This window comes from Mesorhizobium sp. B3-1-9 (assembly GCF_006439595.1).
In the GTDB taxonomy this organism is placed as follows: domain Bacteria; phylum Pseudomonadota; class Alphaproteobacteria; order Rhizobiales; family Rhizobiaceae; genus Mesorhizobium.
Map to the genome: position 1 here is coordinate 160591 of NZ_VFTJ01000003.1, position 55932 is coordinate 216522.

51 protein-coding genes, 1 pseudogene and 1 riboswitch (2 of these 53 cut by a window edge) are annotated in these 55932 nt (G+C 64.5%); of the genes and pseudogenes, 28 read left to right on the plus strand and 24 right to left on the minus strand.

The genetic code is table 11. The features are described 5' to 3' along the window. A protein-coding gene (locus tag FJW07_RS07050; protein ID WP_140855385.1) for a LysE family translocator crosses the window boundary here: on the plus strand, positions 1-58 show its 3' portion. It extends 554 nt beyond the left edge of the window; only the last 58 of its 612 coding nucleotides appear in the window; its start codon lies beyond the left edge, outside the window; the stop codon is at positions 56-58. Between the two features lie 7 nt (positions 59-65). Here the strand turns inward: FJW07_RS07050 and FJW07_RS07055 are convergent, their stop codons facing one another. Then, complete coding sequence (locus FJW07_RS07055) at positions 66-1079, minus strand: AraC family transcriptional regulator (protein ID WP_181182586.1); 1014 nt, start codon at positions 1077-1079, stop codon at positions 66-68. 194 nt (positions 1080-1273) lie between these two features. Between FJW07_RS07055 and FJW07_RS07060 the strand changes: the two genes are divergently transcribed. Together FJW07_RS07060 and FJW07_RS07065 are read left to right on the plus strand one after the other, a co-directional pair. Beyond that, positions 1274-1699 (plus strand): GFA family protein, encoded by a 426-nt coding sequence (locus FJW07_RS07060; protein WP_140855389.1) that lies wholly within the window; start codon positions 1274-1276, stop codon positions 1697-1699. A gap of 56 nt (positions 1700-1755) precedes the next feature. Beyond that, positions 1756-2271 carry an OsmC family protein gene (locus tag FJW07_RS07065; protein WP_140641048.1) on the plus strand — a complete coding sequence of 172 codons (516 nt, stop codon included), beginning with the start codon at positions 1756-1758 and terminating at the stop codon, positions 2269-2271. Between the two features lie 80 nt (positions 2272-2351). Here FJW07_RS07065 and FJW07_RS07070 read toward each other — a convergent pair whose 3' ends face one another. The 3 genes from FJW07_RS07070 to FJW07_RS07080 are packed head-to-tail and all read right to left on the minus strand — an operon-like array spanning position 2352 to position 4241. Then, entirely contained in the window at positions 2352-2738 is a 387-nt protein-coding gene (locus FJW07_RS07070) for a nuclear transport factor 2 family protein (protein ID WP_140785739.1), read from the minus strand. Between the two features lie 20 nt (positions 2739-2758). Further along, positions 2759-3193: an OsmC family protein gene (locus tag FJW07_RS07075; protein WP_140785738.1), complete on the minus strand. Its 435-nt coding sequence runs from the start codon at positions 3191-3193 to the stop codon at positions 2759-2761. 37 nt (positions 3194-3230) lie between these two features. Further along, positions 3231-4241, minus strand: a complete 1011-nt coding sequence (locus tag FJW07_RS07080) for an NAD(P)-dependent alcohol dehydrogenase (RefSeq protein WP_140855391.1) — start codon at positions 4239-4241, stop codon at positions 3231-3233. 113 nt (positions 4242-4354) lie between these two features. Here FJW07_RS07080 and FJW07_RS07085 point away from each other — a divergent pair, with 113 nt between their 5' ends. Beyond that, positions 4355-4969, plus strand: coding sequence for a TetR/AcrR family transcriptional regulator (locus tag FJW07_RS07085; RefSeq protein WP_140855393.1), 615 nt, complete (start codon positions 4355-4357; stop codon positions 4967-4969). A 698-nt stretch (positions 4970-5667) separates the two neighbouring features. On the opposite strand, the gene groL is transcribed toward FJW07_RS07085, so the two are convergent. The 3 genes from groL to FJW07_RS07100 all read right to left on the minus strand — a co-directional run bounded on the left by groL (position 5668) and on the right by FJW07_RS07100 (position 8707). Continuing rightward, entirely contained in the window at positions 5668-7320 is a 1653-nt protein-coding gene (groL, locus tag FJW07_RS07090) for a chaperonin GroEL (RefSeq protein WP_140641057.1), read from the minus strand. 63 nt (positions 7321-7383) lie between these two features. Beyond that, positions 7384-7680, minus strand: a complete 297-nt coding sequence (groES, locus tag FJW07_RS07095; RefSeq protein WP_006203049.1) for a co-chaperone GroES — start codon at positions 7678-7680, stop codon at positions 7384-7386. A gap of 226 nt (positions 7681-7906) precedes the next feature. After that, positions 7907-8707, minus strand: a complete 801-nt coding sequence (locus FJW07_RS07100; protein WP_140785736.1) for a class I SAM-dependent methyltransferase — start codon at positions 8705-8707, stop codon at positions 7907-7909. Positions 8708-8783: 76 nt separating this feature from the next. On the opposite strand from FJW07_RS07100, the gene FJW07_RS07105 reads away from it, so the two are divergent. Further along, positions 8784-9635, plus strand: coding sequence for a hypothetical protein (locus tag FJW07_RS07105; RefSeq protein WP_140855395.1), 852 nt, complete (start codon positions 8784-8786; stop codon positions 9633-9635). On the opposite strand, the gene FJW07_RS07110 is transcribed toward FJW07_RS07105, so the two are convergent. Continuing rightward, complete coding sequence (locus tag FJW07_RS07110) at positions 9632-10393, minus strand: SDR family oxidoreductase (protein WP_140855397.1); 762 nt, start codon at positions 10391-10393, stop codon at positions 9632-9634. The two genes, FJW07_RS07105 and FJW07_RS07110, sit on opposite strands and share 4 nt — an antisense overlap. A gap of 106 nt (positions 10394-10499) precedes the next feature. Between FJW07_RS07110 and FJW07_RS07115 the strand changes: the two genes are divergently transcribed. Next, positions 10500-11399: a LysR family transcriptional regulator gene (locus FJW07_RS07115; RefSeq protein WP_140855399.1), complete on the plus strand. Its 900-nt coding sequence runs from the start codon at positions 10500-10502 to the stop codon at positions 11397-11399. A 225-nt stretch (positions 11400-11624) separates the two neighbouring features. Here FJW07_RS07115 and FJW07_RS07125 read toward each other — a convergent pair whose 3' ends face one another. Then, positions 11625-12251 carry a TetR/AcrR family transcriptional regulator gene (locus FJW07_RS07125; RefSeq protein WP_140855401.1) on the minus strand — a complete coding sequence of 209 codons (627 nt, stop codon included), beginning with the start codon at positions 12249-12251 and terminating at the stop codon, positions 11625-11627. 120 nt (positions 12252-12371) lie between these two features. Between FJW07_RS07125 and FJW07_RS07130 the strand changes: the two genes are divergently transcribed. From FJW07_RS07130 to FJW07_RS07145, 4 genes are all read left to right on the plus strand, one after another. Then, positions 12372-13556: an MFS transporter gene (locus tag FJW07_RS07130; protein WP_140855403.1), complete on the plus strand. Its 1185-nt coding sequence runs from the start codon at positions 12372-12374 to the stop codon at positions 13554-13556. Positions 13557-13570: 14 nt separating this feature from the next. After that, the gene (locus FJW07_RS07135) at positions 13571-14851 is read left to right on the plus strand and encodes a D-arabinono-1,4-lactone oxidase (protein WP_140855405.1); all 1281 of its coding nucleotides are present in this window, start codon (positions 13571-13573) and stop codon (positions 14849-14851) included. Continuing rightward, positions 14848-15984 (plus strand): alanine racemase, encoded by a 1137-nt coding sequence (locus tag FJW07_RS07140; RefSeq protein ID WP_140855407.1) that lies wholly within the window; start codon positions 14848-14850, stop codon positions 15982-15984. Before FJW07_RS07135 ends, FJW07_RS07140 begins: the two co-directional genes overlap by 4 nt. A gap of 167 nt (positions 15985-16151) precedes the next feature. Next, positions 16152-17087, plus strand: coding sequence for a bifunctional helix-turn-helix transcriptional regulator/GNAT family N-acetyltransferase (locus tag FJW07_RS07145; RefSeq protein ID WP_140855409.1), 936 nt, complete (start codon positions 16152-16154; stop codon positions 17085-17087). 36 nt (positions 17088-17123) lie between these two features. Here the strand turns inward: FJW07_RS07145 and FJW07_RS07150 are convergent, their stop codons facing one another. After that, positions 17124-17957 (minus strand): AraC family transcriptional regulator, encoded by an 834-nt coding sequence (locus tag FJW07_RS07150; protein ID WP_140855411.1) that lies wholly within the window; start codon positions 17955-17957, stop codon positions 17124-17126. A gap of 148 nt (positions 17958-18105) precedes the next feature. On the opposite strand from FJW07_RS07150, the gene FJW07_RS07155 reads away from it, so the two are divergent. Next, complete coding sequence (locus FJW07_RS07155) at positions 18106-19599, plus strand: winged helix-turn-helix domain-containing protein (RefSeq protein WP_140855413.1); 1494 nt, start codon at positions 18106-18108, stop codon at positions 19597-19599. Positions 19600-19715: 116 nt separating this feature from the next. Here the strand turns inward: FJW07_RS07155 and FJW07_RS07160 are convergent, their stop codons facing one another. The 5 genes from FJW07_RS07160 to FJW07_RS07180 form a co-directional block, all read right to left on the minus strand. Then, positions 19716-20048 (minus strand): hypothetical protein, encoded by a 333-nt coding sequence (locus FJW07_RS07160; protein WP_246672278.1) that lies wholly within the window; start codon positions 20046-20048, stop codon positions 19716-19718. Positions 20049-20076: 28 nt separating this feature from the next. Continuing rightward, positions 20077-20490 carry a hypothetical protein gene (locus tag FJW07_RS07165; RefSeq protein WP_140855415.1) on the minus strand — a complete coding sequence of 138 codons (414 nt, stop codon included), beginning with the start codon at positions 20488-20490 and terminating at the stop codon, positions 20077-20079. 74 nt (positions 20491-20564) lie between these two features. Further along, positions 20565-23669 carry an efflux RND transporter permease subunit gene (locus tag FJW07_RS07170; protein ID WP_281405327.1) on the minus strand — a complete coding sequence of 1035 codons (3105 nt, stop codon included), beginning with the start codon at positions 23667-23669 and terminating at the stop codon, positions 20565-20567. 116 nt (positions 23670-23785) lie between these two features. Beyond that, a complete protein-coding gene (locus FJW07_RS07175) occupies positions 23786-25360 on the minus strand; it encodes an FAD-dependent monooxygenase (RefSeq protein WP_140855418.1) in 1575 nt (524 codons plus the stop codon). Further along, positions 25357-26514, minus strand: a complete 1158-nt coding sequence (locus FJW07_RS07180) for an efflux RND transporter periplasmic adaptor subunit (protein WP_140855420.1) — start codon at positions 26512-26514, stop codon at positions 25357-25359. Before FJW07_RS07180 ends, FJW07_RS07175 begins: the two co-directional genes overlap by 4 nt. A gap of 334 nt (positions 26515-26848) precedes the next feature. Then, positions 26849-27055: riboswitch (cobalamin riboswitch) on the plus strand. 195 nt (positions 27056-27250) lie between these two features. On the opposite strand from FJW07_RS07180, the gene FJW07_RS07185 reads away from it, so the two are divergent. The 4 genes from FJW07_RS07185 (at position 27251) to FJW07_RS07200 (ending at position 30654) form a co-directional block, all read left to right on the plus strand. Beyond that, the gene (locus FJW07_RS07185; protein WP_210239860.1) at positions 27251-27634 is read left to right on the plus strand and encodes a DUF1636 family protein; all 384 of its coding nucleotides are present in this window, start codon (positions 27251-27253) and stop codon (positions 27632-27634) included. Further along, positions 27631-28419 (plus strand): ABC transporter ATP-binding protein, encoded by a 789-nt coding sequence (locus tag FJW07_RS07190; RefSeq protein WP_140855424.1) that lies wholly within the window; start codon positions 27631-27633, stop codon positions 28417-28419. Before FJW07_RS07185 ends, FJW07_RS07190 begins: the two co-directional genes overlap by 4 nt. 31 nt (positions 28420-28450) lie before the next feature. Continuing rightward, positions 28451-29398 (plus strand): ABC transporter substrate-binding protein, encoded by a 948-nt coding sequence (locus FJW07_RS07195; protein ID WP_140855426.1) that lies wholly within the window; start codon positions 28451-28453, stop codon positions 29396-29398. Positions 29399-29667: 269 nt separating this feature from the next. Next, positions 29668-30654: an iron ABC transporter permease gene (locus FJW07_RS07200; RefSeq protein ID WP_140855752.1), complete on the plus strand. Its 987-nt coding sequence runs from the start codon at positions 29668-29670 to the stop codon at positions 30652-30654. 7 nt (positions 30655-30661) lie between these two features. Here the strand turns inward: FJW07_RS07200 and FJW07_RS07205 are convergent. Beyond that, positions 30662-30842: pseudogene (locus FJW07_RS07205) on the minus strand (phosphatidate cytidylyltransferase); the annotation flags it as partial. A 128-nt stretch (positions 30843-30970) separates the two neighbouring features. Here FJW07_RS07205 and FJW07_RS07210 point away from each other — a divergent pair. The 3 genes from FJW07_RS07210 (at position 30971) to FJW07_RS07220 (ending at position 34643) form a co-directional block, all read left to right on the plus strand. Next, complete coding sequence (locus FJW07_RS07210) at positions 30971-31450, plus strand: MarR family transcriptional regulator (RefSeq protein ID WP_140656956.1); 480 nt, start codon at positions 30971-30973, stop codon at positions 31448-31450. Continuing rightward, positions 31447-32697 (plus strand): HlyD family secretion protein, encoded by a 1251-nt coding sequence (locus tag FJW07_RS07215; RefSeq protein WP_140855428.1) that lies wholly within the window; start codon positions 31447-31449, stop codon positions 32695-32697. The genes FJW07_RS07210 and FJW07_RS07215 overlap by 4 nt, the downstream gene beginning before the upstream one ends. Before the next feature lie 413 nt (positions 32698-33110). After that, entirely contained in the window at positions 33111-34643 is a 1533-nt protein-coding gene (locus FJW07_RS07220; protein WP_140855430.1) for a DHA2 family efflux MFS transporter permease subunit, read from the plus strand. 30 nt (positions 34644-34673) lie between these two features. Here the strand turns inward: FJW07_RS07220 and FJW07_RS07225 are convergent, their stop codons facing one another. After that, positions 34674-35180, minus strand: coding sequence for a CAP domain-containing protein (locus FJW07_RS07225; RefSeq protein WP_140855432.1), 507 nt, complete (start codon positions 35178-35180; stop codon positions 34674-34676). A gap of 223 nt (positions 35181-35403) precedes the next feature. Here FJW07_RS07225 and FJW07_RS07230 point away from each other — a divergent pair, with 223 nt between their 5' ends. Then, positions 35404-36228, plus strand: coding sequence for a DUF2189 domain-containing protein (locus FJW07_RS07230; protein WP_140855434.1), 825 nt, complete (start codon positions 35404-35406; stop codon positions 36226-36228). A 25-nt stretch (positions 36229-36253) separates the two neighbouring features. On the opposite strand, the gene FJW07_RS07235 is transcribed toward FJW07_RS07230, so the two are convergent. From FJW07_RS07235 to FJW07_RS07245, 3 genes are all read right to left on the minus strand, one after another. Then, on the minus strand, positions 36254-36886 hold the full coding sequence (locus FJW07_RS07235; protein WP_140656967.1) for a LysE family translocator: 633 nt from the start codon (positions 36884-36886) through the stop codon (positions 36254-36256). Between the two features lie 88 nt (positions 36887-36974). Next, a complete protein-coding gene (locus FJW07_RS07240) occupies positions 36975-38948 on the minus strand; it encodes a pilus assembly protein (protein ID WP_140855435.1) in 1974 nt (657 codons plus the stop codon). Between the two features lie 198 nt (positions 38949-39146). Further along, entirely contained in the window at positions 39147-41087 is a 1941-nt protein-coding gene (locus FJW07_RS07245) for a pilus assembly protein (RefSeq protein WP_140855437.1), read from the minus strand. A gap of 305 nt (positions 41088-41392) precedes the next feature. On the opposite strand from FJW07_RS07245, the gene FJW07_RS07250 reads away from it, so the two are divergent. The 3 genes from FJW07_RS07250 to FJW07_RS07260 all read left to right on the plus strand — a co-directional run bounded on the left by FJW07_RS07250 (position 41393) and on the right by FJW07_RS07260 (position 43805). Continuing rightward, positions 41393-42253: a TIGR01459 family HAD-type hydrolase gene (locus tag FJW07_RS07250; RefSeq protein ID WP_140855439.1), complete on the plus strand. Its 861-nt coding sequence runs from the start codon at positions 41393-41395 to the stop codon at positions 42251-42253. A 33-nt stretch (positions 42254-42286) separates the two neighbouring features. Continuing rightward, positions 42287-43270 carry a bifunctional riboflavin kinase/FAD synthetase gene (locus FJW07_RS07255; RefSeq protein WP_140855441.1) on the plus strand — a complete coding sequence of 328 codons (984 nt, stop codon included), beginning with the start codon at positions 42287-42289 and terminating at the stop codon, positions 43268-43270. Between the two features lie 208 nt (positions 43271-43478). Further along, entirely contained in the window at positions 43479-43805 is a 327-nt protein-coding gene (locus FJW07_RS07260) for a hypothetical protein (RefSeq protein WP_140641115.1), read from the plus strand. A 7-nt stretch (positions 43806-43812) separates the two neighbouring features. Here FJW07_RS07260 and FJW07_RS07265 read toward each other — a convergent pair whose 3' ends face one another. From FJW07_RS07265 to FJW07_RS07280, 4 genes are all read right to left on the minus strand, one after another. Beyond that, the gene (locus tag FJW07_RS07265; protein ID WP_140641117.1) at positions 43813-44367 is read right to left on the minus strand and encodes an HdeD family acid-resistance protein; all 555 of its coding nucleotides are present in this window, start codon (positions 44365-44367) and stop codon (positions 43813-43815) included. A gap of 293 nt (positions 44368-44660) precedes the next feature. After that, a complete protein-coding gene (locus FJW07_RS07270; protein WP_140855443.1) occupies positions 44661-46091 on the minus strand; it encodes a glycosyltransferase family 1 protein in 1431 nt (476 codons plus the stop codon). Between the two features lie 10 nt (positions 46092-46101). Further along, on the minus strand, positions 46102-47058 hold the full coding sequence (locus tag FJW07_RS07275) for a glycosyltransferase (RefSeq protein WP_246680709.1): 957 nt from the start codon (positions 47056-47058) through the stop codon (positions 46102-46104). Between the two features lie 119 nt (positions 47059-47177). Continuing rightward, on the minus strand, positions 47178-48071 hold the full coding sequence (locus FJW07_RS07280) for a hypothetical protein (RefSeq protein ID WP_140855445.1): 894 nt from the start codon (positions 48069-48071) through the stop codon (positions 47178-47180). A 309-nt stretch (positions 48072-48380) separates the two neighbouring features. Here FJW07_RS07280 and FJW07_RS07285 point away from each other — a divergent pair, with 309 nt between their 5' ends. From FJW07_RS07285 to FJW07_RS07310, 6 genes are all read left to right on the plus strand, one after another. Next, complete coding sequence (locus FJW07_RS07285) at positions 48381-49463, plus strand: glycosyltransferase family 4 protein (protein WP_281405328.1); 1083 nt, start codon at positions 48381-48383, stop codon at positions 49461-49463. Positions 49464-49725: 262 nt separating this feature from the next. Continuing rightward, positions 49726-51276: an acid phosphatase gene (locus FJW07_RS07290; protein WP_140704283.1), complete on the plus strand. Its 1551-nt coding sequence runs from the start codon at positions 49726-49728 to the stop codon at positions 51274-51276. A gap of 23 nt (positions 51277-51299) precedes the next feature. Then, positions 51300-51512 carry a hypothetical protein gene (locus FJW07_RS07295; RefSeq protein ID WP_140855446.1) on the plus strand — a complete coding sequence of 71 codons (213 nt, stop codon included), beginning with the start codon at positions 51300-51302 and terminating at the stop codon, positions 51510-51512. Between the two features lie 129 nt (positions 51513-51641). Beyond that, entirely contained in the window at positions 51642-52439 is a 798-nt protein-coding gene (locus tag FJW07_RS07300; RefSeq protein WP_140855447.1) for a MipA/OmpV family protein, read from the plus strand. 249 nt (positions 52440-52688) lie between these two features. Continuing rightward, a complete protein-coding gene (ileS, locus tag FJW07_RS07305; RefSeq protein WP_140855448.1) occupies positions 52689-55646 on the plus strand; it encodes an isoleucine--tRNA ligase in 2958 nt (985 codons plus the stop codon). A 202-nt stretch (positions 55647-55848) separates the two neighbouring features. Next, positions 55849-55932, plus strand: partial view of a hypothetical protein gene (locus FJW07_RS07310; protein ID WP_140704275.1) — the 5' end (the start) only. The gene runs 591 nt beyond the window's last position; only the first 84 of its 675 coding nucleotides appear in the window; its start codon is at positions 55849-55851; its stop codon lies beyond the right edge, outside the window.

Genomic DNA, 55932 nt, shown 5'->3' on the forward strand with positions numbered 1-55932 from the left:
CAGTTTTGCCGCCGCCTTCGTCATGCTCGGAGCCAAGCTGGCGCTGGCCGATCGCTAACGGACGGTCAGCCCTCGGTTTCGGAAGCCTCGTCGCTTCCGGAACCGGCCGCAGCCCGAACCCCGAGCCGCCAGGCAGAAGGCGGGACGCCGATCATCTTCTTGAAGGCGCGGCTGAACGCCGCTTCGGATTCATAGCCGATGTCAGCAGCGATGCTGGCGACGTTGCTGTTGCCGGCGCTGAGCAGTTCCGAGGCGATCTGCATGCGCCATTTGGCGAGATAGTGCATCGGCGGCATGCCGACGATTCTGGTGAAGCGCTCCGCAAGCACGGTGCGCGACAATGCCGACTCCTTCGCCAGCGCATCCACCGTCCAATTGTGAGCCGGACGGTCGTGGATCAGCGCCAGCGCCTTGCCCAGATGCGGATCGCGCAGGCCTGCCAGCCAGCCAGTCTGTTGCGGCGGCAGCGATTCCACATAGCGGCGCAGCACGTCGACGAACATCAGCTCGCTGAGCTTGGTGAGCACTGTTTCGCTGCCGGCCCGCTTGTCAGCCACCTCCGAGACCGCCTGCCTGATGAACTGGCCGAGCCACCCGCCATCGCCCCTGGCGTCGCCGGCCTTGATGGCCGGCGGCAGCGCTTCGAGCAGCGGATTGAAGGGCAGGGCATCGCAGGCGAGATAGCCGCAGATCAGCCTGACCGAGCGCGAGCCGCCGCCGGCGCAGTTGATGTAGAAAGGCATTCGGCCCGCAGTCGCTATGTCGAGCACGTCGGCCGTCGGCGGGTCGGCGCGCAAGTCGGGATGACTCGACATGATGTGCGGGTCGCTTCTGGTGAAGACCACGACTTCGCCGGCTTCCATCGGGATCGGCTCGTCGCCGATGATCCGCGCGAAGCAGTGGCCGGCCGTTACCACATGATAGGAAATCAGGTGATCCGCCCCGGGAAGTACCTTGGGCAATATTGAGGCCGGCGCGGGCGAATGGACGGCCCACGGGTCGTGGCCTTCGATGTCGAAAAACGTCGCGCCGGTGAGGCGCACCGTTTTCAAAAGGTCAGAAAGAGCATCCCCGGCCATTACACCCATTTCCCGCAAGCCGCGCGGCAATCCGACGCGACATCCCTTTCCAGTTCCGGACGAGCTGTCAAGTAAGGCGGACGCCCCGTCATTCCGTTCATTGGCGGAAGCTTTAAACCCCGACAGCACCGTGCGGTGCCGTCTCAACCGGCGCTGAGCACGGTCGAACCAAACCTGGATAAGGATCGAAAGTCATGACGGTACATAAGGGCGGGTGTTTTTGCGGCGCCGTGGAAATCGAAGTCCACGGAACCGCCGAGGCAATGGGCTACTGCCACTGCGGTTCCTGCCGGTCATGGTCGGCGTCTCCGGCGAATGCCTTCACGCTGTGGAAGCCACGGAACGTCAAGGTCACCAAGGGCGCGGAGTTTCTATCCGGCTTCAAGAAGTCCGAGATGAGCAACCGCCAGTTCTGCACCAAATGCGGCGGTCATCTGATGACGGATCATCCGCCGCTCGGGCTGGTCGACGTCTATGCCGCCACCATACCGACGGTGGAATTCAAGCCGAGGGTCCATGTCAATTACGCAGAGACGGTCCTGCCGATGAAGGACGGACTACCGAAGCTGAAGGATTTTCCCGCCGAGCTCGGCGGCTCAGGCATCGCCGTCCCGGAATAGGTCCGGACGATGGCCGACGATTTCAGACAACCGCAATTCACGACAGGAGAACAGCAATGGATATCGCGACGTTTCGCGCCACGCAGGAGCCGATCAAGGATCTTTATCGCAAGGACGCGCGGGCAGCACTTCTTACCTTGAAGGCCAGGGGCAATGCCGACGACTCGAAGGTGACCTGCAAGGTCGAGACCGGACGCGGTCTTGCCTTGGCGGGCATCCATCCGAAGGCCGGCGGCAGCGGGCGGGAGCTTTGCTCCGGCGACATGCTGCTGGAGGCGCTGATCGCCTGCGCCGGCGTCTCGATGCGGGCGGCCGCGGCCGTGCTGGAGATTCCGATCAAGTCGGCGGAGATTTCCGCCGAGGGCGACGTCGATCTTCGCGGCACGCTCGGCGTCACCGAAGGTGTGCCGGTCGGCTTCAAGGAAATCCGCCTGCGCTTCGACATCGAGTCGGATGTCGAGCAAGGCCGGCTGACCCAGCTCATGGAACTCACCGATCGCTACTGCGTGGTCTTCCAGACCATCCAGCGCAGTCCCAAGACCTTCGTGAAACTCAATCGGGTCGTCTCGTAGGCCGCGGCTTGCCCGGGATCCAGATCCTGGCGGGGACGGATTCTGGACTGGGCCTGAGCGCGGCTCTTCCGCGCCAGGCCCTATCCTTTCACATAGCCCATCGCCTCGACGATTTGCCCATCCGCGACACGCATCAGGTTGACGCCGCGCAGCGAACTGCCGTCGGACATCCAGAAGCGCCAGCGGATCGTAGCGCGGTCGCCGGCGACGAACGTCTCTTCGACATCGAAGCGGGTGCCGGGTCCGGTGGCGATCGCCGACCACAATTCGACGCAGGCGGCCTTGCCGATGCGGCGGGCGCCGTCCGGCGCCGGCGTGGTGTTCTCGATCACGCAGTCCTGCGCCACCAGTTCGTCCAGGGCCGACGGATCGTGACGCTGGAAGACGTCGTTGTAGCGCCGCATGATTTCCGCCGTCTCGGCGGAGCGCTTGGCCGCGGCGATGTCGATGATCAATTCCTGGGTCATTGGATTTTCCTCCTTCCGTTTCAGTGGTCTGCAAGGTTCGCCTTGAGCGTGATTGAGGCGACGCCGGCCAGTGCCCGCGAGACGAGGCAGGCTGCCTTGGCCTTTTGCGCCAGCCGCTCGAAGTCCTCGGCCGAGATGCCGGCGATGCTCGCCTCGGTCTCGAGCTCGATGCGGGTAATCGTCGGCCCGGCCGTGGTTGCGCCGAGATGCACCTTGGCAATGGTGTGGATGCTTTTGGCCGTGTGGCCTTCGCCGCCGAGCACGGCGGTAAGCGCCATCGAGAAGCAGCCGGCATGCGCGGCCGCTATCAGCTCTTCCGGATTGGTGCCCGGGCCGTTCTCGAAGCGCGACGGGAAGGAATAGGCGCCTTCGAACACGCCGCTGCCCAGCCGCAGCCGGCCGGATCCTTCCTTGAGCGTGCCCTGCCACTGGGCCGAGGCTTCACGGATTGTCATGGCTGGTCTCCTCTCTGTTTGTGGGAAAGTGTGGTGGTCACGCGCCGTCGATGACGACCTTGCCGAAGACGTCGCCCCGCTGGAAATGACGGCAGGCCTCGCGCGCCTCGGCGAAGGGGAAGACCTTGTCGAGGACGGGTTTCAGCCGGTGCGTGGCGACAGCGGCAAGCATCGCCTCCAGCCCGTTGCGGCTGCCGACGAACAGCCGGCCGATGGTGACGAGGCTGCGCTGGTAGACGGCGCCCGGGATCTCGACCGATTTGCCGTTGTGGTCCTGCACGGTGAGCAGCACGATGCGCCCGTAAAGCGCGCTGGCGATCAGCGATTGCGTAAAAGTCACCGGGCCGCCGGTCTCGACGACGAGATCGATCCCGCCGGTCGCCTCGCGCAATTTCACGCCCCATTCCGGCGTTCCGGCTACCGCGATGACGAGGTCGGCGCCGAGCGTCCGCAGCCTTTCGGCTTTCTCGGCGCGCGAGGTGACGGCGGCCACGCGGCAACCCATGAGCTTGGCGAACTGCAGCGCAAACAGCGCGACGCCACCTGAGCCAATGGTGAGAACCCATTGTCCGGGCTTTGGAATTTCGGCGCCCGTCAGCGCGCTCCAGGCGGTCAGCCCGGCGCAGGTGAAGGTCGCCGCCTCTTGCCAGGAGAGGTGGTCGGGCAGCCGCACGGCCCATTGCTCGTCGAGCAGCGCGTATTCGCAGAGCATGCCGTCCAGCGTGCAGCCGAGCTGATCGACGATGCCCGGATGCATGCGGCCGTCGATCCAGCGCGCGAAATAGCTGCCGGTGACGCGGTCGCCGATGGCAAAGCGGGTCGCACCGTCGCCGACCGCGACGACTTCGCCGGCGCCGTCGCTCAGCGGCACGATGCCGGCGCGGGGTGCCAGAGGATAGGTGCCGTTGAGGATCATCGTGTCGCGGCGATTGAGCGAGGTGGCGCGCACCCGCACGACGATCTGACGCGGACCTGGCTGCGGCATCGCCTCCTCGCGCAACGCCAGTTTGTCGATGCTGCCTTGCCCCTCGAGCCGATAGGTTTGCATTGTTGTCTCTCAAATATGTAGACCGATTTACATATTATGTAGACCGATTGTCATATTAGGGGCAAGTCCTATAATGCAAGCTCCTGACAGAGGTTGACAGTCGAGAGGTCGACGTGGCGACGGACACACGCACCCGCATGATCGAGGCGACCGGGCTGCTCATTCGGCAGCGCGGCTATCACGGCACGTCGCTCAACGACATTTTGAGCGCCAGCGGCGCGCCCCGCGGGTCGCTCTATTTCCATTTCCCGGGCGGCAAGGACCAGTTGGTCATCGAAGTGACGCGCGCCAGTGTCGCCGATGTGACCGAGCGGCTTGGCGCCGCGCTGTTGGAGGAAAGCGACCCAGCCGTTGCCGTGCACCACATCTACCAGTCGGTGGCCCGCATGCTGGAAGAGAACGAATTCTCGCTCGGCTGCCCGGTCGCGCCGGTGGTGCTCGACGCTCCGAACGATGTGCCGGACCTGGCCGAAATCTGCCGGTCGGCCTTCGAGCAGTGGATCGGACTGCTGCGCAAGGCTTTCGTCAGGGCAGGGGTGCCGGAGCGGCGCGCGCAGGCGCTGGCCCTGCTGGTCGAATCCTCGCTGGAGGGCCTTATGGTGATCGCGCGCGCCACCCGCGACCGCACGCCGGTCTTGACTGTCGCCGACGAAGTGGCCGCGCTGGTCGAGCAAGCGGTGCTTGCCGGCAAGGTAGCCCGGGAGGCGGACGCTACCGCCTTAGGATAAAGGGCTTTGCCGGCTCCGGAAATATCGGCTTAACTCCCCAGGTCTAGCCGCAACGGGGCGGCCGGCGAAGCGGTTTCGGGAGCAGGCGTTGGGGCGCGGACAGTCGGATCAGGCGGTTCGCGGACCGCAATTTGCCAGGAATCTCGACTGGAACCGCGCATTTCAAGTACAACGCCTCCGCCGAGATGGCGCTTTCCGGCTCGGGGGAGGTGCCTGCCGGCGGCGTTGACTGGACGCCGCTGCTTTCGCGCCGGCCGCTGCAACCGGACACGCGCCATGTTTCTCGCGTGGCAGAAACGAGCGGGCCGGTTTCCTGCTGGCCGAGCAAGGTATTTCGGTCGACCTCGCGGAAAGGCTGGTCGCTGCGCGGCCTCTAGCGGATGGGCCGTCGCTTCCTTCGTTGGTGTCGATCTGGAAGGCGTGAAGGCCATGCTGGACGGACCGGGCAATGAAGGCTGAGGGAAAGCTCGCGGCCGGCCTGAAGGCGTTGCGGCGACTTATCTTCACGGCGAAGCGATTTCGTTTCGGAATGCCGATCAAACGTTGATCGCCCCGATAATCCTCGCAAAACAGGAAAGGGCGCCTCTGGGCGCCCTTTCCGTATCAGCTTGGTAGCCTGGATTAGAAGTCCATGCCGCCACTCAAGCCCGTTTGCGGGCTTGAGCAATGTTAGTTGATGGGCGTGCTTTATGGACTTCTTAGAAGTCCATGCCGCCCATGCCACCCATGCCGCCGCCAGGCATACCGCCGGGCATGCCGCCAGCCGACTCCTTCTTCGGAGCCTCGGCGATCATGGCTTCGGTGGTGACCAGCAGGCCGGCGACCGAGGCCGCGTCCTGGAGAGCGGTGCGCACGACCTTGACCGGATCGACGATGCCCATGGCGATCATGTCGCCATATTCGCCGGTCTGGGCGTTGTAGCCGAAGGTCGCGCCCTTGTTCTCCAGGATCTTGCCGGCAACGATCGATGCTTCCGCACCGGCGTTGGACGCGATCTGACGGGCCGGAGCCTGCAGGGCGCGACGAACGATGTTGATGCCAGCGGTCTGGTCGGAGTTGGCGCCGGTTGCCTTGATGTTCAGCGAAGCGCGCAGAAGCGCGACGCCGCCGCCGGGAACGATGCCTTCTTCGACGGCCGCGCGAGTCGCGTTGAGGGCGTCATCGACGCGGTCCTTCTTTTCCTTGACTTCGATCTCGGTCGCACCGCCGACGCGGATGACGGCAACGCCGCCGGCCAGCTTGGCGAGACGTTCCTGCAGCTTCTCCTTGTCGTAGTCCGAGGTGGTCTCCTCGATCTGCTGCTTGATCTGGGCAACGCGGCCCTGGATCTCGGCCTTCTTGCCGGCGCCGTCGACAATGGTGGTGTTCTCCTTGGAGATCGACACCTTCTTGGCGCGGCCGAGCATGTTGAGGCCGACATTCTCGAGCTTGATGCCGAGGTCTTCGGAAATGACCTGGCCGCCGGTGAGGATGGCGATGTCTTCCAGCATGGCCTTACGGCGGTCACCGAAGCCCGGCGCCTTGACGGCGGCGATCTTCAGGCCGCCGCGCAGCTTGTTGACGACCAGCGTGGCCAGAGCCTCACCTTCGACGTCTTCCGAGATGATGACCAGCGGCTTCGAGGTCTGCACGACAGCCTCGAGGATCGGCAGCATGGCCTGCAGGTTGGAGAGCTTCTTCTCGTGCAGCAGGATGTAGGCGTCCTCGAGATCGGCGACCATCTTGTCTGCATTGGTGACGAAGTAGGGCGACAGGTAGCCGCGGTCGAACTGCATGCCTTCGACGACTTCGAGCTCGGTCTCGGCGGTCTTGGCCTCCTCGACGGTGATGACGCCCTCATTGCCGACCTTCTGCATCGCTTCGGCGATCATCGAGCCGACCGAGGCATCGCCATTGCCGGCGATGGTGCCGACCTGGGCAACTTCTTCCGAGGTCTTGATCTTCTTGGCGTTCTTGATCAGCGTCGTGACGACGTCGCCAACGGCGAGGTCGATGCCGCGCTTCAGGTCCATCGGGTTCATGCCGGCGGCAACCGCCTTGTGGCCTTCCTGGACGATCGACTGCGCCAGAACCGTTGCGGTCGTGGTGCCGTCGCCGGCGATGTCGTTGGTCTTCGAAGCGACTTCGCGGACCATCTGCGCGCCCATGTTCTCGAACTTGTCCTCGAGCTCGATTTCCTTGGCGACGGTGACGCCGTCCTTGGTGATGCGCGGGGCGCCGAACGACTTGTCGATGACGACGTTGCGGCCCTTGGGGCCGAGGGTGACCTTCACCGCGTCGGCGAGGATGTTGACACCGCGCAGCATGCGCTCACGGGCATCGCGGGAGAATTTTACGTCTTTGGCAGCCATGTTTTAGCTCCTGGCAGGGGCTCGGGAAGAGCCCGAAGATGAAGATTCAGGTGAGGCCGATGATCAGCCGATGATACCCATGATGTCGGATTCCTTCATGATCAGAAGGTCTTCGCCATTGAGCTTGACTTCGGTGCCCGACCACTTGCCGAACAGGATGCGATCGCCGGCCTTGACATCCAGCGGCACGAGCTTGCCTGCTTCGTCGCGGGCGCCGGAACCGACGGCGATGATCTCGCCTTCCTGCGGCTTCTCCTTCGCCGTATCCGGGATGATGATCCCGCCGGCGGTCTTGGATTCGGATTCGACCCGGCGAACGACCACGCGGTCATGAAGCGGGCGGAACTTGGACTTTGCCATGTTTTCTTCCTCGAATGAGAACGGTGAGAACTGTTCCTCCATCCGGCGAGGCCGGATATGGGTTAGCACTCACCAAAGACGAGTGCTAACGTGGCGCTGAAATAGGCCGGCGCCTTGCCGGAGTCAAGGCGCGCGCAAGGGGGAGGCGACGCGAAATTTTTCTCACGCGGAACGCCAGCCCGAAAAGCACCGGGTGTCGCGAGGCGCCGACGAGCAATCTCGTCCGTCAGTCCCGGCGCTTCGGCGACCGCAGCACCAGCAGCGGGCAGCGTTCAGCGAGCCCGTATGTGCCGGTCGAGGCCAGCCGGACATCATCGAAGAAGGTCTGGGCTTCCTCGATGAGTGCTGCCGCGGGGGCGAAATTGTAGATGACCGACGAGTTGCGGTAGACGTCGATGGTTCCGATGACCGGCAGCTCCCATCCTGTGCGAGCCGCAAGCTCTTCGCGATCCGGAAACAGCGCTTCGAATTGTTCGAGGATGCCCCTCACCGGTATCGTGTAGTCAGGCGCGCCGCCGATTGCGGTCATCGCCACGCGCCATTTGAGCTCGTGGAAGGTTGCGACGCCACCGCTCAGCGCCAGGGCGCGGATATCCTTCGGGTCGTCTGGAGTCCCGGGGGAAGCATAAAGCCTTATGCCGGCGCGCCCGTCTGCTTTCAGCGCACGCGCGATCGAAGCAAACAGTGTGCGCCTGAGGTTCGCGGTGCCGATGACCGAGAGGCATCCATCGCCGATCAGCGCATCGACGCTCGCGCCGGGAAACGGCAGGTCGAACCAGTCGCCTTGCACCGCCTTGCGCGTTTCGGTGTCGCCTGGCCAGATGCCGGCAATCATGTCGGCGGATTCGTCGACCGCCGTCATACTGGCACCCAGCCCGGCGAGCTCCGGCGTCACGCCGAACATCACGACGTGCGACCGGGCAAGGTCGAGCTCGCGGTCGTAAGTTTCGACCACCTCCGCCGGCGGCCGCAGCGGTGAGCCGAGCAACTGCCAGTGCTTGCGAATTGCATTCCAATGTTGCGTCATGCAAACCCCAGCCTAGCAGCGCGTTGTATTCGATCGAATAATCGACGACGCTCGATAAGCCAAGTGAGGGGCGGGCATGGCGCGCATCGCGGTGATCACGCACGAGTTCGACCGCTTCCAGAGCCGGCGCGGACTGCTGATGCGCCGCGATAGCCCATATATGCTCTTCGACCTGCTGGAAGAGCTGAAGCGCCGCGGCCATTCGGTCCAGATATTGAGAGGCACCTCGGCGAAGCCGGCCGCCGACATCGCGGTGTTGCATCTCGACGTGACCGTGACGCCGCCCGACTATGTCGATTACGCGCGGCGCTTTCCCTTCTGCCTCAACCTTGGGACGGCCGACATTTCGAAACGCCGCATCAGCGGCGCCGTGATTGGCCAAGGCGACGACTGGCAGGGGCAGGTCATCGTCAAGAGCAGCCTCAACCATTGGGGAACGCCGGAGCAGCAGCTGAACCAGCGCGCGCGGCGCGCCGGCAGGCCGGAGCCGTTTCCCGGCGTCGAACCTTTCGACAAATACGAGATCCATGCCTCGCTCGCCGACGTTCCGGCCGAGGCCTTCGAGCGCCAGAATCTGGTCGTCGAGAAATTCATTCCCGAGCCGGAGCCGGACGGTTTTGCCGCCCGCTTCTGGCTGTTCTGCGGCGAGCGCGAGCGCTGCACCCGCCATGTCTCGCCGCAGAGCCTCGTCAAGGGCGACGACACCATCCGCCGCGAGGCGGTTTCGGTTCCGGACGAGCTGCGCGCGCTAAGGCGCCGGCTCGGCTTCGACTACGGAAAATTCGACTTTGTCATGCACGAGGGCAGGGCGGTGCTGCTCGACGCCAACAAGACGCCCGGGCGAGCCAGGAACCTGTCGAGCTTCATCGCCGCCGGCAATGCCAACCTTGCCGACGGCTTCGAGGGACTGATCCGCCAGGTCACCTAGATGTTCATGCCGCCTGACACTTCGATGCGCTGGGCGTTGACCCAGCGATTGTCGTCCGACAGCAGCGAGGCGATCATCGGGCCGATGTCGTCGGCAACGCCGGCGCGGCCGAGCGCGGTGACGCCGGCCACCATGCGGTTGATCTCGGCGTTGTCGCGCACATGGCCGCCATTGAAGTCGGTGGCGATGGCGCCTGGCGCCACGGTGTTGGCGGTGATGCCGCGCGCGCCAAGCTCCTTGGCGAGGTAGCGCGTGAACACCTCGATGCCGCCCTTCATCATCGCGTAGGCCGACGATCCGGGCGCGGCGAAACGGGCGAGCCCGCTCGAGATGTTGATGATGCGGCCGCCATCGTCGATCAGCGGCAGCAGCGCCTGGGTGAGGAAGAACACGCCCTTGAGATGGGTGTTCATCAGCGTGTCGAATTCCTCTTCCGTCGTCTCGGCGATCATCTTGCGCAGGCCGGTGCCGGCATTGTTGACGAGATAGTCGAAGCGGTCGCGCTGCCAGGTTTCGTGAAGCGTCTTCTTCAGCGCCTCGACGAAAGCCGGGAAGCTGGCGATGGCGCCGGTATCCAGCTCAAGCGCGGCGGCCCGGCCCCCGGCGGCCTCGATCTCGGCGATTGCCGTCTTCGCCTCATCGGCGCGAGAGCGATAGGTGACGATGACGTCTACACCCTTGCGGGCGAGGTTGAGCGCGGTGTTGCGGCCGAGGCCGCGGCTGCCGCCGGTGATGAGGGCAATGGGACGAGTGGTCATGGCGAAATCTCCTTCTTCTTGGATGGAGATGCATATACTCGCCTGATCGCCCGATATAATCGGGCATGGATTGCCAACACTATTCAGCCTATGCGAACAATCGGCGATGGATCGGTTTGACAGCATGCGGCTCTTCACCCGCGTCGTGGAACGCCACAGCTTTACCGCGGCTGCCGCCGATCTCGGCCTGCCGCGCTCCAGCGCCACCGCCGCGATCAAGCAGCTTGAGGAGCGGCTCGGCGTGCAACTGCTCCGCCGCACCACGCGCCACGTCACCACGACGCTCGACGGCGAGGCCTATTACCAGCGCTGCCTCGGCATCCTCGCCGACATCGAGGACGCCGAGGGCACCTTTGGCGCGCATGAAGTGCGCGGGCGGCTCAGCATCGACATCAACGGCCATTTGGCCCGCACCCTGGTCATCCCGGAACTGCCGGCGCTGCTCGCGCGCCATCCCGGGCTCAGCGTGCATATCGGCGAAGGCGATCGCTTCGTCGACCTGGTGCGCGAGGGCGTCGACTGCGTGGTGCGTGCCGGAACGCTTCCCGACAGCGACATGATCGCGCGCCGCATCGGCATGGCGCGCGAAGCGACACTCGCCAGCGCCGCCTATATCGAGCGTCACGGCCTGCCGAGCACCCTGGACGAGCTCGCCGGGCATATGATGATCGGCTTCGTCTCGTCGCGCACCGGCCAGGTGATGCCGCTGGAATTCACCGTCGACGGCAAGATCCGCGAGGTCGTGCTGCCATCGCGCGTCACTGTCTCCAATTCCGACACCGCCGCCGCGCTGGTGCGCCAGGATTTTGGCCTCTACCAGGCGCCGCGCCGCCGCTTCGCCGCCGACATCGAGGCCGGCCGGCTGGTCGAGGTGCTGCCCGGCAACCCGCCGACGCCGACGCCGATCTCGGTGCTCTATCCGCGCAGCCGACAATTGTCGCCACGGGTGCGGGTGTTCGTGGACTGGCTGGTGGAGATCCTGGGGCCGAAGCTGGATGTGTCTTAGGAGATCTTCGCAATGCTGGCGGGACAGCGCGCCCCTCTGGCCTGCCGGCCATCTCCCCCACGAGGGGGGAGATCAGCTGTCGCGCCGGCTTTCGCCACTCTCCGACGTTGAAGAAAGGGCGCCGCCGGCGAAGCTGCCAATCTCCCCACCTGTGGGGGAGATGTCCGGCAGGACAGAGGGGGGCGCGAAGGAACTCCACGGTTCCATTCTTCAGCAAGCCGAGACCTACAGAAACAACCGCAACTGCGTGTGAATGATCGACCGATAGTCGTCGATCGTGCGCCGGCCTTCTTCCTTGTCCTGCGTCAGCGCCAGCCGCACGACGCCGCCGGCAAGCTGGAAGATGAGGAACACGACGCGCCCGAACGCCTCGCGCCGCTCCGGCTCGATCATCGGACCGACATGGTCGCAGAACATCTTCGCCTGATGCCTGGTCTCGGCGATGTCGAGATGCTGCAGCGCCTTGTCGGCCTGGATGGCGTTCTGCAGGTCCTGGATGGCCGGGACGGCGGCGACGCGGGCATAATAGTCGTCGAGCAGGCGGTCGGCCGCCGCGGTCACGTCGCCCAGCCCGCCTATCCCGGCGATGATGGCGCCGAATCGCGCCCGGCTTTCCTCGGAAAACCGCTCATAGAGCATCGCCAGGATCGCCGACTTCGACGGAAAATAGTGGTAGACGGTGGCGATCGGCCCGCCGGCCAGCGCGCCGACTTCCTTCATCGTCACCGCGTCGATGCCCTTTTCGCCGATCAGCCGCATGGTGGTGGCGAGGATCGCGTCGATGCGCTCGCGGCTGCGCTCCTGCTTCGGCCTGCGCCGCGGTTCCGTCGCCGTTCGCCTTGTCTGCGTCATGCGCCAAATCCCGTGGGAGCTCGCGAATTCGTGGTTGACAAGAAACATGATCAAGTATCAGTTTCGTGAAATACTGACAACTTGTCAGTTTTTCGATCGAGCTGCAAGGGAGGGGCACTCGTGACCGCATCGCAAGCCGCGCAGGCGGAAAATGACGACTGGCTTGTCGGCAATCCGACCGGACTGCAGCTCGCCTCGGCGCTGTGGATCGGCTCGGTCGGCCTGCTCATCCTTGGCCTGCAGCCGGTGCTGCTCGGCGCGCTCTACACCGAAGGGCATGTCACCGGCGACGAGCTCGCGCTGATGGCCACCGCCGAGATGATCGCCATCGCCATCGGCTCGGGCGTAGTGGCAATGCTGCTCCCTGCCAGGAACATGCGCCGGAAGAGCGCGGTGCTGCTCGTGCTGCTCGCGCTCGCCAATGTCTGGACCGCTTATGCCGGTACTCCCAATGCGCTGATCGGCGCGCGCGCGCTGGCCGGCTTGGCGGAGGGCGGGCTGGTCGCGGTCGCCACCGAATTGATCGCCCGCTCGCGTCGCGCCGAGCGCATCGGCGGCTATTTCGTCACGCTGCAGACCTTGGCGCAATGCGCGCTGGCGCTGATCCTCGCGCTTTATGCCGTGCCGCGAGCTGGCTCGGCCGGCGGCTTCATCGCGCTCGGCATCGTCTGCCTGCTGTCGCTGGTCGTGGCCTGGACCGTGCCGGACGACTATGCCGACCTGCCAAAGGAAGAGCAGTTTGCCAATGTGGCGACCGTGCCGGCGATCACCGCGCTGCTGTCGATCTTCTGCTATTTCATGTTCTTCGGTGCCGTCTGGGCTTTCCTCGAGCCCATCGGCGCCCAGTTCGGCATTGATGGCCGCACCGTCGGCCTGATGGTTTCGGCGAGCCTTGCCGCGCAGGTGCTCGGCGCCATGACCGCGACGATCTTCGAGGCGCGCATCGACTATCGTTTTGCCATCACCGCCATCGGGGTCATCGCGGCGATCAGCTCCGTGCTGCTTGCCTCCGGCCCGGGGCTTTCGACGTTCTGGGCCGTGGCGCTGGTGATGGGCTTCATCCTGCTCTTCATCGTGCCTTACCAGATCCGCCTCGCCATCACCGCCGACGAAACGCGCACCGCGGCACTCCTGGTGCCGGCCGCGCAACTCTTCGGCCTCGCCATCGGCCCGATTGCTGCCTCGCTTCTGATCGACGGCGAGAATTTCCGGCCCGTGCCCGAATTCGCCGCTGCCACTGCCTTGGCGAGCGTACTTTTGCTCGGCGTCTTCGTGCTGGTCGCGCGCCGGCGCGGCCGGGCCTGAGCGGGAGGATTGGGATGGCAGCCGCCTGGAGCAACTGGTCGGGCTTCGTCACGGCTTCCCCGCAATTGATCGCGACCCCGGCCGACGCCGGCGAACTGGCCGATCTGGTGCGCTCGGCGCCCGGACCGCTGCGCGTCGCAGGCGCCGGCCATTCTTTCACGCCGCTGGTGCGGTCCGACGGCACCATCGTTTCGCTGGAGAAGATCGAGGGGCTGGTCTCGCATGACGCTGTCGCCAACCGGGCGCGGGTAAGGGCGGGAACCAGGCTCGGCGCCCTGATGCGCATCCTGCAGGACATCGGCCAGGGCCTGCCCAACATGGGCGACATCGACCGCCAGGCGATCGGCGGCGCGCTGGGCACGGCAACGCATGGCTCCGGCCCGACGCTCGGCGCCTATCACACGCAGTTGGAGGCGGTGCAACTCGTCGACGGACAAGGCAAGCTGCGTGGGTTCAGCAGGGCCGACGACCAGGATATGATCCACGCCACCGGCGTCGCGCTTGGTGCCTTCGGCATCCTCACCGAAGTGACGATGAACAACATCGCGACCTACCGGCTGCGCCGCCGCAAATGGGTGCTGCCGGTCGGCGACATGCTCAAGGACTTCGAGTCGATGATGGCGGCGCATCGCTCGGCCGAGTTCTACTACATCCCCTTCGCCGACTACGTGCAGTTCATTGCCAGCGATCTCAGTGGCGCAGCGCCGACGCCGCGGCCGACCGAGGACGACGAGGAAGGATTGGCGACGCTGCGCAAGCTGCGCACCGCTTTGCGCTGGCTGCCGTCGCTGCGCCGCGCGCTGATCAGGGGAGCGGTGAAGAAAGTGGCCTCCGAGGACTATGTGCAGGACTGGCTCAACGTCTACGCCAGCGACCGTCGCACCAAATTCAACGAGATGGAGTACCACCTGCCTTACGAGGAAGGTCCCAAGGCGTTGGCCGAGATCATCGCGCTGACGGAGAAGCACTTCCCGGAAGTCTATTTCCCGGTGGAGGTGCGTTCGGTGGCGCCCGACGAATTCTGGCTTTCGCCTTTCTACAAAAGGCTGACCTGCTCGATCGCCATCCACCACGATGCGGCCAACGACCCGCTGCCCTTCATGCGCGCCGCCGAGCCCATCTTCCACAAGTATGGCGGCAGGCCGCATTGGGGCAAGATGCACGGCCTGAAGGCAACGGATTTCAAGAAGCTTTATCCGCGCTGGGACGACGCGATGGCGGTGCGGCGCGACATCGATCCGCAAAACCGTTTCGTCTCGCCTTACATGGCCGGCCTGTTCGGCATCCAACAATGAGCGCCTATTTCGCCGCTCTGTCCGACGCATTGCGGGCCGCCGAGATTTTCCGACCCTGCCTTGTTCTCGACCGAGACCGGCTGGACGGCAACATCGCGCTGGTGAAGGAGAGGCTGGCGCCGGGCCTGGCGGTGCGACTGGTCGACAAGTCGCTGCCTTGCATGCCGCTGCTCTTGCACATCGCGCGAGCACTGGAAACCAACCGCTTCATGACCTTCCATCCGCCGGTGACGCAGGCAGTGCTCGACGCTTTTCCCGAGGGCGACCCGCTCTATGGCAAGCCGATGCCGGTCGGCGCCGCCAAGGCCGCGCTGACGAGAGGCGGCGCCGGCTGGTGGTCGCGCGTCTGCTGGCTGATCGATACGCCGGAGCGGCTGGCCGACTATGGCGCCTTGGCCGCCGCGCTCGACACCGAATTGCGCTTCGCTTTCGAGGTGGACGTCGGCCTGCATCGCGGCGGCTTTTCCAGCCCCGCCGAGATCAAGGCGCTGCCGATACCGGATCGTCTGCACTGCGAAGGCATCATGGCCTATGAGGCCCATGCGCCGGAAATCCCCGGTTTATTCGGCGGGGCGGAGAATGCGCTGAAGCAGGCCTCGGCCAAGGCTGCCGGCTTCATCGATGCGCTGGAGCCGGAGGCGCGCCGCATCCTCAACATCGGCGGCTCGAAGACGGCGCTGCTGCATGGCTCGGGCGTCGCTAACGAAGTGTCGATCGGCTCGGCCTTCGTGCTGCCCAAGGATTTCGACACGCCCGGCCTCGGCGGTTTCCAGCCGGCGGCTTTCATCGCCACGCCGATCCTCAAGGCGGTCGATGCGATGCTGCCGGGGCCGCCGGCGGTTTCCAGGGCGTTGCAGTCGCTCGGTCTCTTCGCGCGCAAGGGCTGCTATCTCTATGGCGGCAAGTGGATGGCCGAGCCGGTGTTTCCCGAAGGCATGAAGCCGAACGGCCTGATCGGGCTGTCCTCCAACCAGCAGTTCATGAGCCTGCCCGCCGGGGCGACCGTGAAACCCGGCGACTATGCCTTCCTGCGGCCGACGCAGAGCGAGGCGGTGCTGCAGCATTTCGGTGCGATCGCCGTGTTTTCGGCCGGGCGCATCGTGGAGTTCTGGCCGGTGCTGCCGATGGGGTAAGGGACGCTTCAGCGCTCGCTATTAGCACTGGTGACCGTGAGGTCGTCATTCCAGGGTCTGCGCGCGTCGCTGCGCTCCTTGCTCCGCCCTGGAATGACGAAGGCGTGGCCTATTCATTGACTGAGTCAACTAAATGGTTGATCCTGTCCAAGACAGGAGGATTTCCCATGACGATCCACGACCACCCCGGCAAGGAGCGCATTGACACGGTCCGGTCCTTCAACCGCTTCTACACCCGCCAGATCGGCTTGCTCGACGAGGGCCTGTTGAAGAGCCCGTTCTCGCTGACCGAGGCGCGGGTGCTTTATGAGCTTGCCAACCGCGAGGGGCTGGTCGCCAGCGACCTGGTGCGCGAGCTTGGCCTCGACCCCGGCTATGTCAGCCGTCTTCTCAAGAAATTCGAGGAGCGCGGCCTGGTCGAGCGCGAAGCCACCGAGGCGGACGCGCGCCGCGCCTCGATCGCGCTGACGCCCGCGGGCAGGCAGGCCTTCGCGCCGCTCAACCAGGATTCGCACGACCAGGTGCGGGCGCTGCTCGATCGCCTGGCGCCTGTCGACCAGGAGCGGCTGGTCAAGGCCATGCGCGCCGTACAGGAGCTGCTCGGCGACAAACCCGAACCGAAGGAAGCCTACATCCTGCGACCGCTGCAGGTTGGCGACATCGGTTGGATCACGCGCCGCCAGGGCATGCTCTACACGCAGGAGTATGGTTGGGACAGGACCTTCGAGGCGCTGGTCGCCGAGATCCTCGGCGAATTCGTCAGGAAGTTCGATCCGAAGTGGGAGCGTGCCTGGATCGCCGAGCGCGCGGGCGAGGTTGTCGGTTCCGTCTTCGTCGTGCGCAAGTCGCCGGAGGTGGCGAAGCTCAGGCTGCTCTATGTCGAGCCATCGGCGCGCGGCCTTGGCATCGGCGCGCGCCTGGTCGACGAATGCATCGCCTTCGCGCGCGCCAAGGGCTACAAGACGCTGACCTTATGGACCAACGACATACTGGGCGCGGCCCGCCGCATCTACCAGGCCGTGGGTTTCAAGCTGGTCGACGAGGAGCGCCACCATTCCTTCGGCAAGGACTTGGTCGGGCAGACATGGGATCTGGAGCTTTAGCTCTTTCCCTTCTCCCGCAAGCTGAAGGGAAGGCGCTCACCCCTTCACCGGCAACCAGATCTCCAACCCGCCATTGCCGGTGCGCGCGTCGAATTCGGGTCCGTAGCGCTCGAATTCCGGTGCGTCGGCGATCTCGTGGCCGGAGGCCGGCAGCCAGCTGTTCCAGATCGTGTTGATGGTCCGGCGGATGGTCGAGATGTGCTCGCGATGCGAGAACACCGCATATTTCTGCGCCGGCACCCGCACACGGTAAAAATCCTTCGGCAGGTCGCAGAAATCCGTCACCTGGACGCCGGCGACATAGTCGAAATTGCCGGCATCGTCGCCATTCGTGCACACGCCGTAGAAGACGCCGGGCACTTCGCCTGGAATGTTGCCGATATAGGGGGCGAAGCGCTGCCATTGCATGGGAATGCCGGCGCTGGTCTCGCAGCTGTAGCGCTCGCCGAGACCGGCGATGAGGAAGGGGCGGCTGGTTTCGAAGCGCGGCGACTCGAGTGTGGCGAGAAGCGAACTGTCCATCAGAATGGGCTCCACGAGGTTGAGGTTTCGGGTCGAGCCTTGCGCGCGCACCAGCTCCGGCGTGGTGCCGAATTCATCGCGAAAGGCCCGTGTGAACGCCTCATGCGAGCCGTAGCCGGCATCGAGCGCGACCGAGAGGATGTCGCGCGCGCCGCCGGCCAGCTTGCGCGCCGCTTCGCTCAAGCGGCGCGCCCGCATATAACCCATGACCGACCGTCCCGTGGCGGCGCCGAAGGCGCGCGTCACATGGAAGCGCGATACGCCGCTGCTTTGCGCTATTTCGTCGAGACTGATCGCGTCCGGCAGATGGCTTTCGACAAACCACAGCGCTTTCTCGGTCGGGTTCATGGTTCCTCGCATTTGGCGCGGCGACATTAGCCCTCGCGCCGCCGGCCAGTTTGATCGAAATTGCGCGCTGGGCAATAATGCGCTTAGACCATGCCGCGTCGAGTGGAAGCGATGCGGCGCAAAGCATTGTCCGGGGAGGGGTGTCCCGATGGCGCCGGCGACAGCCGATCAGGTCTTTCGTTTTGGCGGGTTCACGCTCGACCTTGCCATGGGCACGCTGCGCGGCGTTAACGAGCCGCTGTTCCTGCGCCCGAAGGCTTTCGCGCTGCTGTCCCATCTTGCCCGCAACATGGGCCGCGTGGTGCCGAAATCGGAACTGATGGATGTCGTGTGGCCGGACGTCTACGTCACTGAGGATTCGTTGACGCAGTCGGTGCGCGAGATCCGCAAGGTGCTGGGCGACGACATGGTGCGCACCGTCTCCAAGCGTGGCTACATGCTGGCAGCGGAAGCCGAAGCGGCGCCCGAGATAAGCACGCAGCCGATCGTCGCCGTGGTGCGCTTCCGCAATGAGAGCGGCGATCCGGCCGACGAGGCCATGGTCGATGGATTCGCGGAAGACCTGATCAATGGCGTCGCGCGCTTCGGCACCGTCACTGTGCTGGCGCGGAACTCCAGCTTCTCCTTTGCCTCCTTCGGCCGAGCCGAGTGGCCGCAGATCCGCGCCCGCATCGGCGCCGACTATCTTGTCGAGGGCTCGCTGCGCCGTCAGGGCGAGCATGTCGTGGTCGCCGTCAGTCTGGTGGACATCGCCACCGCGAGCCAACTCTGGGGCGACCGCTACCAGTCGCATGGCGAAGGCCTGTTCGCCATCGAGCGCGAGATCGTCGAGCAGATCGTCAGCCGCCTGGTCACGCGGGTCGCCAATGCAGGGCTGCAGCAGGCGTCACGCAAGCCGGTCACCAGCCTTGCCGCCTACGAGCTCCTGATACGTGGCTTTGCGCTGCTGCGCGACCCGGCCCAGACCGACCAGCGCGGCGCCGAGGCCTTGTTCGAGGCGGCGATCGCCAAGGATCCGAATTACGGGCTGGCCTACACCTATCTCGGCTTGGCGCGCTCGCTCGACGGCGAATTCGGGCGTGCCAGCGATGCCGTGCTGGAAAACGCGCGCGACCTTGCCGACAAGGGCCTGGCGCTGTCGCCGGACCAGCCGACCGGTCATCGCGTGCAGTCGCTGATCCGCCTCTACATGCGTGATCACGAGGCGGCCGAGCACCACATGCGCATTGCGCTGCAACTCAACCCTTACGATGCCGACAGCATCGAGCAGATGGGCATGCTGCTGACCATGCGCGGCCGGCCGCTGGAAGCGCTGACCTGGCTGGCACGCGGCATCCGCATCGATCCCTTGCACCCGCATTGGTACCAGTTCGATCGCGCGCTGGCGCTCTACATGATGGGCGAGTACCGGCAGGCGGCCGACGCACTGGAACTGGCAACGCGTCCAGCGCCGTGGATCCGCACGCGGCTCGCGGCCTGTTATGCCCAGATGGGCGACATGGAGAAGGCGCGGCGGCAGATCGCACTCATCGAGGAGGGCGCCCCGTTCTCGCCGATCGACTATGCGCTGCGCGGCGTGCCGTTCGAGAACAAGGCTGATGCCGAGCATCTCGCCGAGGGTGTCAGGCTTGCCCTCGGCTAATGCATGTCGCCCGTAAGTGTGCAGCGGATAGCGACATGCATCAAAAACAGAGACTTAAAAGCGCGTCGACTGAATCCGTTTCAGGGCGACGCGCTTTAGCTGACGCCCGAGGCTGATCAATCGGCCACGACCACGATGTAGCGGCCCTGATAGAGCCGGTAGTAAGTGCCGCCGCAGCGCCAGACGTCAAAACCGTTGACCTTGGTGCGGACGCAGCCGGTGGGCAGCGTCGCGACCCAGGCCGTGGTGTGCCGCAGCACGCGCCAGGTGGTGGTGCGGCGGGCGACTCCGGCGGCGCTGCGCGGCGTCCACGGCGCCCCGATGCGGGCCTCGGCGGTGCTGACCGGCGACAAAGCGGGCACGGCGCTGCCGACGATTTCGACAGCGGTGATCGCGAGGGCGAGCAGAGCTGCGGCCGAGCGGTATTTCTTCAAGGATTTCATGGGCATGTTGGTTTCTCCAGATGTTGGTTGAAGTCTAGTGGGAGGATTGAGCGGCAAGCCGGGTCGAGCCCGTCAGCGCCGCCAGGTGAGCAACCACGAGCACCCAGTGCGCCGTGGTTGTGACGTAGCCGACGACGAGCACGTCCGCGGCGACGAAGAACTGCCAGAACAGAAGGTTCGCCGTTCCAAGCAGCATGTGCACGGCAGCCAGGACGGCATGCCAGTTGCGGGAATAGGCGATGCGCCAGAGCGTCACGCCGATGATCAGGGCAAGCCCGTGCGCCTCGATGAAGCCGATGCCGGTACCGGGCGCATCGCCGAGCAGGATTGCTTCCGGGCCGCGCCCGAAGAAGGAGCCGGCAATGTCGGTGAAGAGCCCGCCGGCCGACGCCAGCATCAGGAAGCCGGCGTTCAGGCGAACGAAGAGGTTTCCGTAGAAGGAGGACATGATCTTGCCTTTCTGTTTGTTGTTGGGATGCGGCCACGTCGGCGTCGCCGCCGTGGCTTGCCGTGCCTCGCCGCTCAGGCGGCGATGGCCTGCGGTTCGGCGGCGGCGGTGACCGGCTCGGTCCCTGCCGCGGCGTGTTCCGGCACCTTGATACGGAACCAGGCGACGTAGAGCGTGGGCAGGAAAACCAGCGTCAGCACCGTCGCCACCATCAGGCCGCCCATCACCGCATAGGCCATCGGTCCCCAGAACACGGTCGGCGCGATCGGGATCATGCCGAGGATGGCTGCCGCCGCCGTCAGCAGGATCGGCCGCAGCCGGTGCGTGGTGGCGCTGATCACCGCCGCCCACGGCTCCTCGCCGGCGGCGATATGCTGGTCGATCTGCGCGATCAGGATGACCGAGTTGCGGATCACCATGCCGATCAGCGACATCACGCCGAGGATGGCGACAAAGCCCATCGGAGCCCCTGACAGAAACAGCGCGCCGGCGACGCCGACGATGGCCAGCGGAGCGGTGAGCAGCACCAGCATCAAGCGCTGGAAGCTCATCAGCTGGATCATCAGCACCGTAGCCATGATAAACAGCATCAGCGGAAAGACCACGAAGATGCTGGCCTGCGCCTTGGCGCTGTCCTCGATGACGCCACCCTGCTCGACGCTGTAGCGCACCGGCAGCTCGGCCTTAAACGTGGCGATCGCCTTCTCCAGCCGCTTCGACACGATGGTGGCGTTCTCGTCCGTCGCGACGTCGGCCTGCACGGTCACCGTCGGCAGGCGGCCTCGACGCCAGATCAGCGGCGGCTCGGTCTGGTAGCTGAGCTTCGCCACCTGTTCGAGCGGCACGCGCCGTCCGCCGGAGGCGCTGATCGTCAGGCCGCGCAGCGTGTCGATGCTGGCGCGTTCCGAATCCACGGCGCGGGCGACGATGTCGACGAGATAGGTGTCGTCGCGCATTTCGGTGATCTTCGAGCCGGACAGGATCGCGTTGATCGTCTCCGACAGCTGCTGCGAGGAGATGCCCAGCGCACGCGCCCGGTCCTGGTCGACCTCGACCTTGATGACCTTGGCCGGCTCGTTCCAGTCGTAGTTGATGTTGCGGACCGCTGCGTCGCTGCCGAGCACCTGCGCGAACTGCTGCGCGAGACTCCGCGTCTTGTCCGGGTCTGGACCGCTGACACGGAACTTCAGCGGCCAGCCGACCGGCGGGCCAAGTTCCAGCGGCGTGACGCGGGCCATGACGTCGTCGAAGCCGGTCGACAGCTCCTTCTCCAGACGGTCGATGACCGCTTGGCGCACGGCATGACCCTTGGTCACCACCACCGCCTGGGCGAAAAAGTCGTTGGCCAGCTGCGCGTCGAGCGGCAGGTAGAAGCGCACCGCGCCCTGGCCGACATAGAAGCTCCAATGGTCGATGTCAGGATCGGAAGCGAGCAGCTTCTCGACGCGCTCGACGACCGCGTCCGTCGCCTTGATCGAGGCGGTGCGCGGCAGTGTGAGATCGAGCATGACCTCCGGCCGGTCCGACTTCGGGAAGAACTCCTGGCCGACGAAGCCCATGGCAACGACCGAGAGCGCGAACAGCCCGGCGGTCGCCGACAGCACCAGCCACTTCGCCCGCATCGCGGTTTCGAGCAGCACCTGGAAGCCACGGGCAATGCGCGACGGCTGGTGGCTGCCGCCATGTCCCTTGATGCGGTCCGGCAGAATGAAGACGCCGGTGAGCGGCGTGAACAGCACCGCGACGACCCAGGAGACGACGAGCGCAATGGCGACGACCGCAAACAGCGAGAAGCAGTATTCGCCGGCGCCGCTCTTGGCGAAGCCGACCGGCACGAAGCCGGCGATCGTCACCACCGTGCCGGTCAGCATCGGGAAGGCAGTCGAGGTATAGGCATAGGTGGCGGCCGAGATCTTGTCGTAGCCTTCCTCCATGCGGGCGATCATCATCTCGACCGCGATCATCGCATCGTCGACCAGCAGGCCGAGTGCGATGATCAGCGCGCCGAGCGAGATACGCTGCAGCGATATGCCGAAATACTGCATGGTGACGAAGGTGATCGCCAGCACCAGCGGGATGGCAACCGCCACGACGACGCCGGGGCGCCAGCCAAGCGCCAGCAGTGACACGGCAAGCACGATGGCGATCGCTTCGCCGAGGCTCTTGGTGAATTCGCCGACGGATTCTTCCACGACATGCGACTGGTCCGCGACCATGCCGAGCTCGGCGCCGAGCGGCAGCTCGGCCTCCATCTCATGCATCTTCTCCTTGACGTTTTCGCCCAATGCCAGCGCGTCGCCGCCTGCCGTCATCGAGACGGCGATGCCGACCGCTGGCTTGCCGTTGAAGCGGAACATCGGCTGCGGCGGGTCGGAATCGGCGCGCTTGACCTCGGCGACGTCGCCCAATCGGAAGTAATGGCCGCTGGCGTAGAAGTTGATCGCCTTCAGGCTCTCTTCCGACGTGAAGGAACCGGACACGCGGATGGCGATGCGCTCGGGACCGGCGTCGACCGTGCCGCTCGGCGTCAGCGCGTTCTGCGCCTGCAACGCCTGCGTCAGCGTGCCGACGTCGAGGCCGAGCGCCGCCACCTTCTGGGTCGAGAATTCGAGATAGATCTTCTCGTCCTGCTGGCCGATCAGGTCGACCTTGGCGACGTCCTTCACCGTGAGCAGCCCGGCGCGCAGGCTGGTCGCCATATCCTTCAGCTCGCGATGGCTGAGGCTGTCGGAGGTGAGCGCGTAGATCAGCGAATAGGTGTCGCCGAACTCGTCGTTGAAGAACGGGCCCTGCACCCCCGACGGCAGCGTCGGCTTGATGTCGTCCAGCTTCTTGCGCACCTGGTACCAGAGCGGTTGCACCTCGTCGCCGGCAACAGTGTCCTTCAGGTTGACGAAGACGATGGATTCGCCCGGCTTGGTGTAGCTCTTGACGTAGTCGAGATCGGGCAGTTCCTCGAGCTTCTTCTCGATGCGGTCGGTGATCTGTTCGACCGTGTCGCTGGTGCTGGCGCCTGGCCACATCGTCTTCACCACCATGGTCTTGATGGTGAAGGGCGGGTCCTCCTCGCGGCCGAGACCGCGATAGGCGTAGAGGCCGGCGAGTGCGGCCGCGATCATCAGGTAGACGATGAAGCTGCGGTGGCGCAGCGCCCATTCGGAAAGATTGAAGCTGGTCATGATGCAAAGCCCTCTCAGCGCGCGAAGGCGCGTTCCGCCGGCTTCTGCCGGCTGGCGAAAACAAGTGATGGTTTAGGTCCGGTCAGCGCCCGCCATTTGGCGGGCGCCGCGGCAAGTCAGGCCAGGCTGTGCATGGTGCCCGGTACGCGGTATGGCGCCCGCTCGGCCGTCCTTGGTTTGATGGCGAGGCCGGCGAGGTAGCGCTGGAAGCTCGCCGCCTCCTGCGCCGGCGAGGCGAGCGCGACATGCCCGTCCGGCCTCACCAGATAGGCGGCGTCGCGCTGCAAGGCGGCTTTCGCGGCGGTCTCCGACCAGGCGAAGCCGTGAACCGGAATGCCGGTCGATGCCAGCATGGCCCGGAATTCCGCATTGACCTCGCCATAGACATGCACCTGCCAGTCCAGCGAGCGCAGCGGCTCGAGATTGTCGCTGCTTGGCATCGGCACATAGGGCAGGCGGTCGCCGCCGCTGACCTTTCCCGCTGTGCCCGAGCTGATCGGGCCGGCGCGGTACTGGATCGCCGCCTGCGAGATGACGCCGAAGAAGGCGCGCGAGCCGTATGACGTGTGCAGCGCGATGTTCAGGATATTCGGCATCAGATAGCGCCGGAACAGGCCGACGAGCCGCGAGCGGCTGGTGGCGATGCGGAACGCCTGGTCCGTGCTCTCGATCAGTCTGTGGGCGAAGGCGATGCGCTCCGGCTCATAGCTGTCGAGCAGGCGCGGATCGGCGCGGCCCTGGACGACGGCAGCGAGCTTCCAGGCAAGGTTCACCGCATCGCCCATGCCGGTGTTCATCCCCTGTCCGCCGGCCGGGCTGTGAATGTGGCCAGCGTCGCCGCAGAGGAACACACGGCCGACGCGAAAATTCTCGGCGACGCGATGATGGACCCCGTAGGTCGAGAACCAGTTGACCTCGTCGACCGTTACGCCGGTGTCGCGCTCGACGTCGGCGCGTATCGCCTCGAAGCTGATCGTCTCGTCCGCCTCATGCGCCTTCGGCACGATGCCGATCAGCCGGATCGAACCCGACTGCCGGACCGGCATGACGATGGCAAAACCGTAGGTGCTGATGGTCGTGTCCATGCCGTTGCGGGTGATGTCGCCACGGCCTTTCACGTCGACGACGTAGAAGGACTGTTCGTAGGCGCCGCCGGGAAAGCCGATATTCAGCCCGTGGCGCACTGTGCTGTGGGCGCCGTCGCAACCGGCGAGGTAGTTGGCGACGACGGTTTCCGTCTGGCCTTCCTTGCTTAGCGTCGCGATGACCGCGTGGCCCTTGTCCTGGAAAGCGATGAGCTCCGTGCCGCGCTCCACCTCGACGCCGGCGCGCTCCAGATGCGTGATCAGCACGCGCTCGTGGATGTCCTGCGGCAGCGCGAAGGCGAAGGAATAGGGGCTGATGCCGCGGCCGAAATCGGCGAGCGGGAGTCTCGCGGCGACGCCTGCCGGCGTGTGCACGGTGAGCTGTTCGATCTTCACGCCCGCTGCAAGCACGTCGTCGACGATGCCGATCTGGCGGTGGAATTCCAGCGTGCGCGCCTGGACGGCCAGCGCGCGCGAGGTTTCGCCGGGAGCGGCGGCCTTGTCGAAGATGCGCACCGGAACGCCGAGCTTGGTCAACCAGAGCGCGAGCGTCAGCCCGGTCGGGCCGGCGCCGGCGATGAGGACCTTGGTCTTTGACATGGTCATTTTCCTTCTCCCTCAACGATACGGACTTTTTCGTGTTCCCGCAGCCGGTTTACGCCGGCAGTGACGACCCGGTCGCCCTTGGTGAGCCCGGCACTGACGACTACGCGGTCGGTCTCGTAGCGGGCGATGGTGACCGGCTTGAGCTCGACAGCCGACGAGGCCGACACCACCCAGACGGCGGGCTTGCCTTCCTTGTCGAACAGCGCGCTGCCCGGCAGCAGCACGACAGGCGCGCCGGCGTTCTCGACGCGGCCGGCGACACTTGCGCCGAAACGCATCTCGTCAGGCGCTTTCTCGAGCGAAACCTTCACCTGGAAGGTGCGGGTGGCGGCGTCGGCCATCGGCGCTATCTCGCGCACAGTGCCGGCGGTCGAGATAGCCGGATTGCTGAGCAGCGAGACGGTGACGGCGGGTATCTTTCGACCGCGCCGGTCGCTGGTAAAGGCTGCTTCCGCGATAGAGAACACCGCGTCGCGGCTCTCCGGATCGGCGACGCGTACCACCATCTGCCCAACATTGACCGATTGGCCGGCCTCGGCGCCGGTGGCGGTGACGATGCCGTCGAATTCGGCCCGGAGCTCGGTGTAACCGAGCTGGTCCTTGGCCATCGCGAAGGCGATGTTCGCCGATTTCAGCTTGGCCTCGGCCGAGCGCAGATTCTTTAGCGTCGCGTCATGGTTGGCGCGTGTCGTGAAACCCTTGGCGAGCAGCGCGCTGATACGCGCTTCGGCGGCGCTGGCTTCCACCAGCACGGCCTCGGCCGCTGTCACATCGGCTTCCGCACTGGCCAGCCGGTTTCGATAATCCTGGTCGTCGACCTGGGCGAGCACCTCGCCCTTCTTCACCGTGGCGCCGACCTCGGCGGTGCGCTGGATGAGCTTGCCGGAAACGCGAAAACCGAGATCGCTCTCCAGCCTCGGCTTGATCTCGCCGATGGCGACGCGGTTATCCGCGGCGGGTTCCGGCGAGACCGAAACTGCCTTGACCAGCTTGGTTTCGGGCATGCCCGGCGCGACGTTCGATGCTTCGCTTCTGGCGCCGTGCCAGACCATCACGGCACCGCAAGCGAGAGCGGCGATCGAGCCGGCGACAAGGCGGCGCCTGAGCGGCTTGTTGTGCCCAAGAGGACTGTTGTGAAAACGTGCGGCAATCATGTCGTCTCCGTGCCCAAGGTTGCGGCCGCGCTTGGGAGGACGCGGCGGCCGGGAAAACTGCGTTGGCTGGCAGGGGATCGAGGCGTTGCAACCTGTCTTTCGCCAGCCCGATCTTTTTGCGATTTCGGCTCCGGCAAATCCCGAACGGTTTCTGAAAATTTTCCGATGTTTGGGTGAGACGGCGCGAGGAGGGATTGACTGCTACGCATTCGTTGGTATGTAACGTTATTACATATCATAACGAGAATCGAACCACGAATGCATTTCTCCAGGCAGGTCGCTTCACGCGGTGATGAACGCGCGCAGAAGCCGTTGCGACTCGCGCGCGGACAACCTACGATGGCTGCGTCATGGTCCCCGAGCCGCAAGGCGAGGGGTGAAAAGGGAACACGGTGAGATCCGGTCTGGATTGAACCCGTGGCTGCCCCCGCAACTGTGAGCGGCGAGCTTCATCCGAAACGCCACTGGCCGGCAAGGCTGGGAAGGCGGATGGCGCAACGACCCGCGAGCCAGGAGACCTGCCATCGACATGAGTTGACCGGACGGGGTGTGCCGGGAGGAGACGCGGGCACCGGTCTTGTCGGCCGGCTCGTCCAGCATCCTTCCGTCGCCATTTTGGAAAGTGACGGAAATGTTGGACGCCTCGAGAGCAATTCCAGGAAAAGTGTGTAGCGGTTTTCCGTCTGGAATTGCGTCAAAACAAAGAGATAGAGCGGTTCGCCGTTTCCGTGAAACGGTGAAACGCTCGAGCCATCGCATCATCGTCTGTTCGCTGTGTCGCGATACCGTGACCGGGCTGAGGTCCGGCGAGGGTTTGTGCGCCGACCTGCGCTCCAGGCTTTCCTTGCAGCCGGCGCCTTCCTTTGCCATCGAGACCATCGACTGCATGGCGGGTTGCGCGCGGCCGCTCGCCGTGGCCTTCATGGCGCAAGGCAAAGCCACCTATCTCTTCGGTTCCATCGACAGGGGCACCGACGCCGGCGCGCTGGTCGAATTTGCCAGGCTCTATGCCTCGCTGCCCGACGGCTGGTGCAATTCCGGCCAGCGCCCGGCAAGGCTAGCCGGCAAGATACTGGCGCGCATCCCCGCCGCGGGTAAGGCCAGGAAGCAAGTCCGGTGAACGTGCCCCTGCTTGAAGCCCGCGATCTGGGCGCCATGGCAAACGGCCGGACGCTAGTCGAGGATCTCAGCCTGTCGCTGGCGGCGGGTGAGCGGCTCGCCATCATCGGCCCGAACGGCGCCGGCAAGACGACTCTGCTGCGCATGTTGTGCGGAGCGTTGTCGCCGAGCCACGGCGAGGTTCGCCTGGCCGGGCGCCGGCTGGACAGGATCACCGCCGCCGAGCGGGCGCTCAGCATCGCCGTCGTCGGCCAGACGGACCAGCCGGATCCACGGCTGGCGCTCATCGACTATGTCGAGCTTGGCCGCGTCCCGCATGCCGGCCTGAGGCGCCGGCACGACGATCGCGACATCGTCGTCGAAGCACTGCGCCGGACCGGGCTCTTGCCACTGCTCGCGCGCAGCATCGGCTCGCTCTCCGGCGGCGAGCGCCAGCGCGCGCAGCTCGCCCGTGCCATCGCGCAAGAGCCGAAGATCCTGTTCCTCGACGAGCCGACCAACCACCTTGACCCGCGCGCCCGCGCAGAACTGCTCGAACTGGTGGCCGAATTCAGCATGACCGTGGTCGCCGTGCTGCACGATCTCGCCTTGGTGGCGCCCTTCGCCACCAACGTCGCGGTGATGAGCAACGCCCGGCTGCACGCGCTGGCGCCGCCGCGCGAGGCGCTGGCGCAGCCGCATATCCGCGAGGTTTTCGGCATCGACGTGCTGCGCCTGCGGCACCCGACCGAGGACCGCGAGCTCACCGTCTTCGAACTGCCCACGCGCGCTTGCTCGCCATCCTGAACCTGCCAACCCAAACAAGGAGCACCATCCCGTGAAACGCCTCGCTTTGTCGTTTGCCTTCTCGCTTCTCGCCTCGGTCGCCTTCGCCTTCCCGGTCACCGTCGACAGCTGCGGCAAGCCGCTCACCTTCGATGCACCGCCAAAACGCGCCGTCATCCAGGACCTCAACATGGCCGAGATGGCCTTCGTGCTGAAGCTGCAGCCGTCGATCGTCGGGCTTACCGGCATCACCGGCTGGTACAAGGTCGGCCCCGAGTTCAAGGCCGGGCAGGGCTCCATCCCGGAGCTGGCGCCAAAATATCCGACGCTGGAAAACCTCGTCGCCGTGCAGCCGGATTTCTTCTTCGCCGGCTGGTACTACGGCATGAAGCCGGGCGGCGAGGTCACGCCCGACACGCTCGCCCCACACGGCATCAAGACGCTGGTGCTGACCGAAAGCTGCGTCCATCTCGACAAGAACCGGCCCGCCGCCTCGATGGACTTGCTCTATGGCGACGTCGAGAAGCTCGGCAAGATCTTCGGCAAAGAGACGGAGGCCGAAAAGCTGGTCGCCGGCTGGAAGGCCGAGCTTGCCGATATCACCGCCAAGGTCGGCGACCGCAAGGGCACGCGCGTGTTCCTCTACGATTCCGGCGAGGACAAGCCCTTCACCGCCGGCAAGTTCGCCATTCCCAACGCCATGATCGCAGCCGCCGGCGGCGAAAACATAATGGCCGACATGGAGACGAGTTGGGGCAACACCGACTGGGAGACGGTCGCCTCGCGCAATCCACAGTTCCTCATCCTGCTCGATTACCAGGACGGCGGCGGCTACAGGAAGCTGCTCGATTTCCTTAAAGTCCATCCGGCCATGAAGGAGACCGACGCTGTCAGGAACGAGCGGTTCGTCGCGCTGCGCTACGCCGAGCTGACGCCCGGACCCGCCAACATCGAGGCGATCGGCAAGATCGCCAGGGCCATGCATCCGGAAGCGTTTTAGGCCTGGAGTTCTGATGGGGTGGGGATGGCTTCATTGACGGATCGCCTGCCTGTGAATCGGCCGCTTTGGAGATTGGCCAAAACACTCGCGACTTCGTCATCCACGGGCGGAGCAAGGAGCGAAGCGCCGTCGCACAGACCCTGGAATGATGGGTGGACGGCCCTTGCGGCATCGACGAAGTCGCGGATGCCTCGGCTAATCCCGGACGGCGGTATCGCGGCGGCAGGTCCCACGCCGTGAACCTGCGCCGCCGATCGTTCGCTTTGGCCATGATGCTTGGCGCGGCGCTGCTGGTCGCGCTCGGGCTGCTTTCGATCGCCTATGGCTCGACGCTGATACCTCTGCGCCAGGTCGTCGGCGCGCTGGCGCATGCGGCCGGACTGGGCAGCCAGAGCCCATCCGGCCCGGTCGGCAGCATCGTCGTCGACCTGAGGCTGCCGCGCACGTTGCTGGCGATCGCCGTCGGCGCCGGCCTTGGCGTGGTCGGCGCGCTGCTACAGACGGTCACTCGCAACGACCTCGCCGATCCGTTCCTGTTTGGCCTCTCCTCGGGCGCGGCGGCCGGCGCGGTCTCCGTCATCACCGTATTCGGCGACACGTTCGGCGTCTGGACGCTGCCGCTTGCCGCCTTCACCGGCGGCGTGCTGGCGGCGGCGATCGTGCTTCTGCTGGTGTCGCGGGTGAAGGGGCAGGGGCCTGAGCGGCTGATCCTGGCCGGCCTCGCCGTCTCATTTCTGTTCACTGCCTTGACCAACTATCTCGTGTTCGCCGGCGATCAGCGCGCTGCCCATTCGGTGTTGTTCTGGACCATGGGCGGGCTCGGTCTTGCCCGCTGGGACAATATCGGCCTGGCGGCGCTTGGCGCTGGCATCATCCTCGCCTATGGCCTGTGGAACCACCGCCGCTTCGATGCTTTCCTCGCCGGCGAAAGCGCCGCCGAGAGCCTTGGCGTGCCGGTGGCGAGGATGCGCCGCGCGACATTCCTCGTCGCCGCCCTGGCGACCGCCATTCTCGTTGCCGTGGCCGGCGTCATCGGCTTCGTCGGCCTGATGATCCCTCATCTCAGCCGGCCGCTCTCCGGCCCCTTGCATCGCAACCTGGTCATCGCCTGCGCGCTGTTCGGCGCCATCCTGCTGTTGGCCAGCGATCTGCTGGCCCGCACGCTTTTGCCGCCGCAGGAACTGCCGATTGGCATCATCACCAGCTCGCTCGGCGCGTTCTTCGTCGTCACCTTGCTGATGCGTAACCGGCTCTGACCGGTAATTAAACCGTCCAGAAACAGCGCACGATGTGGAAGAAGATCGGCGCAGCGAAGGCCAGGCTGCCGGTGCGGTCGAGCATGCCGCCATGAACCTTCGATCAGGTGGCCCCGGTCCTTGACGCCCTGGTCGCGCTTGATCGCCGAGGCGACGAGTCCGCCGAGAAATCCCATCGTGCAGGCGACGAAGGCACGGAGCTATCTTCACCGGACACTAACCATCGACGCATCGGGTGCCTGATATCTCGATTTGCTGGCTACCTGGCACAAAGCATCCGCTTGAATAGTAAGCACGCTTATTATATGTATCGCTCATGGTTTCAGATGGTATCGACAGATTGGGATTTTTGATCCACGACGTGCAGCGCCTGATGCGCAAGCGTTTCGAGGTGCGTGCCAGTGGGTTGGGTCTTTCCTCGGCGCAATGGCGGCTGATGGTGCGCGTTGCCAAGGAAGAAGGCATCACCCAGGCGCGGCTGGCTGAGCTGCTCGAAATCGAGCCGATCAGCGTCTCGCGCCTCGTCGATCGCATGGAGGAGGGCGGCTGGATCGAGCGCCGCCAGGATGCCACCGACCGGCGCGTGCGCATGATCTTCCCGACCGAGAAGGCGAGCGCCGCTTACGCCGACGTCAAAAGCCTTGCCGGCGAGGTCTACGAGGAGTCGTTGACTGGTGTTTCGCCTCAAGAGCGGCGCATCCTGGTCCGGGTGTTGGACACGATCGTGCAGAACCTGACGGACGGCGAGGCATCGTCCCTCGAAAAGATAAAGAGCAGGGAAGGGGCGGCGGCATGAGCGCGGTAGCCAAGCGGGAAGACGACAACGTCACGAAGCTGAGTGCGCCGGCACAGCCGGTCGCCAATGCGTCGGCGCAGCCGGTCGCCAATGCGCCGGCACAGCCGGTCGCCGAGGCCCCCGCGCAGCCGGCTGCCGCTCCGGTCGCGGTGGCGCCTGCGCCGCAGCCGGCTCCGGCCGCGCCGAAGAAGAAGCGCCGTCTCGGCCGCTTCCTGTTGATGGTCGCCTTGCCGCTGGCCCTGCTCGTTGGCGGCGCGTATGTCTGGGTAACAGGCGGCCGCTATCAGGAAACCGAGAACGCCAATCTGCAGCAGGCCAGGATTTCGGTCGCCTCCGACACGGCCGGCCGCATCGTCCAGGTCGGTATCGCCGATAATCAACTGGTCAAGCAGGGCGACCTTCTCTTCGTCATCGATCCCGAGCCTTACAGGATCGCGCTCGCCCAGGCCGATGCGGCGGTCGCCGCCGCGCGCCTCAATGTCGAGCAGTTGCGCGCCGCTTACAGCCAGGCGACGGCGCAGGAAAGGTCCGCCTCCAGCGAAGTCGACTATGCGCAGTCGCAATATGGCCGCGCCGCCGATCTCGCGCAGAAGGGCATCAACGCCAAGTCCTCGCTCGACCAGGCCCGCAACGACCTCGACAAGGCCAAGCAGCAGTTGGCTGTCGCGGAGCAGGGCATCGTCAGCGCCAAGGCGGCGCTCGGCGGCAATCCGGACATCGAGACCGACAAGCATCCGACCGTGATGGCGGCCTTGGCCACGCGCGACAAGGCCGCCTACGATCTGGCGCAGACAACCGTGAAGGCGCCGGCCGACGGCGTCATCTACCAGGCCGCCTCCTTCAAGGTCGGCCAGTATGTCTCCGTCGGCACGCCGCTGTTCGCACTGGTCGAGACCGGCGACACCTGGATCGACGCCAATTTCAAGGAGACCCAGCTCACCAACATGAAGCCGGGCCAGAAGGCCGAGATCGTCGTCGACACCTATCCGGGCCGCACATTCGAGGCGATCGTCAAGGCGATCGGCGCCGGCACGGGCGCGGAGTTCTCGCTGCTGCCCGCGCAAAACGCCACCGGCAACTGGGTCAAGGTCACGCAGCGCATTCCCGTACGCCTGGAACTGACCGATCCCGATGCCAAGATGGCGCTGCGCACCGGCATGAGCGCCACCGTCACCGTCGACACCGGCGTGGCGCGCGGCCTGCCGTCGATCTTCGGCCACGCCGCGGCAGGGGAGCACGCGCAGTAACGGCAGCGAGGCCCGTCGCGACGCGGCGCGGGCATTGAGGGGATTGGTCTGATGGGAGGACTGACAAGGATCAGCGAGGCAAGCCGCATGGCGGCTGGTTCGAAAGCTGGGGCCTCGTCGCGGACCCGTCGGTCCTCAGGTTTCCGGGCGGCAGGCATCCGCTCCAACAGAGACTTTCGGTCGATGTAACCCCCACATCGATAGTCGCGTCCCACCGCGATGAAGGTCTCTCAATGGAAGGCTTTGCCGCCCGGAAACCTAGAGCCGGATGATTTCAGGTCTGTTCGGCCTGAAATCTGAATCCGCCTCTAAATCAAAGAGATAGAGCATGATGTCGTCCGAAGGCCGCTTCACACTTTTCGGCATCATGCTCTAGTGTACACGTTTTTGTTACCTGCTGGAAGTTCAGCATCATGAGCACGCCCGAAGCCTTCAAGGAAGTGCCGCATCGCGGACTGATCACGGTCGCGCTGATGCTGGCGACGATCATGCAGGCGCTCGACACCACGATCGCCAATGTCGCGCTGCCGACCATGACCGGCGACCTCGGCGCGTCGCCCGACAACATCAACTGGGTGCTGACCTCCTATATCGTGGCCGCGGCAATCATGACGCCGGTCACCGGCTGGCTTGCCGACCGGCTTGGCCGCAAGGAGCTGTTCCTCGCCTCCGTTGTCGGCTTCACCATCTTCTCCATGCTCTGCGGCCTTGCCTGGAGTCTCGAGACGATGGTGCTCTTCCGGCTGTTGCAGGGCGTGTTCGGCGCGGCCATCGTGCCGCTGTCGCAGACCTTCCTGCTCGACATCAACCCGAAGGAGCGCCATGGCCAGGCGATGGCGATCTGGGGCGCCGGCATCATGCTTGGGCCGATCCTGGGGCCGACACTCGGCGGCTGGCTGACGGAAAACTTCAATTGGCGCTGGGTGTTCTTCATCAACCTGCCGGTCGGCATCCTCGCCTTCCTCGGCATGGCCGCCTATCTGCCCGTCGTCGCCAAGCGCATGCGCGGCTTCGACTTCTTCGGCTTCGCCATGCTGTCGATCGGCGTCGGCGCGCTGCAGCTTCTGCTCGACCGCGGCGGCGAGGTCGACTGGTTCAACTCGGCCGAGATCTGGATCGAGCTCGCTCTGTCGCTCACCGGCTTCTGGGTGTTCATCATCCACACGGTGACATCAGAGCATCCCTTCATCGATCCAAAAATCTTCCTCGACCGCAATTTCGTGACCGGGCTGGGCTTCATCTTCGTCATGGGTGTGCTGATCCTGGCCTCGATGTCGCTGTTGCCGCCGATGCTGGCAAACATCTTCGGCTACCCGACCGTGACCATCGGCGTCGTGCTGGGTCCGCGCGGCATCGGCACGATGATTTCGATGCTGGTCGTCGGCCGCATCATGCACAGGATCGATGCCAGGGTCCTCGTCGCCATCGGCTTCCTGCTCACCGCGCAGTCGCTCTATACGATGGCGAGCTTCACGCCGCAGATGGACAATTGGCTGATCATCTCTTCGGGCGTCGTCCAGGGTCTCGGCATGGGCATGGTGTTCGTGCCGCTGTCGACGGTCGCCTTCGCCACGCTCGACGCGCGCTACCGCACCGACGCCACCTCGCTGTTCAGCCTGGTGCGCAATCTGGGCTCGTCCATCGGCGTATCGGTGGTCGCGGCGTTGATGGTGCGCAACACCCAGATCAACCACACCGAGCTTTCGGCCTTCATCAACCCGTACAACCCGAACCTGTGGGCCGCGTCTCCGGCGGCGGCCGCCGGCGATCCCGCAGCGCTTTCGCAGGTCGACCGCGCCGTGAATGTCCAGGCGATGATGATCTCCTACATCAACGACTTCAAGATCCTGATGGTGATGACGCTGGCCGCGATTCCATTCGTCGTTCTGCTGCGCAAGCCCAGGGCCGCGCCCGTAGGCGGGGCGCCAGCGGCGCATATGGATTGATAAAGCCGCTGATCTAAGCCGGCCGCCTTTTCAACGGCCCAGCACCAGCGCCCAATAGCGCAGCGCCGGATCTCGGCCGTCGCGCACGTAAGCCAGCCCGAAACGGCTGAAGTCCGTATCGAGCATGTTGCGGCGGTGTCCGGCCGAATGCATCCAGATGTCGAACAGCTTCTCAAGGTCGAAACGGCCCTCGGCGATGTTTTCGGCGGCGGCGCCACGCACGCCATTGTCCTTCATGCGCGAGGCGAAATCCTTGCCCCAGCCGGTGGTGTGGCTCATGCGCTCGCGCGAGGCCATATAGCCGGCCTGCTGCAATGCCGCCTGTTCGAGCTGCGTGTCAGGGGCCAGCGCCGGCAGCCCTGCCGAGGCGCGAAGACCGGCCAGTGTCGCCGTGGCGGACGAAGAGACGCCGGCGCCTTCGCCAGTCGGCACCGTGACGGTGCTGCAGGCGGCGATGCCGGCAAGCGCCGCAAGGCCGGCGGCCTTGAGCAGAAAACGGCGGTTCAGGTCGGGGAGGGCTGTGATGGCGATGCTCATCCGGCCTCTGATACCGGCGATCGTGGCTTTTGCCGGGCAGGCGATGAAAATCGCATGAGGCGGCGACTTTTCCCGGAAGATCGATTATGATGCGGTCGTTCTTGAAGTGGCAGCACGGGCGGCCACCGCAGGCGGTGACCGACCCGCGTTGATCTGGCGCATGATTGCTTGGCGAGAACCTCCTGGTTTTCGGGCTCATGCACTGACAAACGGAGGGACGGTTATGGCCGGTTTTCATGTCATGACGGACGCGCGCGGGATGCATGTGCAGCCCACGGTGCGCCACATCTCCACCTCGGACCTCTGGGATGCGCTGAAGCTCGGCGCCGCGGATTTCTGGGCCAAGCCGTCGCACTATGTGTTCCTGTGCCTGATCTATCCGATCGTCGGCCTGATCCTGACGCGGTGGAGCTCCGGCTCCAACGCCATTCAGCTCGTCTATCCGCTGATGTCGGGCTTCGCGCTGATCGGGCCCTTCGCAGCCATTGGCCTCTATGAGATCAGCCGCCGGCGCGAGCTCGGCATGAGCAGCCGCTGGCATCATGCGCTCGACGTGCGCCATTCGCCGGCGCTGCCCTCGATCGCGGTCATCGGTATCCTGCTCTTCGCGCTGTTCCTTTTGTGGCTGTTCGCCGCGCAGTCGCTCTATACCGGCCTGTTCGGCGCCGAGCCGCCCGCCTCGGTCGGCGCCTTTGTGCGCGACGTGCTGATGACCGGCAAGGGCTGGACGCTGATCCTCGTCGGCAACGCCGTCGGTTTCGTTTTCGCCGTCGTCGTTTTGGCCACCACCGTCATTGCCTTTCCGCTGTTGCTCGACCGCGATGTCGGCGCCGTCTCGGCGATCGAAACCTCGGCCCGCGCCGTCATGGCCAATCCTCTGACGATGGCGCTTTGGGGGCTTACGGTCGCCGTGCTGCTGGTGGTCGGCTCGATCCCGCTGTTTGCCGGGCTTGCCGTCGTCATGCCGATCCTCGGCCACGCGACCTGGCATCTCTACCGCAAGGTGGTCGAGCCGGAGCAGATCCGGCCTGTACGCCGGCCGATGTAGACGGCTGCGTTCTTGGAGGTGACGGCTATCTTTGCGCCTCGGTCGCCATCTTCAGGGCCAGCGCCGTCAGCACCGTGCCCATCATCCAGCGCTGGACGACCAGCCAGAACGGCCGTCCGGCGAGGAAATTCGCGATGGAGCCGGCCGTCACGGCGATGATGGCGTTGACGGTGAGGCTGATCGAAATCTGCGTCACGCCGAGCACCAGAAGCTGCGACAGGACATGGCCCTTGGCCGGATTGATGAACTGCGGCAGCAACGACAGATAGAGCACCGCCACCTTCGGATTGAGCAGGTTGGTCATCAGCCCCATGACGAAAAGCTTGCGCGGCCTGTCCCTCGGCAACTCGCGGACCTGAAAGGGCGAGCGCCCGCCGGGCTTCAGCGCCTGCCAGGCGAGCCACAACAGATAGAGCGCGCCGGCGAAGCGAAGCGCGTCGTAGGCATAAGGCACGGCGAAGATGAGCGCGGTGATGCCGAAGGCCGCCGACACCACGTAGAACAGGAAGCCCAGCGCCACGCCGCCGAGCGAGATCAGCCCGGCTTTCGGCCCTTGCGACAGCGAGCGCGAGATCAGGTAGATCATGTTCGGCCCAGGCGTGAGCACCATGCCGAGGCAGATCAGCGCGAAAGTGAGATGGTTGGCGGCGTCGGGCATCGATGGCTCCGGAAAGTGCCCGAGATGTGCGCCGCTTCGCGGGAACTCGCAAGGGGTTGGCGGCTGGTACCCGTTGCGCCAGTGCGCCTTATCCGACCACGCGCAGGTTCGACAACTCGTTGGCAATCTCCTTGAAGTTGTCGGAGAGCGTTGCGCCGGTCGCGTTCCAGAACAGCTTGGCCGGTTTGCTGGGGTCGGTCGGATCCTTGCGGAAGCGGGAATCGGAAGAGCAGGCCTTCAGCGCGGCCATCGCCTTCTGGTCGCTTGAACTGGTCGACGACATGTCGAGCGCCACCGTCATCACCATGATCTTGGCCGCCTTGGCGTTGTCGCACAGCTTCGCCATCTGCTCGTTCATCGCCGCGGTGTAGTTGCTCGACGAGTAGTTGAACTGGCCGATGGCGCTCGACGTGCCGCCGAACAGGCGGGTGACCGAGGTGCCGTTATAGCCGACGCCGGTATAGCCGTAGGCGGCATAGGTCGACTTGTTGCCGGCCGGGTCGGAATTGACCGTCGAATAGGTGTTCTCGCCGTCGGTGAGAACGATGACGACCTTGTCGTTGCCGCGCTCGGATTCCGGACGGCCTTCGGTAAAGGGTTCGGCGCTCGATACGGTGCGCCAGCCCCAGGCCGTGCCTTCGGGCACATTGGTGTTGCCGTTGGGTTGCATCAGGTCGATCGCCGCCTTGATGGCCGCAAGCCCGTCCGCATTGGTGACGTCGGTGAGCGGCGTGATCGGCGTGGTGGTGCAGCTGTAATTCGGGCCGGCGCCTTTCGACAGCACCGGCGCATCGATCGGCCGGGGCATGAAATACTTGGCCATGTTGGATTGGCGCGTCTTGCCGGTGGTGCTCGTCGGATCGTCGTTCCACCAGCTGTTGGCGGCGCCGTAGGTGACCGGGTTTGGCTCGTCCGGATCCTGGGTCACCTTCCACTGGTTGCCTGGCTCGTCGGGCGCGAACATCGGCACGAACATCGTCGCCGGATCGCCGACGCCGATGCCAGTGTTGTTGGGCCCGCCCGAGGCCGGCGTGTCGTCGACATTGTAGGGATAGGGGCGCACTTCCACGCAACCCTGCCAACTGGCGAACGGGCCATAGGTGTCGTTGTAGTCGTATTCGTTGTGGCTGCGCTTGCAGGTGTTGTCGGAGCGGTACTGGTCGCACACGACGCGTTTGCTGCCGACGATGCGCTCGTGGCTGGTCACCACCTGCATGTCGCGATAGAGCGAGAAGCGGCTCAGCACCTGGTCTTCAGTTTCCCCCCAGCCGGCGCCTTTCTTGTACCATATGCCGCTGATCTTCTGGGCGTATTTGTCGGGTACGTTCAGCGTCGACCAGTCGAAATTCTCATTCGCTATCGGCGACAGCCCATAGACGTCCATCCACGGGGCGTTGTCGTTGTCGGGCCCAACATTGACCGATGCCGCGAACGGCACGAGGCTGAACTGGACCGGCTTGTCGATCTGCTTGATCTGCGATGCCTGCTGCGCCAGCGTGTCGACAAGCTGCTTGGCGGCCTGCTTGAGCAGGTCGATGCGCTTCTGTCCCGTGCCTGTGCCAGGCGTTGTCATGGAGCCCGAATTGTCGAGCACCATCGCCACTTCCAGCGTGTTCTTCAGCCGCACCTGGGAGTCCATGTCGAGGTTGATCGACTTGTTCGCATCGGCCGTGGATGCGCCGACAAGCAGCGAGGAGGACGGATAGAAGTAAGGGTGGTAGTTCAGCGTCGCGCTCATCGTGAGCAGGCCGCCGCCGGCCTGGCTGGTGGGTAACGTGATGTCGAGCGAGATGTTGGCGGGATCGATGTTGTTGAGGTTGGCATTGAAGAAGTCGACCGCGTAGGCTCTGATCTGATCGTCCGTGGCGCCTTCGGCAAGCCGCCGCGCCGCGGCGAAATTGGCGGCGTCGAGCGCGTTCAACACCATCTGCTTCTGGCGGTTCAGCTCGCTGAAGTCGACCGCCATCGCCACCGCCCCCATCAGCGGCACCATGGCGATTGCCGTCATGAGAGCATAGTTTCCGCGCCGGTCGCGGCAGAAGTGATGCCAGAATTTGCGCATTTTCTCTTGAGCGGCCCCCCGCCGGCGGATTTTCTGTCGGGCCACACTTCCACAAAACGCTGAAGGACCGGTTTGGTAAACCGCTCGATTGCTTAACGGCGGCTTCACCAACCGCTAACCAAACCAATTCTACGGCATGGCCCACGATGAAAAACGCCCGTCTCGCGGCGGGCGTCCTCGATCGTTTGTCCGAGCAGATCAGCTGACGATGCGCAGGTTCGACAGCTCGTTGCCGATCGCCTTGAAGTCGTCCGACAGCGTGGCGCCGGTCGAGTTCCAGAACAGCTTCGCCGGCTTGGTCGAGTCGGTCGGATCCTTCCTGAAACGCGAGTCCGACGAGCAGGTCTTCAAGGCTGTCATCTGCGCCGCCTCGGCCGTGTTGCTGGAGTCGAGGTCGAGCGCGATGGTCATGACGATGATGTTAGCGGCCTTGGCGTTGTCGCACAGCGTGGCAAGATGCTCGCTCATCGCCTTGGTGTAGTTGGCGTTCGAATAATCGGTCTTGCTGACATTGGTGCTGGTGCCGAGGAACGGCCGGCCATAGGTGTAGGTGCTTCCGAACGGCTTCGTCTGGCTGCTCGAGCCGTTGCCATAGGCAAGGTATCCAAGGGACGAATAGATCGCCTTGTTGCCGGAGAGATCGTTGCCGCCCTGGTTCCAGTTCGATCCTGAATAGCTTTGCGCGGTCACCGACGTCGGCGTGTAATAGGTATTGGCGCCGTCGGTGAGCACGATCAGCACCTTGTCATTGCCTTTTTCGGTCTCGGCGCGTCCCTCGGTGAAGGGCGCGGTGCTCGACAGCGTCCGCCAGCCCCACGCCATGCCTTCCGGGACATTGGTGGCGCCGACGTCGACCATGGCGTCGATCGCATTTTTGACCGTCGTGGCGCCGCCAGAGGTCGAGACATCGGTCAGCGGCGTGATCGCCGTCGTGCTGCAACTGGTGTTGGGGCCGGCATTGCTGCCGTAGGCCGGGGTGACCTTGGTGCCGTAGTTGAAATATTTCGGCATGTATTTCTGGCGCGTCGGGTTGTCGGTGCTCGGCGTGACGTCGAGGTGCCAGTTGTTGTTTGCCGGCCGGGAGTTGCTGTCGGTATTGTCGGTTTCGTCAGGCGCGAACATCGGCACGAACAGTGTCGCCGGCGTCGAGGTCGAGGCGGCCGTATCCTGGATGTTATAAGGATAGGGACGGGACTCGACGCAGCCGCCCCAAGTCGCTATCGGGGCGTAGGTTATGTTGGACGTGCAAACGTTGTTCCAGTCTTTGGTGCACGCCGAAATCCGCTGCATCCATTTGTAAAGCGAGAAACGCGTCAGCGGCTTGTCTTTCTGGGAGGCGTCCCAATCAGTGCCGCGCGCATACCAGATGCTGCCGACCTTCTCGACATATCTCTGTGGCCAGGGCGAATTCGCCTGGGTCATCGTCGTCCAGTCGAAATTTTCGTGCTGGATGGGCGAGATGCCGTCCTGGTCCATCCAGGTCGCCGACGCGTTCGCCGAGCCGATATTGACCGAGGCAGCGAACGGAACCAGGCTGAACTGAACCGGCTTGGAAACCTGCTTCATCAGTTGCGCCTGGCCGGCAAGTTGGTCGACAAGCTGCTTGGCGGCGCTCTTCAAAAGGTCGAACCGCACCTGGCTCGAGCCGTGGCCGAGCTCGGTCATCGAGCCCGAATTGTCGAGCACCAGCGACACTTCCAACGTGTTCTTGAGTCGGATTTCAGACCGCGCCGATAAGTTGATAGTGGTCTGGCCGGGTGTTCCGCCGAGCAGCGCGACCGCGGCCGGCAGGAAGTAGGGCTGGTACTTCAGGCCGGCTTCGAGCACCAGCGTGCCGCCGCCGGCATTGTTGTTCGGCAATGTGACCGTCAGCGTTGTGTTCGCCGGAAGAACGTGCCTGAGATTGGCCTCGAAGAAGGTTTTAGCATATGCCTTGGCGTCCGTGTCGCTGGCCCCGCCGACGATCTGCTGTGCCGTCGCGATGCCGGCGGCATCCAGCGCATTGAGCGTCTCCTGCCGTTCCCGCACCAGTTCGGTGTAGTCTATGGCAACCGCGACGCCGCCCATCAGTGGTATCATCGTGATGGCCGTCATCAAGGCGTAGTTTCCCCGCCTGTCGTGAAAAAAATCGCGGATCATTGTGCTTACCCCCGCCAAAGATCCATGTTGGAGTACGACCATGGTCGCAGTTGGTTTGGTACTATGGTCATAAATCGTTAAATTTCAGCTTTCGCGAAACTGTCAAGAACGCGGCGCCTCTTTGACTGCGCGTTAACCCTGTGCAACCGGCGGTCCGCCCATGGCGGATACGTGTTGCCCCGTCCGCGCTTGACGGAAGGGCAGGTCGGGAAAGCTGGTGACAGGATGAGGCGCTTCGGCTATGCGGGGCGGACCGCGGCGGCCTTCAGCGCGATGCGGTTCATGATCGAAATCAGGGACACGGCATGGCGGATTCGCCTGACATCATCGCTTCGCTCGACGATCTGGCGGGGCGCTACGCCGCCATACTGTGCGACGTATGGGGCGTCGTGCACAACGGCGAATGGCATTTTCCGGCCGCTGCCGCCGCACTTGAAAGGGCGCGCGCGGCCGATGTGCCTGTGGTGCTCATCACCAATTCGCCGCGTCGCAGCGCCGACGTCGTCGCCCAGATGAAGGTGATCGGCGTCCCTGGCGATGCCTGCGACCGGGTCGTCACGTCCGGCGACGTGACCCGCGACCTGATCGCCGATGGCCCGAGGAAGATCTTTCATATCGGCCCCGAGCGCGATTTCACGCTCTATGACGGGCTCGATGTCGATCTGGTCGAGGAATTCGAGGCCTCGGGTATTGTCTGCACGGGCCTCTATGACGACGAGGTCGAGAAGCCCGCCGACTATGCCGAACTGCTGCAGCGGCTGCGTGCCCGCAATCTGCCGTTCATTTGCGCCAATCCGGATATCCTGGTGGAGCGCGGCGAGCGCACCATCTGGTGCGCCGGCGCGCTCGCGCGGGATTACGCCCAATTGGGCGGGCGCACGCTGATTGCCGGCAAGCCCTTCGCGCCGATCTACGATGTCGCCATGAAGGAGGTCGCCGGCCTTCTTGGCCGCGCCGTCGAGCGCGGCGAGGTTCTCGCCATCGGCGACGGCATGATGACGGATGTCAAGGGCGCGGCCGACAACGGCTTCGACGTGCTCTATGTCTCGGGCGGCATCCACGCTCGCGACTATGGCGATCCGCTCCGCCCCGACCCCGAAAGGCTGGCGGGCTTTCTCGAAAGGCACGGCTACCGGCCGGTCGCCGTCATTCCGCGTCTGCAATAGGTTTGGTGGTCTGGCCATGACGGACGCCTCGATATGAAGCAAGCTTTCGAACGTCTTTCCGCGGTCGCGCCACTGCCCGCGCATCTGCGCGGCGGCGTCGTGGCGATCGGTAATTTCGACGGTGTCCACCGCGGCCATCAGTCCGTCCTGGAGCGCGCGCTGACCGAAGCCCGCCGCAACGGCGTGCCCGCTTTGGTGCTCACTTTCGAGCCGCATCCGCGCAAGATCTTCCGGCCACAGGTGCCGCTCTTCGTGCTGACGCCGCCACCGATGAAGGCGCGGCTGCTTGCCGGGCTTGGCTTTGCCGCCTTGGTCGAGCAGCCGTTCACGCGCGATTTCGCCTCGCTGTCGCCCGAGGCTTTCGTGACCGACGTGCTGGAGAAGAACCTCGGCATCCGCCACGCCATCACCGGTTTCGACTTTCATTTCGGCAAGGACCGCCAGGGTGGCCCGGCCTTTCTGATGGCTGCCGGAGAACGGCATGGTTTCGGCGTGACGCTGGTCGATGCCTTCCGCGATGAGGGCGCGGAGGTGGTTTCATCGAGCCGCATCCGGGGACTGCTCGCCGAAGGCAAGGTGGAGGAGGCCGCCGGCCTGCTCGGCTACCGTTTCACCGTCGAAGCCGAGGTGATCGGCGGCCAGCAGCTTGGCCGCACCCTCGGCTTCCCGACCGCCAATATGCGGCTTTCGCCGGAAGCGGCCTTGAAGGAAGGGATTTATGCCGTCCGCTTCCGTCGCGCCGACGGCACGCTCCATGATGGCGTCGCCAGCTTCGGCCGGCGTCCCACCGTCGACGACAATGGCGCGCCGCTGCTCGAAACCTACGTTTTCGATTTTTCCGGCGATCTCTACGGCCAGACCTGCCAGGTGTCGTTCTTCGGCTTCCTGCGGCCGGAGCTCAAATTCGACGGCCTCGATGCGCTGGTGGCGCAGATGAAAAAGGACGAGGCCGAGGCGAGGGCGCTGCTGGCGGGCGTGCGCCCGCTCTCGCAACTGGACGCCGAGGTCGCGTTCTAGTGCGTTTCACGGGAACGGCGAACCGCCCTATCTCCTTGTTTTGACGCAATTCCGGACGGAAGGCCACGGCGAAGTCGCCGAGCCCAACCACTACACACTTTTCCTGGAATTGCTCGGATCGTCTTCAGTCTGCCGCTCGATCAAAGGCTGACTCGCATGGGTGAAGCATTTCACCGACCGCGGGCGCTTGATTGCGCAGAAAGCGCTAATGAAGATAGACTTGATGGTGTGGGCCGTTGTCCTGCCCTGCGCGGCGCTGTTCATCCTCTGCGACGGACTTAGCGCGCATTGGGGCAAGACCGGCAGCGGCCGCAGCCTGGCCATCGTCATGCTGCTGTCGCCGGTATCCTACTTCATGTTTGCCTTCATCAACACGCGACTGAATCTTGCCGTTACCGGCGCTCTGGTCAATACGATTGTGGTGGCCGGCGCAGTCCTGGTCGGCGCGGTCGTCTTCAAGGAGGACGTTTCGAAAGCCCAATATCTCGGCATTGCGCTGGCACTTGCCGCAGTGACGCTTCTCAACGCCGACTGACGGAAGCCTACCGCTTCAGCGCCAGGCCGATGGCGATGAAGCTCCATCCCTGGAAGACCAGGTCGATCGCCAGGAAGATGCCAAGCACCCAAAGGCTGTTCACCGGCCAGCCCATGGCGATCATCAGGCCGAGCAGAATGGTGATGATGCCGGCCGCGAGCAGCCATCCCCAGCCTTGCTGCGGCCGGTGATTGAAGGCCACCCAGGACCGCAGAAGCCCCGAAGCGACCAGCGCGATGGCCAACAGCAGCGTCAGCACCGCCGAGGCCAGCAACGGGTTGTCGAAGGCGAAGAAGCCAGCGACGGCGTAGAGCAGGCCGCTCAGCAGCCAGTAGAAGAAACGTCCCCAGGTCTTGACCCCGAAGGCGTGGATGATCTCGATGACACCTGCCATCAGCATCAGCCAGCCGACGACATAGACCGAGGCGACGGTGGCGATGAACAGATTGCCGAAGGCGATGCCGCCGAAGATCAGCAGCAGCACGCCGAGCGCCACGAACCATCCCCATTTATCCCGCGTCTGGCCGATCGCGTCCTTGAGAGCGTCGCTTGGCAGAGTCATGGTTTCATCTCCCTCGAAATTCACCACCGGTCGTGCGGCGAAAGGAAGCTAAACCCAACGGCATTGTCCGTCCAGCAACACAGGCCCAGCCCGCGGGCGGCCGGCTGTTCCATGACCTTCCTACCACGATCGAGAATCGCGACGATTTGATAGCCACCGGGCGGGCGGCGCGAGAGCATGCGCTTTCCTTCAAGCGCCGGGGTGAGCTCGGCCGCTACATCGTCGACGAAACCCTGAGCCGGTTCCGGAATACCGGACAGGCAAGCCGCGTATCCCGGCAACCATAAAGGCGGCTATTGTCGCGACGGCCGAACTTCGTCCGGGAACGGCGCAAGCGTCGCCTCCAGTGTCTCCCGGCCGGCCTGCTCCCAGCCTCGCGCCACGAATTCTGCGGCCTTCGCTTCGTATGGAGCACGGGCCGCGGGCGAGGTGATCCACTCCCGTATGGCGTTTTCCCATCCTTCGATGTCGAGCGGATCAAGGCAGAGTCCCGACGAGCCGACAACTTCGGCGATGGCTCCGCCCGTGGAGGCGATCAGCGCCTTCCCATAGGCCAGCGCCTCCACGGGCGGCAGCCCATATCCTTCATAGAGCGACGGATACACGCAAAACGCACTGTAGCGGTAAAGGCGGGACAACGTTGCGTCGTCGACGTTGTCGAGATGGACAAGGCTCTTGCCGTAGTCGGGATGGCTGTGAAGCTTCGCCAGGATGCCGTCGACCATCCAGCCGCTGCGGCCGACGAAAACCAGCTTCATGCCGCTGCGCGCGACCGTTCCATCCAGGACGATGCGCCTCCAGACATCCATGAGCAGCGAATGGTTCTTGCGTGGTTCGATGGTGGAAACGAACAGGATATAGCGATCGGTCTCGATCCCGTCCGGCATGCGGCCGTCCGCCTTCGATTCGCGGGCGCTGTCGCAGCCGAGAGGGACTTGTTTCAGCTCCGGCAGATGGACGCCGAGCTTGGCGGCATAGTCCTCGACGTCAGTGGTGACGCGCCTCGACGTCAGGATGAAGCGGTCTGCCAGCCCGACCGCCAGGTTCACGTAGTCGGTGAATCTCTTGACGTCGTGCGGCTTGTACCATTCGGGAAACTGGATCGGAATGATGTCGTTCAAGAGCACGATCAGCTTTGCGCCGGCCAAGCGCACCTCGCGCGAAATGACCTCGATATCGGTATGCGCCCAGTCGTTGTTCATCAACAGCAGATGGTCGCCGGGCGAAAGATTGTATTTGTCGCCGGCCACGGTCCTGAGCGGGACGATACGAGCGCGTGAACCGCCCCCGCGAGCGACCTGCCGCCGCTCGTTTTCCTTCATCAGCCGGTTTTCGATCCGCTCGAGGAAACGAAGAAAAGGGCTGCCGGGATGGCGCCGGCCGAACGCGCCAATTTCCGTTATCAGCATCCGGCGCGGTCTTATGATCGTCATCAGCAACCGCCGCGCCCATTTCGGCCAGCGATCGTAGAACCTTATCTTGATGCGGGCCGGGTCCGGGTAAAAGCTCATGTCGCATGAAATGTCGCCGGCGATGATTTCCGCCGCCATACCAGGCGAAACTTGTCTAAGGACCCGCTCGATCGGGTCGAACACGGTGAACGCCACATCGGAAGCCTTGAATGCGGCCGCCGCGGCCGCGTAGTGGCGTTGCACGCGGACCAGGCCGACCGGAGGGCCGAGCCAACGCACCATGCTCGAGAGATCGACGACGAGACGCATCATGCGGGCCGCATCAGTTGAGCCGCATTCTTGCGGGACGCGCGATCATCCTGCGCCAGGCCAGTCGAGGTCCCAGCGCGAGCGTCCTGAAGGAGGGCGCGCCGACAGCCGCGAGGAACAGCAGCTTTAGAGTGAGGGCGAGGGGTATGTCCGCGGTTCGCAGCAGCAACTCGATGTCGCGTCTCTCCGGGCTGGAGATGCCGACCCCCGTGGCGGCGCGCGACGCCAGAAAGCTTGCGATGGCCTGCGCGGCTTGGCCGTTCGCGTCGAACGGCTCGGCGCGATGGCGACGCAGCAGCGCCGACTGCCTGGCCAATGCCGCGGCAGCCTTTTGCTGATCTTCCTTCATGCGCGATACCTGTCCCGGATGCGATCTCAGCTTCACGAGCCGCGCATCCATGTTGGCCAGTTTTCCCGTTTCGGAAAGCCGCAGCCATAGATCGTAGTCTTCCGCATGGGTGAATGCGCGGCGGTAGCCTCCCGCGCGCCGGACGGCCTCGGTCCGAAACATCACTGTCGGATGAAGCATGGGATTGTATCTGGCAAGCGCTTCGCGCAACGGGTCGCCGCCGGCGGGGACGTCAAGCGGCCTCAACGGATTTCCGTCCCGATCGATCTGCAACCCCGCCGTACCGAGCAGCTGCAGATCGGCATCCGCGTCGAAACACGCCACCTGCAGGCGCAACCTGCCGGGCAGCGAGACATCGTCACAATCCATGCGCGCCACAAGAGGGGCCTGCGCGAGCGAAAGCCCCATGTTCAGCGCATCGACGATCCCCTTGCCGCGGTTGGCGACAAGCCTGACGCGGCTGTCGCGGTCGCTGATCGAAGTCGCGATCGCGGCGCTGTCGTCGCGAGATCCATCGTCGACGACGATGACTTCGATATCCGCCAGATCCTGGTCCAGGATGCTTTGCAGGGCCTCGCCGACATATTGCGCGCCGTCTCGCACCGGAATGATCACACTCACTGTCGGCAATGGAACTTTCCTTGCGATAATCGGTCGTGACCGAATGGCCGTTGAATTGTCGAATGTCGGCGGCCTGGTTTCAAAATTCCAATTCCAAAGTTTCGTCGGTCTGTCGACTGTCAATCTCTTTGTCCGGCCGATCCGAGTGCGATCTCAAGCGCGGGAGCGAGCAGTCGCAGGACCGCCTCGCGCTTTTTCGCCTTCAAAGAAAGGTCGCCGTCGAGGCCGACTTCATGAAGCCAGCTTCCCCGCCATTCGCAATAGGCCTGTCTGAGCTCAATTCCCGGCAAGGCGGCGAATGCGGTTATCGGCCGTTGCGGCACCGTGTTGGGATCCGCATTCCGATAGAGCACTTCCCAATTGGCTCCGCCGGTGTCGAGGCCGGCGAACCAGTCGAGCCCGAAATCGAGAGGCTCGCGGCCGACGGCGTCGAACCGAAAGAAGCAATAGCCGGCCCACAAATACCATCGCGCGCCTGCCCAGCGCAGATCGCCGTAAAACGCCGCGTCTTCAAGAGGTTCGAAGGGGTCGCATGGCTTCGTCGGGAAAAGGTCCTGGTCGAGGAATCCGAACGCGGCCGGCGCGCCAGGCTTCAGGATGTTGTGCCACATCCAATTGAGCGCCGCGCCGTGGGACCGGCTCGGGTTCCTTACGGTCCATGGATTGGCCGGCAGCCTGACATAGGCGGCGCCGTGAGCCGCGCATACCTGCCTGTTCTTGCGCGCGGAAGCTTCGCCGACGCTGTTGTCGGCCACGATGTGGAGATCGTGGCGAACAAGTCCGCTCGTCAGCCGCAACTGCAGATCCAGGCATTGAGCATCGCCGAAGGCAACGGTCAGCAGGACATGGCGACCCCGGGCGTCCTCGCGGATGCCCTGGATGTCGCCTTCCTTGGCCGGCTGGCGCAGAAACCTCCGGTCGATTTTCCGGTAACGGGCAGTTTTGACGGCGTGCAGCAGCGGCTGCAGCCTCAGCCATTGCCGCCAGTCATATTCGCGCAGGGCCCTTGGCACGGCTGTGGCGGCTTTCAGTCGAACCCGGCTTCGCAGGCGCGATCGCCCCGTGGAACTTTCATGAGCGCGCTCCGGTTGGTCTTGGCGGGAGAAAGCTAGAACGCGACAGCATCCAAGTCTCTTGATAACCGGCTATATACAGCATATTCGTGGTTTCAACACGGCCAACATTTAGGCGCCCGGCCGTGTTTGTTTGATTGGGGAAGTCTGGGGCGCACCCGGAGTCTCTCTCCGTCGATCCGACTTGGGGGATAAGGCGGCGCTCCGGAAAATGAGATGAAAATCTGCTGCGCAATCTCTGCCCTCTTCATGAATGGGGGGCTGCAAAGGGATTGCCTCAACATCAGCGACCGACTGGTCCGGCGCGGCCATAGCGTGACGATCCTGACGACCCGCCAGGTCGGTCATGTCGAGAGTTCGGCTGCGATAAAAATCCAGCCGGCACGGGTTCTCTCGAACCCTGGCACCGAATATGCGCTGGGTAGGACCGTGCTGACCGCCAGGCGGGACTTCGACTGCGTGGTCGGTTTCAACAAGATGGCGGGCCTGGATATCTACTATGCCGGCGACCCGCCCTATTTTGTGTCGAAGCTCGGGTGGTGGCGGCCGTTTTCGCCCCGCTTCATGCGCCAGCAGAAGCTCGAATCGATGATCTTTGCCCCTGGCAACGCCGTGCAGATCATCGCACTCAGCGAACACCAGGCAACGCTTTACCGCAACTTCTGGCGGACGGAGGAATCGCGCATTCACGTCGTCGGACCGACGCTCGATCCGAAACGCCGCAGACCGGAACTGCTGGCTGTCGACCGCAATGAAATCCGCGATCGTTTTGGGCTTCCGCGCGAAACGGTCATCGCCCTGACCATCGCCAACAGGTTGAAGGTGAAGGGTCTCGACCGGGCGATAAAAGCGCTTCAGCCGTTCCCGGAGATCCATTGGCTGGTCGCCGGCCTTCGAAAAAACAGCGAGGAGGAAACGCGGCTTCTCGGCCTGATTGCCAAATCCGGCATATCGAAAAGGGTCACTCTGCTGGGCATCCAGGAGGACATCCCGGCGGTCGTGGTCGCGAGCGACTTCATGCTGCACCCGGCTCGCCTGGAAAATACGGGCACGGTTATTCTCGAGGCGCTCGCAAACGGCCTGCCGGTCATCGCATCGGACGCCTGCGGATATGCAAAATATGTCCGAGCCAGCGGGGCGGGACTGGTTGTGGCCAGTCGCGACGACCCCGAAATCTGGCGGCAGGCAATCCTGAAAGCCGGCAACCCGGCGGTCCGGGACCAATGGCGCGAGGCGGCTCTTGGCTACGGCGCGTCGAACCCGCTTACCGGCGGACTGGAAGCAGCCTGCGATCTGATAGAGACGCTGCGCCACAACCGGCGCTCCGCTTAGCGCAGCGACACCGGCGATTACAAATCGTCAAGGGCGATGCCGCTTATCGGCGGCATTGGGTGAAAAGCGACCCCCACCGGCCACGGCCGGCCGATCGCGTCCTTCATGGCATCGCTTTGGTCGACTTCCCTCCAGATGTGGCCGGCGCATCCTGTCGTGAGGGAAGGTAGTCCCAATGGCACTGCCGTCCAGAGTCGCCGCTATTGCAAAGATGTGCCGAAGCTGGTGTCATCCCGTTTTGCACCACTGGTGAGGCACGGTGATGAAGCGCTCCTTTGGGCTTACCCTGTTTTCCTCAACTCTCGCTCTGTGCGCTGCCGCTTCGGCGTCCGCTTCCGCAGCCCAGCCTGGCGATCCGCCGGCCGGCATTGCCAAGATAGAGACGGTGGTCGTCATCTTCGCGGAGAACCGCGCTTTCGACAATCTCTATGGCCATTTTCCTGGCGCTGACGGCATCGACAAGGCGAGCCAGGAAAGCCTGCAGCAGCGTGACCGTGACGGCTCCGTGCTGTCCGAACTGCCGCCGGTGTGGGACGGGCTGACCGCCAAGGGCGTCACGCCGCCGGTGACACAGGCGATGACCGAACACCTTGCGAACGCGCCGTTCACCGTGAACGACGCGAAGGGTTTCAACGTCCCGCTTACGGTCGTGACGCACGATCTCTGGCATCGCTACTACCAGAACCAGATGCAAATCGACGGCGGCAAGAACGACATGTTCGTCGCCTGGGCCGATTCGGGCGCCATGCCGATGAGCAACTGGGACGCCTCCAAGACCGACATGTGGGCGGTCGCGCAGAAATACGTGCTGGCCGACCACTTCTTCATGGGTGGGTTCGGCGGCTCATTCTTCAACCACCAATGGCTGATCTGCGCCTGCGCGCCCTACTACGCCGATGCCGACAAGAACCCTGCCAAGCCGTCGATCTCGGTGACGGACGACAGTGGCACGGCGCTGAAGGTCGCCGACAATTCACCAAAATCGGCGCGCGACGGCATCCCGAAATTCGTCTCCGACGGCAACCTGACGCCGGATTTCTACGCGGTAAACACGATGCAACCGCCTTTCCAGCCGAGCGGCAACGATCCGGCGCCTGGCGGCGATCCGCGCCTAGCGGATCCGGCCAAGCCGACGACTCTCCCACCGCAGACCGAGCCGACCATCGGCGACATGCTCAGCCTCAAGCACATAAGCTGGGCATGGTATTCAGGCGCCTGGCAGTACACCCTCGACCACGGCAACCACACGCCGATCCCGAATTTCCAGTATCACCACCAGCCGTTCAACTATTACGCCAACTTCGCGCCTGGCACCGAGGCCAGGCGCGAACATTTGCGCGACGCGGGGCTGGGAGGCGTGAGCTTCACCCAGGCGATCGACGATGGCGCCCTGCCGCAGGTTTCCTTCTATAAGCCGCAGGGCAATCTCAACGAGCATTCCGGCTATGCCGACATCCAGGCGGGCGACCGCCATATCGCCGATGTCATCGCGCATCTGGAGAAGAGTCCGCAATGGCCGCACATGCTGGTCGTCGTCACCTATGACGAGAATGGCGGCATCTGGGATCATGCCGCGCCGCCCAAGGGCGATCGCTGGGGGCCCGGCACGCGCATCCCCGCAATCATCGTTTCGCCCTTCGCCAAGCACGGCTATGTCGATCACGCGCCCTATGACACCACCTCGATCCTTCGCCTCATCACGGAGCGTTTCGAACTGCCTGTGCTGCACGGCATCGTGGTTCGCGACCGGGCCGTTGCCGCGCATGGCGAGCCACCGCTCGGTGACCTTACCGGCGGGCTCGACCTGAATTGATGGCCCGTATCCGGAGAACGAGGATGGACGCTGACAGAATTGTCGCGCTGGTCACCGCTGGCGGCATCGAGCTCACCGACCGCCGGCGTAACGCTACGGCTGATGGTTGGTCGCTCAGCTTCGCCAACGGTGCCACGGTGGAAGTGGGTGACGACGGCTCTGCGCGCATTGGCGGAAAAGGCACCAAGGCCGTGGCTAGGTTGCTGGACCAGCCGGTCGCGCCGCGCGACACCTGATCTGGTGGCCGTCCTCATCCGGATGCTGCCGACCATGTTACGGATTTTAAGTCAAATTTTACCGAACGCACGGCATGGCTTGAGCGCTGGCAGGTGGTGCCGCCGGCGCGTTTCGCGTAAGGGGTGACGATGCGTATTGTCGGGACGATTCCGCTGGCCGTCGCCATGGGCCTGCTCAGCGCACCTGTCGCCCAAGCGGGCGAGGGCAGTTGGATATCCGGCGACTGGTACCTGACGCTCGGCGCCACCGCGCTGGTCGCGCCGAATTTCGAGGGCGGCGAGAAATACATGCTCAGCGCCCAACCGATCGTCTCGCTCGGCAAGGTCGGTCCGGAGGCGCGCTTCACCTCGCGCAACGACAACATCTCGCTGGCGCTGATCGATGACGGTTCCGTTCGCGCCGGCTTGACCGGCAAGTTCATATTCTCGCGCGAGAGCAAGGACGAGCTCAAGGGCCTTGATTCCGTGCGCTGGGGCGGTGAGGTGGGCGGCTTCTTCGAATTCTATCCGCTGGATTGGCTAAGGGCGCGCGCCGAGCTCAGGCACGGCATCCGCTCTCACAACGGCTTCGTCGCGGACATCGCCGCGGACGCCTTCTATGACATCACGCCGACCGTGCGCATTTCCGGTGGTCCGCGCGTTTCCTTCGCATCGTCCGACTATTTCGACGCCTATTACGGCGTCAACGCCAAGGAAGCTGTCGCTTCGGGCCTGAGCGAGTACCATCCCGGCGGCGGGCTGAAATCGACGGGGCTCGGCGGCGCGATCACCTGGAAAGTGACCGAGCCGATGACGGCGAGCGTCTTCACCGAATATTCGCGCCTGATGGGGCCGGCGGCCGATTCCAGCCTGGTCAGGGAACGCGGCGACCGCAATCAGTGGACCTTCGGTGTCTCGACCACTTACCGCTTCAATTTCACCATGTAGGCCGTGAAAGCGGCTTCATGCCTTGAAATCCGCGCTTTATTCCTGCCGCGCCATCCGCTAAAAGCCACGCCATGACGAGCTTTTCGCGCCTTTTCGCGATCGCGATACGAATTACGGGCCCGGTGTTCCGGGCGGCCTGAGCGCCGCTGGAGCCGCCGGGAGTTTTCGCGCGCCCCCCTCGCGCTTTTCAAGAAAATGCTGGTTCAACGCCCGGGCTTCCCGCCGCCGGGCAACGCAGATGGCAGATCAATGACCGACACCGTTGAAACGATCGACTATTCCAAAACGCTCTATTTGCCGCAGACGGACTTCCCGATGCGTGCCGGCCTGCCCGAGAAGGAGCCTGGTCTGGTCAAGCGCTGGCAGGACATGGACCTTTACAGGAAGCTGCGCGAGGAGGCCGCCGGCCGCGAGAAATTCGTGCTGCATGACGGGCCGCCCTACGCCAACGGCAACATCCATATCGGCCATGCGCTGAACAAGATCCTCAAGGACGTCATCAACCGCTCCTTCCAGATGCGCGGCTATGACGCCAACTACGTGCCGGGTTGGGACTGCCATGGCCTGCCGATCGAATGGAAGATCGAGGAGCAGTATCGCGCCAAGGGCAAGAACAAGGACGAGGTGCCGGTCAACGAGTTCCGCAGGGAATGCCGTGAGTTCGCCGCCCACTGGATCAAGGTGCAGGGCGACGAGTTCCAGCGTCTTGGCGTCATCGGCGATTTCGACAATCCCTATACCACCATGGCGTACCATGCCGAGTCGCGCATCGCCGGCGAACTGTTGAAATTCGCCTTGTCCGGCCAGCTCTACCGCGGCTCGAAGCCGGTGATGTGGAGCGTGGTCGAGCGCACCGCGCTCGCCGAGGCCGAGGTCGAGTATCAGGACTACGAGAGCGACACGATCTGGGTGAAGTTCCCGGTCGCGAGCCTCGCCCAGCCGGTCGCCGGCGCCGCGCTGGACGAGGCAGCGCTCGACCTCGTCGAGGCGCATGTCGTCATCTGGACGACCACGCCCTGGACCATCCCCGGCAACCGCGCCGTGAGCTATTCGCCGCGCATCGCCTATGGCCTCTATGAGGTGATGGCGGCCGAGAACGCCTTCGGCCCGCAGCCCGGCGAGAAGCTGATCTTTGCCGATACCTTGGCCGAGGAATGTGCTGCCAAGGCCAAGGTCGCACTGAACCGGCTTCACAGCGTCTCGGCCGAACAGCTTGGGAAGCTTACGCTTTCGCATCCCTTCAAGGGCCTCGGCGGCGGCTATGAGTTCCCGGTGCCGATGGTTGCGGGCGAGCATGTCACCGACGATGCCGGCACCGGCTTCGTGCACACCGCGCCCGGCCATGGCCGCGAGGACTTCGACGCCTGGATGGAGGCCGCGAGCGAGCTGCGGGCGCGAGGCGTCGACACCGTGATCCCCTTCACGGTCGACGATGCCGGCTTCTTCACCAAGGATGCGCCGGGCTTCGGCCCGGGGCGCGAAGGCGGCGCGGCGCGCGTCATCGACGACAATGGCAAGAAGGGCAACGCCAATCAGGCCGTCATCGACGAACTGATCGAGCGCAACGCGCTCTTCGCGCGCGGCCGGCTGAAACACAGCTATCCGCACTCCTGGCGCTCCAAGAAGCCGGTCATCTTCCGCAACACGCCGCAATGGTTCGTCTATATGGACAAGGACCTCGGCGACGGCACGACGTTGCGCAGTCGCGCGCTGAAGGCGATCGACGACACCCGTTTCGTTCCGGCAGCGGGCCAGAACCGCATCCGCGCCATGATCGAGGAGCGCCCCGACTGGGTGCTGTCGCGCCAGCGCGCCTGGGGTGTGCCGATCGCGGTCTTCGCCGACGAGGACGGCAATGTGCTGAAGGACGAGGCCGTCAACGAGCGCATCATGGACGCTTTCGAGAAGGAAGGCGCCGACGCCTGGTTCGCCGAGGGCGCCAAGGCACGCTTCCTCGGCAATCACGACGCCTCGAAATGGCACCAGGTGATGGACATCCTCGACGTCTGGTTCGATTCCGGTTCGACGCATGTCTTCACGCTGGAGGACCGTCCGGACCTCAAATGGCCGGCCGACGTCTATCTCGAAGGCTCGGACCAGCATCGCGGCTGGTTCCATTCCTCGCTGCTCGAAAGCTGCGGCACCAGGGGCAGGGCGCCTTACGACACGGTCATCACCCATGGCTTCACCATGGACGAGGAAGGCCGCAAGATGTCGAAGTCGCTCGGCAACACCGTCGTGCCACAGGACGTCATCAAACAGTCCGGCGCCGATATCCTGCGGCTCTGGGTGGTCACGACCGATTATTGGGAAGACCAGCGGCTCGGCAAGAACGTGCTGCAGACCAATATCGACGCCTACCGCAAGCTCAGGAACACCATCCGCTGGATGCTGGGCACGCTTGCGCATGACGACGGCCGGGACGTGCCGGTCGAGACGATGCCGGAACTGGAGCGGCTGATGCTGCACCGGTTGTCCGAGTTGGACGAAATGGTGCGCCAGGGCTACGACGCCTTCGAGTTCAAGCGCATCACCCGCACGCTGCTCGACTTCATGGTGGTGGAGCTTTCGGCCTTCTATTTCGACATCCGCAAGGACGCGCTTTACTGCGACGGGCCGTCGAGCCTGCGCCGCAGGGCCGCCGTGCAGGTGGTGCGCCACCTCTTCGAATGCCTGGTGAAGTGGCTGGCGCCGATGCTGCCCTTCACCACGGAAGAAGCCTGGCTCGACCGCCATCCGCAAGCCGTGTCGGTGCATCTCGATCAATTCCCGGCGATCCCGCAGAACTGGCGCAACGAGGCGCTGGCCGAGAAATGGCGCAAGGTGAGGCAAGTGCGCCGTGTCGTCACCGGCGCGCTGGAGATCGCGCGCGCCGAGAAGCTGATTGGTTCGTCGCTCGAGGCGGTGCCGGTGGTGACGCTCGACGACGCGGTGCTGGAAGCAGCGATCGCCGATGTCGACATGGCCGAGATGGCGATCACCAGCGATCTCGTCGTCAAACACGGCAAGGCCCCGGAAGGCGCCTTCACGCTCGACGACGTCAAGGGGGTGGCGGTGGTGGTGGAGAAAGCCGAGGATCGCGGTCTGGTCAAATGCGCGCGCTCCTGGCGCTACACCGCCGATGTCGGGCAGGATCCGGGATTTCCGGATGTCTCGGCCCGCGATGCCGCCGTGTTGCATGAGCTGAAGGCCCTTGGGCGGCTGTAGTCCTGTCGATAAGCCGGTGCACAAATGCCACGCCGGGCGGCCTGAAACCGCCCGCGCGTTGCCCTTAACAAGTGGTTGAGGTAAACACGCGACACTCCGGCAGACAAATTGTCGCCGGATTTCCATCGCAAATGCGGGGAAGAAGGGGACCGTGCCCTTGGCCGGTGGCGACTGAAAGGCTGTTAGAGTGGGACTTTTTGGCATGACCGACAGAACGTTCGCGCGCGCCGCGCTGATGGCGCCGCTTGTGGTATCGGCCATCGCTCTGTCAGGCTGCGTGGGTTCG

Excerpts from the sequence above, each read along its gene's own strand:
- FJW07_RS07220 (WP_140855430.1), top strand. The coding sequence starts at position 33,111 with ATGAGCACGCCCGAAGCCTTCAAGGAAGTGCCGCATCGCGGACTGATC.
- FJW07_RS07295 (WP_140855446.1), top strand. The coding sequence starts at position 51,300 with ATGGACGCTGACAGAATTGTCGCGCTGGTCACCGCTGGCGGCATCGAG.
- FJW07_RS07260 (WP_140641115.1), top strand. The coding sequence starts at position 43,479 with ATGAAGATAGACTTGATGGTGTGGGCCGTTGTCCTGCCCTGCGCGGCG.
- FJW07_RS07065 (WP_140641048.1), top strand. The coding sequence starts at position 1,756 with ATGGATATCGCGACGTTTCGCGCCACGCAGGAGCCGATCAAGGATCTT.
- FJW07_RS07180 (WP_140855420.1), bottom strand. The coding sequence starts at position 26,514 with ATGATTGCCGCACGTTTTCACAACAGTCCTCTTGGGCACAACAAGCCG.
- FJW07_RS07175 (WP_140855418.1), bottom strand. The coding sequence starts at position 25,360 with ATGACCATGTCAAAGACCAAGGTCCTCATCGCCGGCGCCGGCCCGACC.
- FJW07_RS07055 (WP_181182586.1), bottom strand. The coding sequence starts at position 1,079 with ATGGCCGGGGATGCTCTTTCTGACCTTTTGAAAACGGTGCGCCTCACC.
- FJW07_RS07075 (WP_140785738.1), bottom strand. The coding sequence starts at position 3,193 with ATGACAATCCGTGAAGCCTCGGCCCAGTGGCAGGGCACGCTCAAGGAA.
- FJW07_RS07150 (WP_140855411.1), bottom strand. The coding sequence starts at position 17,957 with ATGAACCCGACCGAGAAAGCGCTGTGGTTTGTCGAAAGCCATCTGCCG.
- FJW07_RS07240 (WP_140855435.1), bottom strand. The coding sequence starts at position 38,948 with ATGCGCAAATTCTGGCATCACTTCTGCCGCGACCGGCGCGGAAACTAT.
- FJW07_RS07080 (WP_140855391.1), bottom strand. The coding sequence starts at position 4,241 with ATGCAAACCTATCGGCTCGAGGGGCAAGGCAGCATCGACAAACTGGCG.
- FJW07_RS07285 (WP_281405328.1), top strand. The coding sequence starts at position 48,381 with ATGAATGGGGGGCTGCAAAGGGATTGCCTCAACATCAGCGACCGACTG.
- FJW07_RS07145 (WP_140855409.1), top strand. The coding sequence starts at position 16,152 with ATGACGATCCACGACCACCCCGGCAAGGAGCGCATTGACACGGTCCGG.
- FJW07_RS07265 (WP_140641117.1), bottom strand. The coding sequence starts at position 44,367 with ATGACTCTGCCAAGCGACGCTCTCAAGGACGCGATCGGCCAGACGCGG.
- groL (WP_140641057.1), bottom strand. The coding sequence starts at position 7,320 with ATGGCTGCCAAAGACGTAAAATTCTCCCGCGATGCCCGTGAGCGCATG.
- FJW07_RS07170 (WP_281405327.1), bottom strand. The coding sequence starts at position 23,669 with ATGACCAGCTTCAATCTTTCCGAATGGGCGCTGCGCCACCGCAGCTTC.
- FJW07_RS07140 (WP_140855407.1), top strand. The coding sequence starts at position 14,848 with ATGAGCGCCTATTTCGCCGCTCTGTCCGACGCATTGCGGGCCGCCGAG.
- FJW07_RS07115 (WP_140855399.1), top strand. The coding sequence starts at position 10,500 with ATGGATCGGTTTGACAGCATGCGGCTCTTCACCCGCGTCGTGGAACGC.
- FJW07_RS07270 (WP_140855443.1), bottom strand. The coding sequence starts at position 46,091 with ATGATGCGTCTCGTCGTCGATCTCTCGAGCATGGTGCGTTGGCTCGGC.
- FJW07_RS07235 (WP_140656967.1), bottom strand. The coding sequence starts at position 36,886 with ATGCCCGACGCCGCCAACCATCTCACTTTCGCGCTGATCTGCCTCGGC.
- groES (WP_006203049.1), bottom strand. The coding sequence starts at position 7,680 with ATGGCAAAGTCCAAGTTCCGCCCGCTTCATGACCGCGTGGTCGTTCGC.
- FJW07_RS07230 (WP_140855434.1), top strand. The coding sequence starts at position 35,404 with ATGGCCGGTTTTCATGTCATGACGGACGCGCGCGGGATGCATGTGCAG.
- ileS (WP_140855448.1), top strand. The coding sequence starts at position 52,689 with ATGACCGACACCGTTGAAACGATCGACTATTCCAAAACGCTCTATTTG.
- FJW07_RS07245 (WP_140855437.1), bottom strand. The coding sequence starts at position 41,087 with ATGATCCGCGATTTTTTTCACGACAGGCGGGGAAACTACGCCTTGATG.
- FJW07_RS07200 (WP_140855752.1), top strand. The coding sequence starts at position 29,668 with ATGATGCTTGGCGCGGCGCTGCTGGTCGCGCTCGGGCTGCTTTCGATC.
- FJW07_RS07225 (WP_140855432.1), bottom strand. The coding sequence starts at position 35,180 with ATGAGCATCGCCATCACAGCCCTCCCCGACCTGAACCGCCGTTTTCTG.
- FJW07_RS07105 (WP_140855395.1), top strand. The coding sequence starts at position 8,784 with ATGGCGCGCATCGCGGTGATCACGCACGAGTTCGACCGCTTCCAGAGC.
- FJW07_RS07155 (WP_140855413.1), top strand. The coding sequence starts at position 18,106 with ATGGCGCCGGCGACAGCCGATCAGGTCTTTCGTTTTGGCGGGTTCACG.
- FJW07_RS07160 (WP_246672278.1), bottom strand. The coding sequence starts at position 20,048 with ATGCCCATGAAATCCTTGAAGAAATACCGCTCGGCCGCAGCTCTGCTC.
- FJW07_RS07210 (WP_140656956.1), top strand. The coding sequence starts at position 30,971 with ATGGTTTCAGATGGTATCGACAGATTGGGATTTTTGATCCACGACGTG.
- FJW07_RS07070 (WP_140785739.1), bottom strand. The coding sequence starts at position 2,738 with ATGACCCAGGAATTGATCATCGACATCGCCGCGGCCAAGCGCTCCGCC.
- FJW07_RS07290 (WP_140704283.1), top strand. The coding sequence starts at position 49,726 with ATGAAGCGCTCCTTTGGGCTTACCCTGTTTTCCTCAACTCTCGCTCTG.
- FJW07_RS07135 (WP_140855405.1), top strand. The coding sequence starts at position 13,571 with ATGGCAGCCGCCTGGAGCAACTGGTCGGGCTTCGTCACGGCTTCCCCG.
- FJW07_RS07215 (WP_140855428.1), top strand. The coding sequence starts at position 31,447 with ATGAGCGCGGTAGCCAAGCGGGAAGACGACAACGTCACGAAGCTGAGT.
- FJW07_RS07255 (WP_140855441.1), top strand. The coding sequence starts at position 42,287 with ATGAAGCAAGCTTTCGAACGTCTTTCCGCGGTCGCGCCACTGCCCGCG.
- FJW07_RS07250 (WP_140855439.1), top strand. The coding sequence starts at position 41,393 with ATGGCGGATTCGCCTGACATCATCGCTTCGCTCGACGATCTGGCGGGG.
- FJW07_RS07125 (WP_140855401.1), bottom strand. The coding sequence starts at position 12,251 with ATGACGCAGACAAGGCGAACGGCGACGGAACCGCGGCGCAGGCCGAAG.
- FJW07_RS07300 (WP_140855447.1), top strand. The coding sequence starts at position 51,642 with ATGCGTATTGTCGGGACGATTCCGCTGGCCGTCGCCATGGGCCTGCTC.
- FJW07_RS07060 (WP_140855389.1), top strand. The coding sequence starts at position 1,274 with ATGACGGTACATAAGGGCGGGTGTTTTTGCGGCGCCGTGGAAATCGAA.
- FJW07_RS07100 (WP_140785736.1), bottom strand. The coding sequence starts at position 8,707 with ATGACGCAACATTGGAATGCAATTCGCAAGCACTGGCAGTTGCTCGGC.
- FJW07_RS07165 (WP_140855415.1), bottom strand. The coding sequence starts at position 20,490 with ATGTCCTCCTTCTACGGAAACCTCTTCGTTCGCCTGAACGCCGGCTTC.
- FJW07_RS07110 (WP_140855397.1), bottom strand. The coding sequence starts at position 10,393 with ATGACCACTCGTCCCATTGCCCTCATCACCGGCGGCAGCCGCGGCCTC.